Consider the following 53,707-nt stretch of genomic DNA (forward strand, 5'->3'; position numbering starts at 1 on the left):
GAAGATGTTTTCTCAATCACTGGTCGAGGAACTGTTGCAACCGGACGTATCGAACGTGGGGTTGTTAAAGTTGGTGAAGAAGTCGAAATCGTTGGTATCCACGACAGCCGAAAAACCGTTGTAACCGGAATCGAAATGTTCCGTAAATTACTGGACGAAGGTCGTTCTGGCGACAACGTTGGTGCATTACTGCGTGGTGTTGACCGTACTCAGATCGAACGTGGTCAGGTACTGGCTAAACCAGGCTCCATCAAACCACATACCCACTACATGTCAGAAGTCTATGTCTTAACCAAAGAAGAAGGTGGACGTCATACCCCATTCTTCGATGGCTACCGTCCACAGTTCTACTTCAGAACAACTGACGTAACTGGTGTCATCAAATTACCAGAAGGCGTTGAAATGGTAATGCCTGGTGATAACGTACAAATGGAAATCACCCTGATCACCCCAATCGCAATCGAAGAAGGTTTACGTTTTGCGATTCGTGAAGGTGGCCGTACTGTTGGTTCTGGTGTTGTTGCCAAAATGCTGGAAGACTAATAACAGAGCAAATACAGACTAAATAAATGTCTTATGGATATTTAAATTAGCAACCCACATAAAAATCAACCGTCCTTTTTGGGGCGGTTTTTTTATTTGGATATTGTTAAAATTATAAGTTAGTGATAAAATGATTGCTTAGAGAAAATGATAAATTGATATCAATAAGCAGTATGGATAAGTTGAAAATTGCTGGCTGCAATTGGAAAGAAGTGAAAAATGATTAGACTCTTAGTAGACAGTATGTGTGATCTGCCAAAAGATTATGTAAATCATCCCAACCTGGATATGGTTTCATTAAATGTGATTATTGAAGGGGTGGCTTATCGGGATAAACGGGAAATTGATTTGGACGGCATGAATAAATTCATGGCCCGGGGAATCGTGCCAACCACATCCCAGGTGAATCCGGGGGACTTTCTGGAATACTTTGAAGAATGCGCCAAGAACAATCAGGAATGCCTGTATCTGGCTTTTACCTCTAAACTATCGGGAAGTTATGAGACGTCGCGCCTGGTTCTAAAAGAAGTGATGGAAAAATATCCCGATTTCAAATGTCGGATCGTTGACAGCCTCCACAGTGGCGGAAGCATTGGTCTGATTGCGGTTGAGTTGTTGAAATTGATTGATCAGGGCAAAGATCTTGATTATCTGGCTGCTGCGGCGCTAAAATTTATTCCCCATGCTCATTTTTATTTCAGCATTGAAGACCTTAACTGGCTTTATATGGGGGGGCGGGTATCTAAGGGTACAGCAGTAGTTGGCGGTTTCTTAAAAATTCATCCAATCGTTTCAGTGGAAGAAGGGGAGCTAAAAATCATTGGCAAATCCCGGGGGCCTAAGAAAGCGCAAAAGACGATTATTGATAAAACGGCTGAGAACATTGTAGGCTATCTGGATCAACACGTTGGCATTGCATTTAACGGCTCGATGAAGCCGGTGGAGGAATACGAGGCGGCACTTCGTTTGATGGGTGTTAAAAATATTGAACCCGTACCGATCGGCTGCGTGTTGGCTGCTCATTTGGGACTTCAGGGGACGGGTATTTATTTTTTTGACACGGCGCCGGAGACAATCTTGAAGCAAGAAGAAAAAAATTGAAAATTGTTGTAAAATATGAAAAAACGCTTGCCAAAGGCGTTTTTTTCTTGTATAATGTGAAAGGTTGACACTCTGCGATGAAGTGAGAGGTTGCTGTCGCCTTAGGCAGGTTTTTCCCATGGAGTATGTCACGATCTTAGAATCGGACGACAACCACGAAAATCATGATTTTTATGCAAAATGATCCGTCATTTTGCTAAAAAAATAATGATGAAACACCCGGATGGGTTGACGAGTGGTTGGAGTACCTAAATGACGAGTAAAAATTGATAAGGAGGTAAAATTTAGGTATGGCAAAACAAAAAATTAGAATCAGATTAAAAGCGTTTGATCACAAACTGTTGGATCAATCCGCTGAACGAATTGTGGAAACAGCAAAGAGAACAGGTGCGAGCGTTTCTGGCCCCGTGCCACTGCCAACAGACAAAGAAATCATTACAATTCTGCGAGCAGTACACAAGTATAAGGATTCCAGAGAACAATTTGAAATGCGCACTCACAAACGGTTGATTGACATTTTAAACCCAACACCAAAAACCGTAGACGCATTAATGCGATTGAACTTACCAGCAGGCGTTGATATAGAAATCAAACTATAAGCCCCAATTGGTATTATGATTGCAAAGCAATCCAATGATATTTAGGAGGAAATAATGAAAAAAGCGATTATCGGACGAAAAATTGGAATGACTCAGATTTTCACAGAAAATGGAACAGTAATTCCAGTAACTGTAGTTGAAGCAGGGCCCTGCGTTGTGCTTCAAAAGAAAACCATCGAAACTGACGGATATGAAGCAGTGCAATTAGCATTTGGCGAAGTGAAAGAACGACGCATGACAAAACCGCTAAAAGGTCACTATGATAAAAACAGTGTCGAGTATAAAAAAGTAATCCGGGAATTCAAACTTGACGATTATGCAAGTTATGAAACCGGTCAATTAATTCAGGCTGATGTGTTTGAAGCTGGCGAACGTGTGGATATTTCAGGAACTTCAAAAGGTAAGGGATTCCAGGGGGTTATTAAACGACATAACCAATCCCGGGGACCAATGGCCCATGGTTCAAAATATCACCGTAGCCCAGGTTCCATGGGAGCATCTTCTTCGCCTTCACGAGTATTCAAAGGCAAGAAACTTCCGGGCCAGATGGGAAACAAAAATGTAACTGCAGTTAATTTGGAAGTTGTTAAAGTCGATGCAGAGAACAATGTACTTTTAATCAAAGGTGCAGTACCAGGCATTCGAGGAGCACTTATTACAATTAAAAGCAGCGTTAAAGCATAAAAAAATCAAGCCTGAAAGGAGGAAATCAAATGCCTAAAATTGATGTTTTAGATGTAAAAGGAAATGTTGTTGGTGATGTCGAATTAAGCGAAGGAATCTTCGGAATCGAACCCAACGAACATGTAGTACATGAAGTAGTGGTCGCACTGCTTGCAAATAGACGACAGGGAACACGTTCCGCCTTGACTCGATCAGAAGTCCGTGGCGGTGGTCGAAAACCCTGGAGACAAAAAGGAACAGGCCGGGCTCGAGCCGGTACCATCCGATCTCCATTGTGGAAGGGTGGCGGTGTGATCTTTGCACCAAAATCAAGAGATTACAGCAAAAAGGTTAACAAGAAAGTTAAAGCTTTAGCAATGAAATCTGTTTTCTCGGCAAAGGCTCAGGACAACGAACTGCGGGTTCTGAATCAATTGGTGATGGATGCTCCAAAAACCAAAGAAATGGTAGCGGTGCTGAACAATATCAACGCTCAAAAAGCCTTGATTGTACTGCCGGAAAACAACGAAGCGATTATCCGCTCCGCAAACAATATTCCTAAAGTTGCAACAACGACAGTCAGTGAATTAAACGTCTATGATATGTTGAAATATGATGTATTGATCATGACTCAGGAATCATTACAAAAAATTGAGGAGGTATACGCATAATGAAAAATCCTCGCGATATTATTATCAAGCCGATTATTACCGAACGTAGTATGGCTGACGCTGAAGAAAAAAAATTCACATTTAAAGTGGACAAACGAGCGAATAAAATTGAAATCAAAAATGCAGTTGAAGTCATTTTTGGTGTTGAAGTTGAAAAAGTAAGCACCATGAACATGAAGGGTAAACTGAAAAGAACCGGACGTTTCGTTGGTCGCAGATCAGACTGGAAAAAAGCAATCGTAAAATTGACACCGGCAAGTAAGGGTATTCAATTCTTCGAAGGCGTATAAGCAAAAACGAGACTACAACCCGAGAAGCATACAAAAAAGGAGGTAGCGATTAATGGGTATTAGAAAGTATAAACCAACGTCCCCAGGACGTAGAAATATGAGCGTCAATACATTCGAGGAAATTACCAAGCACGAGCCTGAGAAATCCTTATTGAAGCCACTTAAAAAACATGCTGGTCGTAATGCATATGGACGCATTACTGTTAGACATCATGGTGGTGGAGCGAAACGAAAATACAGAATTATTGACTTCAAACGAAATAAAGACAATATTCCCGGAAAAATTGCCGGAATTGAATATGATCCAAACAGAAGTTCAAATATAGCACTGGTTCACTATGCAGATGGTGAAAAACGTTATATTATTGCGCCACTTAAGTTAAAGGTTGGAGATGTTATTTTCTCTGGACCGGAATCAGATATTACCATTGGTAACTGTCTGCCACTCAAAAACATTCCCGTTGGTACAACGGTTCACTGTGTTGAGTTAAAAACTGGAAAAGGCGCTCAAATGGTGCGTTCTGCCGGTGCCAGCGCTCAGCTGATGGCGAAAGAAGGAAACTACGCAACATTGCGATTGCCTTCAGGCGAAATGCGACTGGTTCGAATTGAATGTCGAGCTACCATTGGTCAAGTTGGAAATCTGGATCATCAGAATGTCCGGATTGGTAAAGCGGGTCGTACCCGACACATGGGGATCCGCCCAACCGTTCGTGGTTCGGTAATGAATCCCAATGACCATCCACACGGTGGTGGTGAAGGACGTGCCCCGATTGGACGTTCTGGCCCAGTTACACCATGGGGTAAACCAGCACTTGGTTATAAAACACGTAAGAAAAACAAGCCTTCCGATAAATATATCGTAAGAGCCCGAAACAAAAAATAAGCACTCAACCATATAAGATAACGAACCGAGAGGAGGTTGAATAATGGGTAGATCACTTAAAAAAGGACCTTATGTTGACGAAAAGTTACTTAAACGTATCGAAGCAATGAACGAAAAAGGTGAAAAGAACGTGCTGAAGACCTGGTCAAGAAGCTCCACACTTTTCCCACAAATGGTAGGACACACCATCGCCGTACATGATGGCAGAAAACATGTTCCAGTTTATGTTACCGAAGATATGGTAGGGCACAAACTTGGAGAGTTTGCACCGACCAGAACCTTTAGAGGTCATGCTGGAGAAAAGAAATCTAAATTAAGATAGCCAGAAGGAGGTATACGAATGGAAGCAAGAGCGACAGCTAAATATGTACGTGTTTCATCCAGAAAGGCTAAGTTAGTGGCTGATTTAATTCGAGGCAAAAGCATTGGAGAAGCATTAAGTATTCTAGCATTAACACCAAATAAAGCAGCGAAAATAATTGACAAAGTTGTAAAATCTGCTTTGGCAAATGCTGAAAATAATTTTAACATGAATCCTGAAAACTTATATATCGATCAGATTTATGCAAATCAGGGTCCAACACTAAAACGATTCAGAGCGGGTGCACAGGGACGTGCAACAATCATTCGAAAAAGATCGTCTCATATTACAGCCGTATTAAAAGAAAAAGAGTAAGGAGGGCATAGATGGGTCAAAAAGTCAATCCTCACGGATTAAGAGTTGGCGTTATTAAGGACTGGAATGCAAAATGGTTTGCGAACAACAAGGATTTTGCAGATTGTTTAATTGAAGACTATGATATTCGTAAATATATAAAAGTAAATCAATACCAGGCGGGCATTTCTAAAATTGTCATCGAACGTTTTGGTAACAAGGTAAAGATTCATATCTATACAGCAAAGCCAGGCATGATCATTGGTCGTGGTGGTGCAGGTATCGATGCGTTGCGTCTTGAACTTGAAAAAATGACCAAGAAAACCGTTTTTATCAACATCGTTGAAGTTAAAAATGTTGATATGGACGCTCAATTAGTGGCCGAAAACATTGCTGCTCAGCTGGAACGACGAATTTCTTTCCGACGGGCAATGAAGCAAACCATGCAACGAACCATGAGAGCTGGCGCTAAGGGTATTAAAACTGCTGTTGCAGGCCGTTTAAACGGTGCTGAAATGGCACGAAACGAACATTATGCCCAGGGTCAGGTTCCCCTTCAAACCCTCCGAGCTGATATTAGCTATGGCTTTGCTGAAGCTGATACCACCTATGGTAAATTAGGTGTAAAAGTTTGGGTCAATAAAGGCGAAATTTTAACTGGACGTGAAGATATTTTAGCCGTCACAGCTGAAGACGACGCAAAAGCTAAAAAAAGCGCACCCCGCCGAAAAGCTCCTACTAACAGGACAGAAAACTAAGAGAGGAGGCCAACGCATATGTTAATGCCTAAACGTGTAAAACGTAGAAAACAACATAGAGGTCGTATGAAAGGAAAAGCGCTTCGTGGTAACAAAATCACTTACGGAGATTTCGCTATTCAAGCATTGGAGCCAGCATGGATTACTGCTAATCAGATCGAAGCTGCCCGTATTGCCATGACCAGATATATTAAAAGAGGTGGCCAGGTTTGGATTAAAATATTCCCAGATAAACCTGTGACACAAAAACCAGCAGAAACTCGAATGGGTTCCGGTAAAGGATCTCCTGAGTATTGGGTTGCAGTGGTAAAACCAGGTAGAGTAATGTTTGAGATTGCCGGAATTTCTGAGGAAGTAGCTCGGGAAGCCATGCGTCTTGCGCAACATAAATTACCAATCAAAACGAAATTTATCACTCGTAAAGATCAGGAAGCACAAGAAGTGGGTGATGAAGCATGAAACCAAGTGAATTAAGAGAATTAACAACGATCGAACTTGAAGCAAAATTGGGTGATCTGAAGGAAGAATTATTCAACCTCAGATTTCAACATGCGACTGGCCAGTTGGAAAACCCCATGCGGATTAAAGAAGTTAAGAAGACTTATGCACGGATCAAAACAATTATCCAAGAACGTGTCATGAAGTCAGATGAAGCATAATAAACCAATAGATAAGGAGGTTTAGCTTATGGAAGAAAGAGGTTACAGAAAAACTCGAATCGGTAAGGTTACCAGCGATAAAATGGATAAAACCATTGTTGTAGCTGTTGAAAGTTTTGTAAAACATCCGCTTTACACAAAACGAGTTAAGCACACTGTAAAGTTCAAAGCCCATGACGAACAAAACGAATGTAATATCGGTGATACCGTTAAAATAATGGAAACAAGACCACTCAGCAAAGACAAACGCTGGAGATTAGTAGAAATCGTAGAAAAAGCACTATAAGTCAATGTGCGGAAGGAGGTATTTCGGATGATTCAACAAGAAACGAGACTGAAAGTAGCAGATAATACCGGTGCAAAGGAATTACTGTGCATCCGAGTTCTTGGTGGTTCCGGTCGTCGATATGCAAATATCGGGGACATTATCGTGTGTGCTGTTAAAAGTGCTGCACCCGGTGGCGATGTTAAAAAGGGCGACGTTGTAAAAGCCGTTGTCGTACGAACAAAGAGCGGAATCAGAAGAGACGATGGCAGTTACATCAAATTTGACCAGAATGCAGCGGTTCTAATAAAAGATGATAAAAACCCAAAAGGTACACGTATTTTTGGACCTGTCGCACGAGAATTACGGGACAAGAAATACATGAAAATCGTATCTTTGGCTCCTGAAGTACTTTAAGGAGGAAATGAAAGATGCATGTAAAAAAAGATGATATCGTAATGGTAATTTCCGGTAAGGACAAAGGAAAAAAAGGAAAAGTGATTCAATCTTATCCTAAAGATGGAAAAGTCCTTGTGGAAAATGTGAATATGGTTACTAAACACCAGAAACCAACACAGCAAATGCAACAGGGTGGAATAATCCGTCAGGAAGGGCCAATTCAGGCTTCCAATGTATTAATTTACTGTGCAAAGTGTGATAAAGGCGTTAGAACCGGTCATAAAGTTCTAGGTGACGGAAAAAAAGTCAGATTTTGTAAAAAATGTAATGAAACATTTAATAATTAATTTCGGGAAGGAGGACCAATATGCCCAGATTAAAAGATAAATATCTAACCGAAGTAATTCCAGCATTGATGGAAAAATTTCAATATAAAAACATCATGGAAGTTCCTAAACTCGAAAAAGTTGTGATCAACATGGGTTTGGGAGATTGCAAAGACAATTCCAAAGCTTTAGAAGCCGCCGTGATCGACCTTGGAATTATTGCCGGCCAAAAACCAGTGATCACTAAGGCAAAAAAATCAGTAGCTAACTTTAAAGTCCGAGAAGGCATGAACATTGGAGCGAAAGTAACTTTGAGAAGTGATCGTATGTACGAATTTACGGACAAGTTATTCAACGTTGCCCTTCCTCGAGTACGTGACTTCAGAGGTTTGTCCAACAAATCCTTTGACGGACGTGGTAATTATGCTTTTGGTATAAAAGAACAGCTCATTTTCCCTGAAATTGATTATGACAAGGTTGAACAAGTCCGCGGCATGGATATCATGTTTGTCACAACGGCAAAAACTGATGAAGAAGCTCACGAACTGTTAAGACTGCTTGGCATTCCATTCAGTAGAGCATAAGGAGGACGGTACAGTGGCAAAAAAAGCGATGAAAGAAAAGCAACAACGCAAAGCAAAATATTCAACTCAGGCGTATACACGCTGCCGAATTTGTGGGCGACCACATTCTGTTTTACAGAAATTTGGCATTTGTCGTATATGTTTCCGAGAATTAGCATATAAAGGCGAAATCCCTGGCGTAAGAAAAGCAAGCTGGTAAAAACAAACTGGCAAAGAAAAGGAGGTACCGAGTATGGTTATGACTGATCCTATTGCGGATATGTTAACACGCATCAGAAATGCAAATGATGCAGGTCATAAAACAGTTGAGATGCCTGCTTCAAAAGAAAAGAAAGCAATTGCTCAAATTCTTTTAGAAGAAGGTTATATTACTAAAGTTGATTACATCGCTGATGAAAAGCAAGGCGTAATTAAAATTACACTCAAATACGGAGAAAACAAAAGTCGTGTCGTTGCAGGCATCAAAAGAATCTCCAAACCAGGTTTAAGAGTATATGCCGGTAAAGACGATGTGCCAAAGGTATTAAATGGCCTGGGCATCGCTATCGTTTCTACATCAAAAGGCGTAATGACAGATAAAAAAGCAAGAAAAGCCGGCGTTGGCGGCGAAGTGATATGTTACGTTTGGTAACAAATTAAGACAGGAGGTAAAAAGATGTCAAGAGTAGGAAAAGCACCCGTTGCGATCCTCCCAGGAGTCGACATTAAAAAAGACGGTCAGACTTTGACAGTCAAAGGTCCATTAGGACAACTAGTTAGAACTTTTCATCCTGATGTCATCATCGATGTCCAAGATAGCGAAGTCGTTGTCACCCGACCATCTGAAAGTAAGCTGCATAAATCGCTTCACGGTTTAACCCGAGCTTTAATTCAAAACATGGTTACTGGTGTCAGCACCGGCTTTACACGAACCCTGGAAATCAGTGGAGTAGGGTATAGAGCAGAAAAAAAAGGCAACAAGTTAGTCATGAATTTAGGGTACTCACATCCCGTTGAGATGGAAGATCCTGAAGGCGTGGAAGCTGTTCCAGAAACTAATACTAAAGTCGTAATCAAAGGCATTAGCAAAGAAGCCGTTGGCGCACATGCCGCCAATATTCGAGCGAAACGCCCACCAGAACCTTACAAAGGTCATGGCGTACGATATTCTGACGAAGTAATAAGACGTAAAGAAGGTAAAACAGGTAAATAACCTGCTAGCCCGTCAAAGATGATGAAGGGAGTAAAACTCGATGATTAAGAAACCCATTAAAAATAAAATACGTGTTGCACGTCACTATCGGGTCCGAAACAAAGTTTCCGGAACAGAAATGAGACCACGTTTAAACGTATTTAGAAGTAATAAAAATATTTATGCTCAAATTATAGATGATACTAAAGGTATCACACTGGTTTCTGCTTCTTCCAATGACTCTGATCTTAAAGGTCAACTGTCAAAAGGTGGAGATAAAGCAGCAGCTAAAGCCGTAGGTCAGGCAATTGCCAAACGTGCTCTTGAAAAAGGCATCGAAGCAGTGGTATTTGATCGAGGCGGTTACGTATATCATGGTAGAGTAAAAGAATTGGCTGACGGCGCTCGTGAAGCCGGCCTGAAATTCTAAGTAAAGGAGGTCATTTGATGCAAAACAAAAAAATCGATCCAAGTACATTAGATTTGAAGGAAAAAGTCGTTGCCATCAACCGCGTAACTAAGGTTGTTAAAGGTGGTCGTAACTTCAGATTCAGCTGTCTTGTGATTGTTGGAGACGAAAACGGTCATGTTGGCGTCGGTAAAGGAAAAGCAATGGAGATTCCAGATGCGATTCGTAAAGGTATCGATGCAGCAAAAAAATCATTAATCAAAGTGCCAATGGTTGGAACAACTATTCCTCACTTAGTTAATGGTGAAGCTGGTGCAGGTCATGTATTACTGAAACCTGCCGGAAAAGGTACTGGCGTTATCGCCGGCGGACCTGTCCGTGCAGTATTGGAATTAGCTGGTATCAGAGATATTCGTACTAAATCTTTAGGATCAAACAATGCCCGTAACATGGTTAATGCTACAATGGCAGGCCTTGCTGAACTGACTACACTTGAAGAAGTAGCAGCTAAACGTGGTAAAAAACCTGAAGAAATTTTAGATTAGGAGGAATCATTATGGCTAAGCAATTAGAAATTACACTAAAGAAAAGTTTAATTGGTCGTAACCCCAAACAACGGGCTACTATCCAAGCTTTAGGCCTGAAGAAAATCGGCCAGACCGTAACTCATAATGATACCCCTCAGATTCGCGGCATGATTCATCGTACTGACTTCATGCTCGAAGTAAAAGAAGTATAGGAGGTGTCAATATGAAGTTACATACTTTAAGTCCAGCCCCAGGTTCAAAAAAGGCACCCAAGAGAAAAGGACGCGGTACTGGTTCTGGTCTTGGAAAAACAGCTGGTCGTGGACAAGATGGACAAAAATCACGTTCCGGTGGTGGTGTTCGACCAGGTTTCGAAGGTGGACAAATGCCCTTGGCACGTCGTTTACCGAAACGTGGTTTTTCAAACGCCCGATTCAAAAAAACTTTTGCAATTGTCAATGTGGGAGAACTGAATGCATTTGATGCAAATACAGTGATTACCCCGGAACTGTTGCTGGAATACGGATTTATCCGCAAATTAAATGATGGCCTGAAGATCCTTGGAAACGGAGAAGTTGAAAAGGCATTCACCATCAAAGCACATAAAATCAGCAAATCAGCTGAGGAGAAAATTCTCGCTGGAGGAGGAAAGGTAGAGGTGATCTAGTATGGTCTCTACCTTGAAGGATGCTTGGAAAATTCCAGATCTACGACGAAAGATAATAATTACGTTAGCACTGCTGTTTGTATATCGTTTGGGATCCTTCATACCCGTTCCCTTTATTGATACCGAACAGTTAAGTCAACTCGTCAGTGATAGTGGAATTTTTGGTCTGTTTGATATTATATCTGGTGGTAACTTTGGTAACTTTACTATTTTTGCCATGAGTATCACCCCGTATATTAATGCTTCAATTATCATGAACCTTCTGGCATTTGCAATTCCAGCTTTGGAAGCACTACAAAAAGAAGGCGAAGAAGGAAGAAAAAAACTGGCTCAGTATACGCGTTACCTTACCATTATTCTGGCGCTGATTCAGGCACTGGGAATGAGCTTATCCTTCGGAGACTTGCTAATTGAAAAAACACCATTTACCGTCTTTACGGTTGTATTATGTATTACAGCAGGGACTGCGTTTTTAATGTATCTGGGCGAGCAAATCACTGAAAATGGTATCGGCAACGGTATCTCTTTGATTATCTTTATCAGTATCATTTCCCGTATTCCATCTGCAATCGGCCAAATGTATCAATATCTGACGATTGGAACCTTAAATATCATCACCCTGATTGTTTTTCTGGTTTTCATTGTGGTGGTTATCTTTGGTGTGGTGGCAGTTCAGGAAGGGCAACGACGTATCCCGGTTCAGTATGCAAAACGGGTCGTTGGCCGAAAAATGTACGGCGGACAAACTACCCATATTCCCATGCGTGTGAATATGGCAGGCGTTATTCCGGTAATCTTTGCCAGTTCGTTAACGTTATTCCCAGCGACACTTGCCAGTTTTTTTCCGACATCGGCTTTTGCAAACTTTATTTCAACCTATTTTGCCTGGGGATCCTGGCTCACTAATATTATTTATATCACACTAATAATTGCGTTTACCTATTTTTATACAGCTGTAACATTTAATCCGTTTGATATCGCAGAAAATATCAAGAAACAAGGTGGTTATATTCCTGGGATCAGACCGGGAAAACCAACCGTAGAATACTTGTCGAGAATTATGAACCGATTAACATTATTTGGTGGCGTCTTTTTAGCGATCATTGCTGTTATTCCTATTTTTGTAGGTAATTTTATGGGTGTCAATCTTCAATTCGGCGGAACAAGTTTGCTGATTGTAGTTGGGGTAGCCCTTGAAACGGTTAAGCAGATTGAAGCAGAAATGATGATGAGACACCATCAGGGATTTTTAAAATCTTAAAATGAACTGGAGTTAAGTGAAAAATGAGAATTGTATTATTAGGACCTCCGGGAGCTGGCAAAGGGACACAGGCAAAACGAATTTGTGAAACTTATGGTATCCCGCATATTTCTACCGGAGATCTCTTTCGAGAAAATATGAGCAAAGATACGCCGCTCGGAAAAAAAGCTAAAGAGTATATGGCACAAGGTCTTTTGGTTCCGGATGACTTAGTTGTTGATATGGTTGAAGATCGGTTGACACATGAAGATGTATTGGCGGCTGGCTATGGCTATTTGCTGGATGGATTTCCACGAACGGTTCATCAGGCGGAAGCTTTATGTCGAATCAATGCCAAGCGTGATTGCGAGTTGGATTTTGCAATTAATCTTGATGTGCCCTTTGATATTTTGATTGAACGGGTTTCAGGCCGTCGGATCTGTCCGACATGTCATGCAACCTATCATATCAAGTACAGCAAACCCAAGGTCGAAGGTGTCTGTGATTTAGACGGAACACCCTTATACCAACGGGAAGATGACAAAGTCGAAACCGTAAAGAAACGAATTGAAGTATATCAAGATCAGACAGAACCATTAATCGAGTTTTATGAAGACAAACAAAAGATCATTAATATTAATGGATTGCAACATATGAAGGACGTTTTTGATAATATCGAAAAAATCCTAAGTGGAGTTAATTAAAGATGATAACCATAAAATCCCAAAAGGAAATTGATCTAATGCGCCATGCCGGAAAGATTGTGGCAGGCGCACACGCCTTAGTAGAAACAATGATCAAGCCTGGGGTAACAACACAAGAACTGGACTATGCAGTTGAAAAGTATATTCGTGATGCCGGAGCAGTTCCAACATTCAAAGGCTATGGTGGATTCCCAAACTCAATTTGTGCTTCAATTAATGAAGTGGTTGTCCATGGGATTCCTGAGAAACGACGTTTGCAGGATGGTGACATCATCAGTATTGACATCGGAGCTACATTTAAGGGTTACGTTGGTGATGCGGCGGTGACGCATGGCGTCGGGACGATTTCCGATGAAGCAAAAAAGCTGATTCGAGTCACCCGGGAGTCCTTTTATAAGGGCATTGCCTATGCCAGGGATGGCTATCGCTTGTCGGACATTTCGAATGCGATTCAAAAATATGTTGAGGACAACGGTTTTTCAGTTGTCCGGGACTATGTCGGTCATGGTGTTGGAAAACAAATGCACGAAGATCCACCAATTCCTAACTTTGGACCCAAAGGTCGAGGACCGCGGCTACGACAAGGAATGACATTAGCCATTGAACCAATGGTCAATGCCGGAACTTATGACGTTGTTACGTTAAAAGATGGATGGACGGTGGTAACCACTGACGGCAAGCTTTCTTCACATTACGAGCACACCGTTCTGATTACCGGAACCGGTGATCCCGAACTGCTGACAGTACTATAAGTTGGTGTTTGGATGAATGAATATAAAGTTGGACAGGTGGTTCGTTCAAAAGCTGGCCGGGATAAAGGTCAGTATATGGTGGTTATTGAAGTGGTGGACGAACAGTTCGCCATGTTATCAAATGGAAAGCTTCGAAAAGTGAGTAATCCAAAAAAAAAGAAGGTCAAACACTTGGCGAAGACGAATCACATAGCCACAGATATTCGTGATAAAATATTAAATGGAAAAAATGTAACTAACGCTGAGATTAGAAAAATACTCGAGTCCTATCACATGCCTGATGGTATTGGGGATGAGAATCGTGAGGAGGTTTGATCAATGGCCAAAAAAGATGTTATCGAGGTAGAAGGCTCAGTGATTGAGTCATTACCAAATACTATTTTCTTAGTAGAATTGGAAAATGGACATCAGATAACTGCGCATATTTCGGGAAAACTTCGTATGAATTACATCAGAATTTTACCCGGAGATAAAGTAGTTGTTGAATTATCCCCATATGATTTGACCCGCGGGCGTATCGTATGGCGTGGAAAAGGGAAATCATAAAGGAGGCATACAAATGAAAGTTAGACCATCAGTTAAACCTATTTGTGAAAAATGCAAAATTATTAAGAGAAATGGTCGTGTTATGGTAATTTGTGAAAATCCAAAACACAAACAAAAACAAGGTTAAACCGTCGAGTCCAGAAAAAAAGAACATGGCCGCGGCAATTTTAGTCATGTTCATGATATAAAACACCCTGGGTTTTAATTTCGTTACGTCACTAACTTGATTAATTTACCAGCATTTAGAAAATAATTAGGAGGTACACACCCTATGGCAAGAATTGCCGGAGTCGATTTACCCCGAGATAAGCGGGTAGAAATTGGATTAACTTATATTTACGGTATTGGACATTCAACATCGCTGGAAATCTTAAAAGCTTTAAATATTAATCCAGATACCAGAGTTAAAGATCTTACTGAAACTGAAGTAAATGATCTGCGAAATACGATAGACAAATACACCGTTGAAGGTGACCTTCGTAGAGAAGTCAACTTAAACATCAAACGACTGATCGAAATTGGATCTTATAGAGGATTACGTCATCGTCGAGGACTTCCTGTTAGAGGGCAAAAGACAAAAACGAATGCCAGAACTCGAAAAGGTCCGAAACGTCTCGTAAGCAAAAAGAAATAAGGAGGGCTAAAGAATGGCAGTTAAAAAAGCACGAAGAAAAGTTAAAAAAATTAAAAAGAATATCGAACGTGGCCAGGCCCATATTCAATCTTCTTTCAACAATACGATTGTTACCATTACTGATATCTCCGGAAATGCTCTTTCATGGGCAAGTTCTGGTGGATTAGGCTTTAAAGGATCACGTAAAAGCACCCCTTTTGCATCTCAAATGGCTGCAGAGGAAGCGGCTAAAGCTGCTATGGAGCACGGTCTTAAAAGTGTTGAAGTTTTAGTCAAAGGCCCTGGTTCCGGACGTGAGGCTGCAATTCGGGCCTTACAGGCGGCGGGATTAGAAATTACCCTGATCCGTGATGTAACGCCTATTCCACATAACGGTTGTCGACCACCTAAGCGACGACGAGTATAACAGGAGGGCGAAAAAATGTCAAGAAATATAGAAGCATCATGCAGACAATGTAGACGTGAAGGTGCAAAACTGTACCTGAAGGGAGAACGTTGTTATTCTACAAATAAATGTGCGTTTGAAAGACGACCAACACCACCAGGCCAACACGGTAAAAGACGAACAAAATTATCAGAATATGGTCTTCAGTTACGAGAAAAACAAAAGGCAAAACGTATTTACGGTGTCCTTGAAAAACAATTCCGTGGCTATTTTGAAATTGCTGAAAAGCAAAAAGGGATCACCGGTCACAACTTATTGATCCACTTAGAATCACGTATGGATAATGTTGTTTATCGACTGGGTCTGGCAACCTCCCGTAAAGAGGCCCGTCAGTTGGTGGATCATGAACATTTCCTGGTTAACGGTAAAAAACTGAACATTCCTTCTTACATCATGAAAGAAGGCGATGTCATTGAAGTTCGACCAAAAAGCAAAAAATCACAAAAATTCAAAGATATTTTAGAAACGACTGAAAATCGAACCATGGCCTCATGGTTATCGAGAGATGTTGACACACTATCAGGAAAAGTCATTGGCAGACCGGCAGTAGAAGACTTAGATGTCGAAATTGCTGAACATCTTATTGTTGAATTGTATTCTAAATAGGCTACATGTTCGGGAACCAATTAACCCTCATGTTAATGTATGGATTATAAATAAGTAGGAGGGTCTGATAAATGATCGAATTCGAGAAACCAGTCATCGAAATTGTTGATAAAAAAGACGACGATACTTACGGGCGGTTTGTCATTGAACCTTTAGAACGGGGATATGGAACCACCCTTGGTAACAGTCTGAGACGAATAATGCTGTCATCCCTGCCGGGTGTGGCAGTCACATCAGTAAAAATAGAAGGCGTCTTGCACGAATTCTCTACCATTCCAGGAGTTAAAGAGGATGTTATTGAAATCCTTCTGAATCTCAAAGGTTTGGCAGCTGAAATTTATACCGATGAGCCCAAAGTTATTTACATTGAAGCTTCAGAAGAAGGTGAGATCACCGCTGGTGATATCATTGCTGACTCTGATGTCGATATCCTTAATCCGGAAATGCACATTGCTACCTTGTCCAAGGGGTTTACTCTGAACATGGAAATGCGCATTGAAAAGGGTCGAGGCTATGTAGCAGCAGATAAAAATAAATATCCGGGTATGCCGATTGGAACCATCCCGATGGATTCAATCTTCTCTCCGATTATCAAAGTTAATTTTCTAGTTGAAAACACCCGAGTCGGACAAATCACCGATTTTGATAAATTAACCATCGATATCTGGACCGATGGAACCACAACCCCGGAAGAAGCACTCTCTTTAGCTGCGAAGGTGTTAAGTGAACATCTCAACCTGTTTATTAACTTGACCGAGCATGCCACCACGGTGGAAATCATGGTGGAAAAAGAAGAAAGTGAAAAAGAACGTATTCGCGAAATGTCCATCGAAGAATTGGAGCTTTCAGTAAGATCCAGTAATTGTCTGCGACGGGCGAATATCGATACAGTTGAAAAATTAACACAACGAAGCGAAGAGGACATGATTAAAGTCCGTAACCTCGGTCGTAAATCCCTGAATGAAATCAAGCACAAACTAGCAGAAATTGGATTGTCCTTGAGTCAAGAAGAAGAAAAGGCAAAGGAGTAACACTATGGCGGGATATCGAAAACTAGGCCGTCCCTCTGATCAAAGAAGAGCATTATTGCGTAATCTTACCACTGCCCTTTTAGAACACGGTAAAATTGAAACAACCGTAACCAGAGCGAAGGAAGTAAAAAGAATTGCAGATAAAATGGTCACTTTAGGTAAAAGAGGCGACTTACATGCCAGAAGACAGGCAATTTCATATATCACTCAGGAAGCAGTGGTAAAACAATTGTTTGACGAAATTGCACCTAAATATACTGAACGAAACGGTGGCTACACACGAATTTACCGTGTTGGACCACGTCGTGGCGACGGCGCAGAAATGGCGATAATTGAATTAGTATAATTTAAGAGGCATACAGGGGATTAAGATGTTATTGACGCTTAATCCCTTTCTTGTATTATAAAGTTAATTAACACCAAAGAAGGTGATTACACGTGACAATGGATAGTAAAAATAGAATGATTGACGTGCAGGATGTATATTTCAAATATCCTCATAATAACGAAAATGAATCAGTCGTAGCCTTGGATGGCGTCAGTTTACATATTGAAAAAGGTGAATTTGTCGGAATCATTGGACATAATGGTTCGGGGAAATCCACCCTTTCCAAATTACTCAATGCGATTATCTTTCCCACCCAGGGTGATGTAATGGTCAGTGGGCTCAATACCAAGGATCATGAAAACCTGTGGACGATTCGTCAAACTGCCGGAATGGTATTTCAAAACCCCGACAACCAGCTGGTCGCAACGATCGTCGAAGAAGATGTGGCTTTTGGTCCTGAAAATTTGGGTGTACCACCCCAAGAAATCAGAGAACGGGTAGATCGGGCTTTAGCAGTGGTCGAAATGCAGGCCTATGCCCATCAGAAACCCCATCAATTGTCGGGTGGTCAGAAACAGCGGATTGCGATCGCCGGGATTCTGGCGATGGAACCCGAGTGCATCATATTTGATGAACCCACAGCGATGCTGGATCCGTCGGGACGACGGGAAGTGATGGAAACCATCAAGCGCCTTAATCGCGATAAAGACATGACGGTTATTCATATCACCCATTTTATGGAAGAAATCGTCGATGCGGATCGGATCATCGTGCTGGATAAAGGTAAGGTGGTCATGGAAGGAAAACCCCGGACGATCTTTAAACAGGTAAAACGGCTCAAAGAAATCGGCCTGGATGTACCCCAAATGACGGAGTTGGCGTATGAACTGCGAAGTGCCGGACTTGAAATTGCGGACGATGTATTAAGCATCGAGGAAATGGTGGATGCCTTATGTCAGTAGAAATAAAAAATCTTTCCCATACCTATTCAGAGGGTTCACCCTTTGAATTCAAAGCTCTCAAGGAGATCAATTTAACCATCGAAGACGGTAGTTTTATTGGCATCATCGGCCACACTGGTTCGGGTAAATCGACGCTGATTCAGCATCTCAATGGATTACTAACTCCTACTTCCGGAACTGTTCTAGTCGATGGAAAAGATATTTTCGAAACAAAAAAAGCCCAACTAATTCAGCTCAGACACCAGATTGGCCTGGTCTTCCAATATCCGGAACACCAATTGTTTGAGGAAACCGTCCAAAAAGATGTCGCTTTTGGCCCCAGAAATCAGGGACTCACTGAGGACGAAATTGATCAGCGGGTCAGACAATCAATTAAGATGGTTGGTCTTGATTTTGATGCAATCAAAGATAAGTCGCCCTTTGAATTATCCGGGGGACAGATGAGGCGGGTCGCGATAGCTGGTGTTCTTGCGATGGAACCTGCAGTACTGATTCTCGATGAACCAACCGCTGGCCTTGATCCCCGAGGACGGGAAGAAATATTGGCTCAGATCAAATCATTGCATAGTCAAAAACAGATAACCGTTATTCTGGTGTCCCATAGTATGGAAGATATTGGAAAAATGGTCGATAAAATTCTGGTTATGAATGAAGGGGAAGTTGTTTTTTACGATACACCCAATCGTGTGTTTACGGAAATTTCTACCCTGGAGAGCATTGGACTGGCGGTACCAGAGGTAACCTATCTGATGCGGCGACTCAAAGAAAAGTATCCAGAAATTAGAGAAGATATTTTTACGGTGGAAGCAGCCAAAAAAGAAATTCTCAAAGTTGTAAGAGGATAATAAAATGTTAAAAGATGTTACAATTGGCCAGTATTATCCAACCGGGTCGGTGATCCACAAATTAGATCCGCGAACGAAGATACTGTTTACCACAGCATTTGTTGTGATGTTGTTTTTTTTGAATAACCTGTGGGGGTATCTTGCCACATTTGTCATACTGGTAACCATCACCCTGTTATCTAAAATCCCCGTGGGGTATATTATCCGGGGAATTAAAGGATTAGTCCTGATTATTATGCTGACGGTGGTTCTGAACCTGTTTATGACGCCGGGAACGGTCGTGGCAACGTTGGGGCCACTGACAGTTACATTGGAAGGATTAAAAGTGGCAACCTATATGGCGCTGCGCTTGATTTTCTTGGTGGTTGGTACCAGTATTATGACACTAACGACCTCGCCGATTGATTTAACTGACGGGATGGAGTGGTGTATGCGATATATTCCCTTCGTCCGACGATATGCGCATGAGTTAGCGATGATGATGTCGATAGCGCTGCGCTTTATCCCAACATTGATGGAAGAAACCGAGCGAATCATGAAAGCCCAAAAAGCCCGGGGGGCGAATTTTGAAACTGGAAATATTATTTCCCGGGCTAAGAATTTGATCCCAATTTTAATTCCCTTGTTTATATCTGCATTTCGAAGAGCGGATGAGCTGGCTACAGCCATGGAAGCACGCTGCTACCGGGGGGGCGAAAACCGAACCCGGATGAAGCAATTGGCTTTTGAATTCCGGGATGGTGCCAGCCTGGTATTGATGTTTGTAATGATCGTGGGGCTTTATCTGACCACCTGGATTCAAATACCGCTATTATTTCCGGTCTAAGAATTAATATCGAGTAATGAAAAATATCCAATTAATCATCTCTTATTGTGGTACCAGGTATTGTGGTTGGCAGATACAACCCAATGGCGTGACCATCCAGGAAGTAATTATCAATGCAATCCGAGAGTTGACGGGCGAAACGGTCAATCTGATTGGATCTGGTCGAACCGATGCGGGCGTTCATGCTTTGGGGCAAAGTGCCAATTTTCTTACCCGATCAACAATTCCGGCAGAGGCATTTTATCGGGCGTTGAACACCAGATTGCCGTCAGATATTCGCATTGTCGGCAGTCGAGAGCGAACGCTTGACTTTCATAGCCGTTATCATGCCAAGGGGAAGAGTTATATCTATAAGATTTATGAGAGTCCGGTTGACAGTCCCTTTTACTCGGATCTGGCGTTTCATGTCAGCCGTACCCTGGACTGGCAGGAAATGAAGGAGGCCGCATCCTATTTTATCGGTGAGCATGATTTTTCCGCCTTTATGGCAAGTGGCAGTTCGATCAAAACAACGATCCGCACCATTGAAGAAATTTCATTTGATAAAAAGGGTGACCTTTATGAAATGACATTTCGGGGTAATGGCTTTCTCTACAATATGGTCCGGATTATGGTCGGAACCCTTTACGAAGTCGGCTATCAGCGGCGGAAACCCGAGGACATCGCTACAATCATTAAAAGTCTGGAGCGCAGTCAGGCTGGGATAACGGCTCCCGCCCAGGGGCTTTACTTAAAGGAAGTCTATTATTAAAAATAAAAACACACAACGGCATAAATTACTTGACACACCCGGAAAGATGCTATAGAATTAACGATGGACGTTAATGTATCACTAGCCCGGATACAATAAAAAACGATTTCTGATAACTCCCACTTGTCAGAAAGCCAATAGATAAAATAAAGAAATTATTAACTGAGGAGGACTTTTGAGATGAATGCGAACGCCACAAAAATGGCCAAATCTCATGAAATAGACCGTAAATGGTATGTGATTGATGCAGAGGGTAAGGTATTAGGACGACTGGCGACAGAAGTTGCAAATATTTTACGAGGAAAAAACAAACCAATCTTTTCACCACATATGGATTGTGGAGATTTTGTCATTATTATTAATGCCGATAAGGTTGTGTTAACCGGAAATAAACTGGATCAGAAATTATATAAAACATATTCTGGATATTGCGGTGGGTTAAAAGAAATGACCTACCGAAAATTCTTAGCTGAAAAACCAGAACTTTTGGTTTTCAAAGCAGTAAAGGGAATGATCCCACATAACAAATTGGGTGATAAAATTGCGACTAAACTTAAAGTTTATGCTGGCAATGAACATCCACATGCTGCACAATTGCCTGAAGTTTACGAATTTTAATGCTGAGAAGGAGGAAATAGAGAATGGCTAAAGTACAATATTTTGGAACTGGACGAAGAAAAACCTCGGTTGCCCGAGTTCGATTATTACCAGGGAGTGGAAAATTCACCATTAACGGACGTGATATTGATGAATTTTTCGGAATGGAAACCTTAAAGGTTATCGCTAGACAACCATTAACATTAACCGATACACTAAACACCTTTGACGTGATTGTCAATGTTCACGGTGGCGGTTTTACCGGACAGGCTGGTGCAATCCGCCATGGGATTGCCCGTGCTCTGCTTGAAGCAGACATCAACCTGCGACCAGCACTGAAACGTGCCGGTTACTTAACTCGAGACTCTCGTATGGTTGAACGAAAAAAATACGGTCTCAAAAAAGCGCGTCGTGCACCACAGTTTTCAAAACGTTAATATCAGACTTATTACAAGTCCTGCGACATTCAATGTTGCAGGACTTTTCAGTGTAACACTAGTTAATTAAGAAAGCAGGAATTTATGAATAACAAACAACCCATTATTAACATTGCAGTCATCGCCCATGTCGATGCCGGAAAATCTACCCTGGTAGATGCCCTTTTAGGACAAAGCAATGTTTTTAGAGAAAATCAGGAGGTCGTGGACTGCGTAATGGACAGTAATGACCTTGAACGCGAACGCGGAATCACCATTTACTCAAAAAACTGCTCCATTATGTATAAAGACATCAAAATCAATATTGTCGATACCCCCGGCCATGCCGACTTTTCTTCAGAGGTTGAACGAATCCTGAAAACTGTTGATACAGTTGTTTTGCTGGTCGACTCCAGTGAAGGTCCGATGCCGCAAACCCGTTTTGTTCTGAATAAGTCGCTGGAGAAGGGGCTTAATCCAATTCTTTTCATTAATAAAATCGATAAAAAAGATCAACGGGCGGAAGAAGTCGTTGATATGGTTTTCGATTTGTTTGTGGAACTCAAAGCCAATGACAAACAGTTGGATTTCCCGGTACTTTATGGGATTGCCAAAGAAGGAATCGCCATTCGTGATATGGATGACGAAGGGGTGAACCTGGAGCCGCTTTTTGAGACCATTGTGGAGCATGTCGGCCTTCAGGATGATCTGAGCCTGGAACCACTACAGATGCAGGTTTCTTCCCTGGCATATGATGATTACATTGGCCGCTTGGGGATTGGTAAGATCTATTCTGGCACGATTCATGCAGGCGAGCAAATTGAAATATGCAAAACCGATGGATCCTTTAAAAAAGAGAAAATCAACCAGGTCTTTGTGTATCGCGGTTTATCCCGGGTCGAGGTCAAAGAAGCCAAGGCTGGCGATATTGTGGTTGTTTCAGGAATACCTGATATCTCTATTGGGGAAACCATCGGTGAAATCAACCAGGTACAACCGATGGAACTGATTGAAATTGAACAGCCAACTTTATCAATGAACTTCCTGGTCAATAAGTCGCCGTTTGCTGGTGACTCTGGAAAATTTGTAACGACCCGACACATTCGGGCTCGATTGGAAAAAGAACTGGAAGTTAATGTGGGTCTACTCGTTGAAGAACTGGAAGATACCACCGATGGTTTCAAGGTTTCCGGACGGGGCGAGCTTCATTTATCGATTCTTTTGGAAAACATGCGTCGTGAAGGTTACGAAGTGGCTGTATCCAAACCGGAAGTAATTATGCACCGGGATGAAAATGGTAAGTTGCTGGAGCCGGTTGAATTGGTCATTATTTCAGTACCGGAAAAATATTCGGGTGCCGTTATTTCAAAGCTAAATATCCGTAAAGGTCGGATGGAGAGTATGTATACCGATGAAGCCTGGACAAGAATGGAATTCTTTGTGCCGACTCGGGGCTTGTTGGGCTATCAGAGTGAGTTTATCAATGATACCCATGGAGAAGGAACCATGGTTCGGCGTTTTGCTGCCTTTGAAGATCACAAAGGGGATATTCCGCAGCGTCTTAATGGGGTACTGATTTCTCAGTTCAGTGGCGAAACCATGGCCTACTCGCTGTTTAACCTCAGCGATCGGGGTGAGATGCTGGTTGGTCCTGGAACCAAGGTTTACGAAGGGATGATCATCGGGATCAATAACCGAAGTGATGACATGACGGTTAATCCGACAAAGAACAAAAAGATGGCCAATGTCCGATCGTCTGGTACTGATGAGGCGTTAAAACTGATTGAGCCTCGCATCATGACACTGGAGCAGGCACTGGAATTTATCAATGATGATGAATTAGTGGAACTGACCCCCACCGATATCCGGATTCGTAAGAAAATTCTCGGGGAGCTGGAACGAAAACGTAGCGCCCGCTAAAAATTTGGAACGCCGGACTGGCGTTCCTTTTTAAATGACAGAGAAAAATGAAATATCAGCACCGGTGCATGAAATAACGATTGACCGTTAAACTTTCAGTGTGATATTATATATACGGTATAAGGTTTTACCGAACAAATAACCAAACGGATAATGGCTTTACAGCTGTTGTCTGAACTTAAGCGGAGGTAATACGATTTGATTAATATTGATAAACAAGAAGCTGAAGATGGTAAAATCATGGCAGTTTTTGCCTATATTATCTTTCTCATTCCATTGTTTGCCGCCGGAGACAATCAATTTGCCCGCTATCATACCAATCAGGGTTTGGTGTTATTTCTGGCATGGCTGGTTTTCACCGTAGTCGGAATCATTATCGGTGTTGTTCCCGTCATTGGTTGGATTCTTTCAACCATCCTTTTTAGTGCCGTGCCCCTGGCGTTTGTTGGTTTTGCCATTTATGGAATCATCAATGTGATTCAGCTGGAGGCCAAACCGTTGCCATTAATTGGCGGAATTACCCTGATTAAGTCCTATTAAGTCGTTCTTCATACATCATAATAAATTTGTAAAAAGCATTGCTTTACCAGGCGATGCTTTTTACTTTCAAAATAGTAGTAGCAAAACGTATTAGAAAATAACCCGAATTTAAAGGCGGTGAATCTGTGGAAAACAACAATGAGCGTAATAATGAAAATCACGATATGAGCGATAAAAATTTTCGGAATTATTTCTTTCTGATTACCTTTGGAATCTGCTTACTGGTAGCCTTGCTGAACATCAGATATCTGGTCAGCTATTTAGGGCTATTTATGAATATCATCACACCAGTGCTGATTGCGCTGGGTATTGCGTTTGTCTTAAACATCCCAATGACTTTTATCGAAGGACATTTTCTTGGTTTTATGAATCGCATAAAAAATAAAAAGAATCGTGATCTGAATAAGGGCAAACGAATGATTGCAATAACCCTGACATTCTTATTTGTGATTGGTATTCTGGCCGGTTTGATTACCTTTGTTATTCCCCAGGTGAGCGAAAGCATCGATACATTAATGGTCAAATTACCAGGGTATGTGGATTCATTTAATACGCTGGTAGATGATGCGCTGGCATTCTTTAATTTACCGGATACACTGTGGAATGACATTGCTATTGAATGGGATTCTTTGATGGAACAGTTTGGTAGCCTTTTGCTTAATTCCGTACCGGAAATATTCAATGCGACGAAAAACTTCACGGTTGGTTTTTTTAATGCGATTATGGGAATCGTCATTTCCATTTATCTGCTGGCTGATAAAGAAAACTTGTTGGCCGTCAAAGATAAACTGATTTATGCTTATATCCGAAAAGACCGGGCTGATTTTATCCAGGACGTCAGCATTACCGCTAATCAAGTGTTTCACGGATTTATTGCCGGGCAAATAACGGAAGCCTTTATTCTGGGAACCCTCTGTACCGTTGGATTAGCTATTTTGCAGATCCCGTATGCGTTACTGATTGGAGTATTGGTTGGCATGACTAGCGTGATCCCAGTGTTTGGCGCTTTTTTGGGAGCCGTACCCAGTGGCTTTATTTTACTTGTGGTCAACCCGATCTATTGTCTGATCTTTGTGATTTATATTATTGCCCTACAACAGGTGGAAAGCAATGTGATCTATCCCCGGGTTGTGGGAGGCTCCATTGGTTTATCCGGTTTATGGGTACTGGTTGGAATGATTATCGGTGGCAGTCTGTTTGGTTTCCTGGGAATTATTTTGGGGATTCCTTCATTTGCGGTATTTTATGCGGTATTTAGAAAAATTACCAATGAGCGGATCGAAAAAATGAAGCTTGGGCAGCAAGAGTCTGACTAAATCAAATGATGAATTAAAAAGCGTCCGGAAGTGGATCCAGTTGGGTCAGTCACTTCGTGGACGCTTTTTCAGTTATTTTTTTGTAGTTCGTGTCTTTTCCAGTTGTTGTTTGGCTTTGGAAGCGATCTGGGTTAAAGTGACCGTGAAATTCTGAAAACCGGCATAAAAAGGATGCCGCATATCCAGGTTGCGAATCTCGCCATGCTGATCCAGTAGACGATTGGGAGGATGATTGTTGTGGGGGAGTTTGGATTCATTACCGACCACAATCCTTTTTCCAGCGATGCTGTTAAGCAGGATATTAACCACATCCCAGGCCGATTCATAGGCAATGATTTTATCCTGATTGGCGATAATTTCGGTGGCATATTTACGGATGAATTCAGCCGAAAAACCCTGACTGTTAAAGGTCACACAGCGACTAATCTTTCTGCCTGCAACAACGGTAATATACTGACCATTGTTGCCGCCTTTGGAATGGCCGGTTAAGGTATAATGTTCCATATCAAAGGCCGCATCAACAGCACGATAGAATTCCAGGGCTTTTAGTTGTTGTGGGGTATCGGTCACAAAGCCGCCTTGAATATTGTCAATCCAGCCGATGCCGGTGGTGCCCCGAAAAGCGATGATGCCGGAGTGTGGAATAACATCAGAAAAACAATAAGCGACGAGTCCGTTTTCGGGCTGGTTTGTGTAGGCGAGTACCTTCAGGGCAGTGAGGTGCGGATTAGCCATCATCAGATGAAGGGATTGATCCCATTCAGCGGCCGACATGGCGCAATCGCCCTGAAGATTATTGACATTTTGCAAGAGTGCCGCAACCATTTCGCCCACCGAATAATCAGGTAATCGGGATGGTTCAACCGGTAGGTTCAGGGCAGCCAGTTGGCTGATCAAATTCAGTTCACTATGATACAACATGCTCTTACCTCCTTTGGTAAGAAATTAAAACTGCTATGCAAAACTAGTTTGCATCAATTTTTGTATGTTTGGCTTTGTTTTTCTCCATAAAGGCTTTATAGATTTCCAATGACGTTTGATGGTTTAGATGGGACATCTTGGGAAAAGCATTCATAATTCGGCGATGTGAATACCGATTGATGACTTTGTTTTCGCTGATGCGATTGGTTAGCGAGACGATCAGATGGTGGGCTGAATCCTTGGCTTCGGTCAAGGTTCCGTCTTTGAGATCCCGAACTTTGGCAGTCACTTCGTGAGCGGTGGTGATCCCTTTCTCTTTTAAATGATCTTTAAGTTCAGTGGTCGCTTCGTAAACACTGCCCAGTTTTTTGTTGAAGGAAACGGTTTCCCGGGTCGATTCCACCAGATCACTGACAAAGAAGACGGCTGCAATGGTGGCAATAACCTGAATCCAGAAAGCGGAGAAACTGTTAACTAGATCATTGACAATGGGATGAACCACGTACATTAAAATCACACACAACAGACCAAAAAGAAATGAATTGAGCAGACAGACGCGTCCATTGATGTTGAATTTATGGTCGGAGTAGTCCCACCATTTGGCATGAAAGAGTTTTTCCATTCCCCAACTGGTGACATATTCCAATGTACTGGTGAGAATAATGCCAATGAAAAAAACCAGAATCGGATCACTGACATAGGGCATCAGAAACATGATGATAATCAGTGCGCCAACTCCATAAATCGGACAATAGGGACCATTTAGAAAGCCCCGGTTAATAAATTTTTTTTCCGGGATGGAGCAGTACACGACTTCACACATCCAACCGATGATGGCATAAAGAAAAAAATAAACAAATAGCAGACTCAGATTATAATACATAAATGATTCCTCTCAAATTTTAGCTTTGAATCATTTTAACACATCAGTATGCGGTCATAAAGAAAAATCGTGAATAAAACGCCTTTTGACTCCTGTACTGCAAATATTTATCCAAGATGGGTGGATATGTTTTTGTTTTTTTAAAATGGATCGTTTATAATGGTTGATATACCCCAAATAATGACAAAGCAACCAAAAATCAATCAAACAGGGAGCATAAATGAAAAACAATAAAATTGAGATAACAAGAAGTGAACAACTCATCGACATTACCCCAGCGATTCGGGAATTTGTTGACCAGTCCCGATTAAACGATGGCTTTGTACAGATTCAGGTTCCCGAGCGAACCGCAGCAGTGATGATTTCCATTAATGATGACTGGCGGCTTGAACGGGAATTTTTTGATAAGTTGAACCATCTGATGCCTAAATATGACGGCATGAAGTTTACCGGTTGGACAACCGCCTGTGTTAAGGCTACGATTTTTGGACCATCGCTGCAGGTGATGGTTAACAGCGGAACGTTGATGCTGGATAAAAATCAGAGTATTTATTTTGTTGAATTCCAAGGGCCCGGTGAACGTCAGTATTTTATCAGCAGTTTTGGCACAACCCTGGCAGAACATGAGGAAGCGTCAATGCCGGAAGAACTGGCTTTAATTTTTGAGAAGCGTCAAGCTTATGAAGCAGAACAGCAACAGATTGCTGAAGAAATGCGCAACGAATGGCGTCTACGGGAAGCGAATCGGTTGAAACAGGAAGCCGAAAGCAGAGAAACAGTCGTCGCAGAAAACGATACCGATGGCGATTGATAAAAACACTTACCACAATGAGCAAGAATCGAGAAAGGCAGTAACAATGAGCTGGGAATTAACAGGATCGGATCAAATGATCAAAATGATGGAACTCGCAGACTTTAAAAGTACGGAAATGCTTGTTCCAGTTGAAATGATTGGTTTTTTTGGCAATGTCGGAGACCGATTGGCAATTATTTATCAGAATCGGGAATACCCGGCATACCTGGAAGCTGAAGGCGGAAATACCATACTGAAATGGAGTAAGGTACTGATTCGCAAACTGGGTGAAACCTTTCCGGACTACGAGTCCTGGTTTCAGGGCGAGCAGCCGGATGTTTTTATACCAAGAATGGAACTGACAAAAAGCAACGATGCGTTTAGTCTGAGCTTAATAACTGGCGCTTCGGCCACAGCTTCTGATGCGGTCAAAGCGAGTGATGCGACCCAAAAGACCATCCCGGCAGGAGTAGGACTTCGGGAGTTGCTGTTAAAATGGATAGCCGGTTACCCCAACTATTATCCCCGGGATTTTCGTTTTTCCTTTAAGGATATCATCAACGAAGAAATTCCCAAGGTGATTGAAAGCCTTGAAGCGATCCAATCTGGCCATTATCAGGTTCGGGGCTTTGCCGGGGACACCCAGTGGGCGGAAATTCCCTGGGTTAAAGTGGTTGAAAAAAAAGATCAGCGGCTGGATCATGAGGATCTGTATCTGGCGTATATACTGGCGAAGGACAGTGGCAAACTCTATCTGGCGATTGTCTATGGTAAAGAAGGTTTGGGAATCCGAAGTCTTTCGGAGCAAGCCGCCAAATACCGGGAAAAGATTGAGACGGAAAATTTTAAAACCAGTCATCAGGAGGTTTTATTGGCCAGTGCCAGCCTGGTATCCGGGATTGTCTGTTATCGGGAATATAGCGAAACGGATATGCCTGAAGATGGGGTACTGGCAACAGAATTTGAAGCGTTCAGAAAAATGTATGAACAGTGTTTGATTAAGGATCGGGATGCGGATAAAACCTTAGTCAGTAATGAAACGATTGAAAAAATCAGCACCGAAACAGATTGTGGAGAAACCATTGAAACAGTGAGCGCCAGTCCGATAATGGAAGTAGAAGCGGATCCGAAAACGTTGGTGGAAGCGGCGAAGACAGTGGCAGAACCGCAACTAACCAAAACTGCCGCAGTGGTTGCAAAAGACCTGGATGCGAATCGTTCGGATGAAGTGATCGATAGCGACGACAGCTTGCTTTGTAACGCAGAGGATAACAGAGAACCACAGCCTGTCTTTCCTTCGCCCCCCCCGGACAAAGCAATGGAGACGGAAACGGTGGCGCCCTGCGAAAGCCGAAATCCAGCTGAAACCCCTTTTGATCAGGAAGCAGAGAGCGCCCAAAATGGTCAAATAATCAGTGGCAAAACCCAGAAAATTTGTGAGAAAGCCGAATTCGAGGAGGATCACGCGATCGCTTCGGATGCCAATAAAGCTACTCCAGTTGAAATGTTGACCCGGCCATTGGTCCGTTATCCGGCCCAAAATGATGAGCTCACTCCGGCGCTCCGGTTGGTTCAGGCAAAAATGGGAAATAGAGGCTATTACTATCCGGCTGAATTAATTAAGCGTTACTATCTGTCGATTAAGTCAAAACCCTTTGTGATGATTAAAGGCCGGGTGGGTAGTGGCAAAACAAGCTTTCCCCGACTTTTTGCCGAGGCAATTGGCGCTACTTCAGAAAACAGTCGCTTTAAACGGCTATTGGTGGGGAAGAATTGGGATGATGATACGCACCTTTTTGGTCGTCTGGACAGCCGTGGTCACTTTATTCCTGGTCCGATTATGCTGATGTTAAAGGCCGCCAAAGAATACCCGGACAAACCCCATTTTTTTCTGCTTGATGAAATGGATCGGTCGCCGACAGCAGAGTATCTACGGCTGCTGTTGGAAGGGATCAATGGCAGCCAGGAGCCTTTTTTAAAACGGGAAGATTTTGGTTCTGATATTACGGCGTACCGGGAATACGGCAGTTTGAATTTTCCAGATAATCTTTATTTTATCGCCACCATCAATGAAGGCTTGGGTTATTTTCCGGTCCCAGACCGGGTTATTGACAGCGGCAATGTGATTGAGATGCCAGTCGTTGAAATTGGGGTTTTCCCGGATTATGGCAGTCCTGTCGGTGACAGCGACTGGGAGAACAGCGCTTTTAAAATCCATAGCCAGGCCAAGGGCTTGCCGGAAATTCTGGAGCGACTGATGAATTTACTAAAAGATCTCCAAACGCTGTTAATTGGGCATGATTGCCCGATGGGATATCGCGGCAAAAATGAAATCCTGGCTTTTGGAATTAACAGTGGAGCCGAGGGCTTGTTCACAGAAGAGGAGATCATTGACTTGGCCATTGTCCAACGGATTCTACCAGCACTGGCGCTTGATCCTAAAGCTGATCATGTCGTCTATCAGGAATTAGCCTGCTTTTTACTGGACGACGGGCTACGGGAAAAATGCCTGAATCTACCACTCGATCGTTTTATTGGCCACTATGAAGTGCTACTTAAAGACCAAGTCATTCCCTGCCCCAGAAGTGGTCAGGCGGTGGTAAAGTTACTAAAAACCAAATAGGGTCAACAAAAAAAGCCAATTAACAAAGTCTTTGTCCGGCATTTCTGTGGTCAGTATGGTCTGACTGGGGGACAAAAGATTAGTTAATTGGCTTGACTTATGAGCGGAAGGATAGTTAGCCAGCTTCCTGCTCAGCTACCTTATCTTCTAAGAAACTGATCAGTTCTTTGATCAGTTCCTGACGACGGAGGATGCCGATAAAAATACCCTGGTCATCGACTAGGGGAATAAAGTTCTGTTTGACTGCCAGCTCCACCAGATGTTCGTAGCTTTCATTGATTCGGGCCACTTCCAGATTAATTTTAAAATCAATATCTTTGATTTCAAAAGACTCCAAATCAATTTCGGGATGGGTGAGACTCAGTGACAGTACCCGGAGCAGATCACCCTCACTGATGGTTCCGACATACTGTCCTTTCTTGTTAATAACCGGTAAGGCGGTGTAATTGGTAATGACAAACATATTATAAGCTTGATTAAATGAATCAGTGTTGGTTAAAAAGACGGTTTCGCTTTTGGGCAATAAATAAAACAGATGGTTTTTCATGAAAATGATCTCCTTATTCTTAAAAAAGATGGGAAGGTTTCAATTTAAAATTTATTTTAACATGTGTTTCACAAGTCTCCCTTAAAAAAATTCTTAATGATGATTGTAAAAATATGAAAAAAAACAAATTCTCTTTCACGAAATGGCCTTATTAGTGTATAATTAATAGCAACGAATGAACGAGGGAACTAAAATGGAAGAGTTTTTGTTATATATTCAATCGAGAATCACCGTAGCCAGTATCATTGAGATCGTCATTATTTCCTTTATTGTCTATCGGCTATTGATGTGGATTCGGGGCACTCAGGCTGAACAGGTTTTTAAAGGCTTGATCGTGTTGCTTTTTTTGGCGCCCATCAGTGAATGGTTGGGTTTCACCACTCTGAATCTGATTATCACCAGCGTTTTTACCTGGGCGTTTATTTTTATTGTCGTGGTATTTCAGCCGGAATTCCGTTCAGCTCTCGAACAACTGGGGAATTATCGAATTTTTAAAGAGATGATGAAAAAGCCCTCAATGGATTTTCTGGAAGACGATGTGGATAAAATCATCAAAGCCGTGGGAAAACTGGCCTGCGAGCGAACTGGAGCTCTAATTGTACTGGAGAAAGATACCGGGCTTAATAATATTGTTAAAACGGGCACGGAGCTGGATTCAGACATCAGCAGTGAATTACTGGAAAATATTTTCACCCCCAATCGACCCCTTCATGACGGAGCGGTGATTATTAAGCTTTGGTCCAGACAAATCCGAGCGGCTGGTTGCTTGCTGCCACTTTCGGACAATCGTGATTTAAGCAGTGAATTGGGAACCCGCCATCGGGCGGGGTTGGGAATGACTGAAAAATCCGATGCCCTGGTCATCATTGTATCGGAAGAAACCGGTCAAGTTTCCTATGCCTCAAAGGGTACCTTGTTTCAGGACATCATGATTGAGGTGCTCAAACAAATTATCATGGAAAACTATACCGTAAATGAGGATGGTAACACCGATAGCGGGTGGATTGGCAAACTTTGGGGGCGATTAGATGGCAGCAAATAAAAAGAAAATTTCGTTTCGTGAACGACTGATTCGAATGCTTGCATCCGTTGGTATTGCGATTACGCTTTGGTTTATGGTCAATGGGAATGCGGATATGCTGATTACCCAGGATTTTAACAGTATCCCGATAACCTTGACCAATGTTGAATCGTTGTCCGGAAAAAATCTGGTTCTGGCCGATGATAAAACCTATTATCTGAATATGCAGGTCAAGGGGACGGACAAGAATCTAAGAAATGTTAACATGAAAGAAATAACCGCCGAAGTTGATCTTGGGGATATCGATGAGAAGGGAACCTACGATCTGGATGTAGAGGTTAAGGGACTGGCCAACTCGGTGATAATCACCAGTATGAATCCTTCCAGCCTTCAGATTGATGTGGATAATATTATCAAAGAAGATATGGATGTGGATATTGGTCTGGAAGGGAAACCCGCCGATGATCTGGCGGTGATCTCGGCCGAGTCTCAGGAAACCGTGGAAGTAAAAGGTCCACAGGAGTCCATCGCCCGGATTGATAAAATTACGGCAACGGCCAATGTCAATGGGTTAAAAGAGGATACTACGCAAAATCTGGAAGTAACTGCTTATGATACTGCCGGAAATCCGATTACCGATTTGGAGATCCTACCCAATGTGGTGGAAGCGGAAATCATCCTTGGCAAAACAAAATCAATTGGGATTGTTCCATCCACAACCGGAGACCCAGCCAGCGGATATATTGTCACGGGTGTTCAGGTTGAGCCCTCCAAGGTGCTAATTGGAGCCAAGGAAGGTCTGCTCAATACCATTGAGACGATTCCGATGGATGCCATTGATGTATCAGGACAGTCCAAAACATTTACCAAAGATGTTAATCTGTCGCTGCCGTCAGGATTTTATTTCCTCGATGGTAGCGGAAAAGTCAAGGCGACAGTGTCCATTGAAACGCCGGTGGAGAAAAGCTTTACCATCGATAAAGTGAGTACTAAAAATCTGGGAACTGGTCTGGTTACGTCTAAGATCAAGGATTCTCGAGTGGTGGTTAAATTAGAAGGTGCCAGCAGCATTTTAAACAGTTTAAATGCAGCTCAGATTGAAGCCTTTGTTGATTGTGCCAACTTGGGTCCAGGGGAATATGAATTGCCGATTCAGACGAATTTATCCCAGTCTTTGGTCAAATCGATTACGCCAGCAAAGACAACAGTAATAATTGAATAAAAAAATTTGGTAAACAATAATTTTTACATAAAATTTAATACAAAATCTTGCATTTGACAAACTTTTAACATATAATAGCAGGAAGTAATTTTTTCAGAGAATTACATTCACACCAAAAACACTATTTAAGGAGGAAATTAAAAGTGAAAAGAGTTTATAATTTTTCAGCTGGACCATCTTGTTTACCACTCGAAGTCCTGGAAAAAGCTGGGTCTGAAATGGTATCCTATGGAGATGCAGGCATGTCCGTAATGGAGATGAGTCATCGATCATCCTATTTTGATGATATTCTGCAAGCTGCCAAAAGTCTTTACCGGGAACTGATGAATGTTCCAGAGAATTATGAGATTCTGTTTTTACAAGGTGGAGCATCAACTCAGTTTGCCATGGTTCCCTTGAATCTTTATTCAAAAACCAATAAAGCCGATTTTATGATTACCGGCAGTTGGGCAAAAAAGGCTTATCAGGAGTCAGCCCGTTATGGAGAAGCAAAGGTTATTGCGTCATCCCAGGATCAAACCTTTTCCTACATCCCCAAGGTGGATCCCAAGGATTTTACACCCGATGCTGATTTCTTCCATATTTGCGTAAATAACACCATCTACGGAACGCGATTTAAACCTGAAAATATTCCTGATACTGGAAATGTGCCACTGGTTGGGGACATGTCGTCAAATATCTTATCTGAAGTCTATGACGTTTCTAAATTTGGCCTGATTTATGCGGGCGCTCAGAAAAACATGGGACCTGCTGGTGTAACGGTCGTGATCATTCGTAAAGATTTACTGGGTCATGCCAAAGATTTCACCCCTACCATGCTGGATTATAAAATTCATGCGGATAACGATTCTTGCTACAATACCCCACCTTGCTACAGTATTTATATCTGTAAACTAGTTTTTGAATGGGTTAAAGCCAATGGCGGCGTTGCTGGAATGGAAGCAGTCAACAAAGAAAAGGCTCAAAAACTATATGACTTCATTGATAACAGTAAACTGTACAAGGGCACCGTTGTGCCGGAAGACCGTTCCCTCATGAATGTACCGTTTATTACCGGATCTGACGAATTAGATGCGCTATTCGTTAAGGAAAGTAAAAAAGCCGGAATGGAAAACCTCAAAGGTCACCGCAGCGTTGGTGGGATGCGAGCCAGCATTTATAATGCCATGCCGATGGCAGGGATTGATACCCTGATCGAATTCATGCAGAAATTTGAAAAAGAAAACGCCTAGGCGTTTTCGCTAAGAAAGGAAACACGACAGTGAATTATAAAGTTCAGACCCTCAATAACATTTCAAAAAAAGGGCTAAAATTATTAGGTGAAAATTATACGGTTTTAGATCAACCGGAGAATCCCGATGCAATTTTACTGCGAAGCTTTAAAATGCACGATATGGATATTCCAGCATCCGTTAAATTTGTTGGTCGGGCTGGTGCCGGGGTCAACAACATTCCCCTGGATAAATGTTCCGAACAGGGCATTGTTGTCTGCAACTCACCGGGTGCCAATGCCAATGCGGTAAAGGAACTGGTGATTGCCGGGATGCTGATCTCATCACGTAAGGTCGTTGACGGGATCGCCTGGTCAAATACCCTGGCTGATAAGGGTGATGAAGTTCCTGCTCTGGTAGAAAAGGGTAAGGGCGCTTTTGGTGGGCCGGAACTTTACGGCAAAAAAATGGGTGTCATCGGTCTTGGGGCCATTGGTGTCCTTGTTGCCAACATGGCTGTTGATTTTGGGATGAAGGTTTATGGTTTTGACCCCTTCATTTCGATTGACAATGCCTGGGGTTTAAGCCGCAAAGTAAAACGTGCCGTCAGTAAAGAAGAAATCTTTAAAAACTGTGATTACATTTCACTGCATATTCCTTATATGGATGAAACCAAAGATTACGTCAATGCTGATTTATTAAAAGATACCAAAGAAGGACTGCGACTACTCAACTTTGCCCGGGGCGGACTGGTTAACTACGATGCCCTGGAAAATGCCATTGAAGAAGGTATCATCGCCACCTACATTACCGACTTCCCCAACGAACGTTTGCTGAAAATGAAAAACGTCATTAATATTCCTCACTTGGGGGCATCAACCCCGGAGAGTGAAGAGAACTGTGCCGAAATGGCCATTCATTCGTTAAAAGAGTATTTGGAAAATGGTAATATCATCAATTCGGTCAATTATCCGGATTGCAACATGGGCGTTTGCGAAGCTGAAAACCGCATCACCGTGAATCACGCCAATGTGCCCAACATGTTGGGACAGATCACTAAGATTTTGGCTGACCATGATCTTAATATTGCCGTGATGACCAATAAAAACCGAGGAGCCTGGGCTTACACCATGATCGACGTTGACAGCAATGTTGGCGAAGACGTGAAAACAGCCTTAAAAGCCATTAAAGGGGTTACCCGAGTACGGATTTTAAAATAATTACAATACGACAAAGAAGTGGTCTTCGTTCATCTGAAGCCACTTCTTTATTTAAAAATAGGAGGAAATAATGGCAACAATCAAGCCCTTTAAAGCGGTGCGTCCGCTGCCGGAAAAAGCGCAGGATGTGGCAGCCCTGCCTTATGATGTCTATAACCGTGAGGAAGCGGCCATTGCCGCCCGTGGCAAACTGGATTCTTTTTTACGGGTTGACCGACCCGAAACGACCCTGGATCCTCGGATTAAAATCAATGACCCCTTTGTTTATGAAACCGCCAGAAAAAACCTGGAAAAATTGTTTCATCGCAAGGCTCTGACCCAGGACACCCAGGATTGCTTGTATATTTATGAGCTGATTATGGATGGCCGCAGCCAGGTGGGACTGGTCGTCTGTACGGCCATCGATGAATATCTTGATAATACCATCAAAAAACACGAACTGACCCGGGCCGATAAAGAAGAAGACCGAATCAAACACGTCGACGCCTGCAATGCCAATACCGGACCGATTTTTTTGACCTACCGGGCTCAGGACGCCATTAACGCCATGATCGACGCTTGGCGAAATGAACATCAGCCAGTCTATGACTTTGTCGCCGATGATGGGATTACCCACCGGGCCTGGGTGGTTGATGATGAGACCGTGATTACCGGCCTGGTCGAAAAATTTAGTCAGGTTCAGAATCTTTATATTGCCGATGGTCATCACCGTTCGGCTTCCGCTGTTAAGGTTGGCCTGATGCGTCGGGAAGCAAACCCCAATTATACCGGTGATGAGGAATTCAACTACTTCCTGTCGGTACTATTTCCTGATGAACAGCTGTACATCATGGACTACAACCGGGTCGTCAAGGATCTTAATGGACTCAGCGTTGAGGAATTTATCAGTGCCTTGTCAGAAAAATTCGAGGTGACACCAAAAGATGGCGAACCCGTGAATCCACCGCAAAAAGGCAGTTTTGGTTTGTTTGTGGATGGCAAATGGTATCTGCTGACGGTTAAAGAGGGGGTCTATGATCCCGCAGATCCGGTTAACTCACTGGACGTGGCGATTCTGCAAGACAATGTTCTGGTGCCAATTTTGGGCATTGGCGATATTCGAACCGATAAACGAATCGACTTTGTTGGGGGCATCCGGGGCTTAAAAGAACTGGAACGTCGGGCCAACGAAGACATGGTTCTGGCTTTTTCGATGTATCCTACTTCGATTGAAGAGCTGATGAACATTGCCGATGCCGATTTGCTGATGCCGCCAAAGTCTACCTGGTTTGAACCCAAATTAAGAAGCGGATTATTTATTCATAATCTTTACTAGTCAGTCATGAGCTAAACGAATTATTATAAAAGGCAATTGTTAACCGTGATCCAGCCGAAATCTTCGGAGAGGGCCGGGCGGGGAAAAATGATTGCCTTTTTTTGTTGTTTATTTACCAGCTACGGATGAGTCGAGACAAAATTTTCCCTGTGATTATGATTGAAGATTTAGATAATATATGATATCCTTTTCAACAACAGTGAACTGAAAGATGATGAAAAAACGGATTCTGACAGCAAACTGTAAATGTATTTAGTAAAATCAAAACAAAGTTATCGTACTGATGCCATCCGGGTTCGTCCCTAATGGAAAGGCGAGAGAATCATGTGTCATGTATCCATTTCATTTTTAAGAACAATGAATGGGTTATTTGCGTGTTTCCCTGTGCCCTCTGGTACAGGGTTTTCTGTTTTTTTGAGGATGTTGTGGGTAGCTTGTCAAAAAGAAGGTGAACAAGGAGAACGAGATGGAGAAAAGAATTGGACTGATTGCGATTATTGTTGAAAAAAAAGATGCCGTGGAAAAACTGAACCAGGTACTTCATGATTATGGCGAGCATATTGTTGGAAGAATGGGTATCCCTTATCATCAGCGCAACGTATCGGTCATCAGTGTGGTGGTGGATGCATCCACCAATATCATCAGCTCGCTGTCCGGGAAGCTGGGAATGATCGAGGGAGTTAGTATTAAAACCGTTTATTCAAAATTACCGAAGGGTGAAGAAGTGGAAAACAATCATGAATAACCTAACTGAAAAGCTGGAAAAAAAGCAGTTCCTGGAACGGGACGAATTTAAATGGCTACTGGAAAATAACACGCCGGAATTACGGGCGGATCTTTCAAACCGAGCTCAAAGAGTGTCAGGTGAAACCTTTGGTAAAGGGGTCTATGTCCGGGGACTGATTGAATTCAGTAATTATTGCAAAAATGATTGCTATTACTGCGGCATCCGCCGGGGCAACGAAGCAGCCCATCGCTATCGCTTAAGTGAGCAGGAAATTCTTGACTGTTGTGCGCTGGGATACGACTTAGGCTTTCGCACCTTTGTGCTGCAGGGCGGTGAAGATCCGGGATTTTCCGATGAACAGATGGCGGCACTGATCAAAAAAATCAGAGCGGGGTACCCGGACTGTGCGATTACCTTGTCGCTGGGAGAACGCCCTCGGGAAGTCTACGAAGCATTTTATGCCGCTGGGGCCAACCGCTATTTGCTCAGACACGAAACCGCCTCAGCGGAACATTATCGAAAACTCCACCCCCGGGAATTGTTGCTGGAAAACCGTAAGGCATGTCTCCAGGATCTCAAAGCAATCGGCTTTCAGGTTGGCACCGGCTTTATGGTCGGCTCGCCGCACCAAACTGTTGATAATCTGGTGGCAGATCTACTTTTTATTAAAGAACTAAACCCCCAGATGATCGGAATCGGGCCCTTCATCCCCCATCAGCATACCCCTTATAAGGATGCCAAGGCTGGTACCCTGGAAGAAACCCTGCTGCTGATTTCAATCTTACGTTTGATGCTACCGAAGGCCCTGATTCCTGCTACCACAGCCTTGGGAACAATTGATCCCAATGGTCGTGAATTGGGAATTCTGGCCGGGGCTAATGTGGTTATGCCCAACTTGTCACCAGTGGCGGTTCGAAAAGACTACAGCCTTTATGACAATAAGATCTGTACTGGCGATGAAGCAGCCGAATGCCGAGTCTGTTTAAGTAAACGGATGGAAGGAATTGGCTATGAGATTTTAACCCACCGGGGGGATTACCCGCAAGAATAGAAATAATGACGGTTGATTTTGAAAGTGCCGTGAGCTTTACAACCATCGTTCGATGGAATAAATTTATACTTATGAAATAATAAAAACTTGAGGAGCGTAAAATGTATAATGTAATGTCAAAAAAAGCGGTTGAATTTATTGATGACCAGGAAATTCTGGACACCCTGGCCTATGCGGAAGCAAATAAAAGAAATGCTGTCCTGATTGATGAAATCATTGAAAAAGCAGGTACCTTTAAAGGGTTGACCCACCGGGAGGCAGCAGTGTTACTGGCCTGTGAGCTGGAAGAACAGAATAACCAGTTGGTTAAACTGGCGATGGCGATCAAAAACAAGTTTTATGGCAATCGCATTGTCATGTTTGCACCCCTTTATTTGTCCAATTATTGTGTCAATGGCTGCATCTATTGTCCTTATCATGCCAAAAATAAAAACATCAGCCGCAAGAAGCTGACCCAGGAGGAAATTGCCAAAGAGGTGATCGCCCTGCAGGACATGGGCCACAAGCGGCTGGCCCTGGAAGCGGGTGAAGATCCTAAAAATAATCCCCTGGAATACATTTTAGAAAGCATCAAAACCATTTACAGCATCAAACATAAAAATGGCGATATCCGCCGGGTCAATGTCAATATCGCTGCCACCACGGTAGATGACTACCGACAGTTAAAAGAAGCTGGCATCGGAACCTATATTTTATTCCAGGAAACTTATCACAAAGAAAATTATGAAATGCTCCACCCCACCGGCCCCAAAAGCGACTACGCCTGGCACACCGAAGCCATGGACCGGGCCATGGAAGGTGGCATCGATGATGTTGGAATTGGGGTCCTCTTCGGACTGAATATGTATCGCTATGATTTTGTCGGGATGCTGATGCATGCCGAGCATTTGGAAGCTGCCATGGGGGTTGGGCCGCACACCATCTCCGTGCCGCGGATCTGTCCGGCTGATGATATTGACACCAGTGATTTTTCCAATGCCATTTCTGATGAAATCTTTGAAAAAATTGTCACCGTACTGCGCATTGCTGTACCTTACACCGGGATGATTATCTCTACCCGGGAGTCGCAGGCTTCCCGGGAGCGGGTCTTAAAACTGGGAATTTCTCAGATCAGCGGGGGATCAAGTACCAGTGTTGGCGGTTATGATACGCCTGAACCGGAAGACGAAAACTCCGCCCAATTTGAACTCAATGATACCCGGAAACTCGATGAAATTGTCAACTGGCTGCTGGAAATGGGCCACATTCCCAGCTTCTGTACCGCCTGTTACCGGGAAGGCCGTACCGGCGACCGCTTTATGCAACTGGTCAAATCCGGTCAGATTGCCAACTGCTGTCAGCCCAATGCGATTATGACCCTCAAAGAATATCTGGAAGACTATGCTGCCCCGGAGACCAAATTAAATGGTGAAAAAACCATTGCCCGGGAGCTGGCATCAATTCCCAACGACAAGGTTCGCAGAATTGCTGCTGACCATCTCACTGAACTGAATTCCGGTAAGCGGGATTTTAGATTCTAGTATGCAAAAGCCTCCCGGAAGGGAGGCTTTTGTGTTTTACAATAACGGGGAGAACAGCCGGGATATCGATTCTTTGATCTTGACCCGGCGGCTGCGGTTGCGATAGAGTTCCTTATTATAATAGGTGCATTTTTTTATATCTTCGACAAAGATGTTTTTAAGTTTGGTGGCAACCTTGCGGTCATAAATAAAGGCATTGGTTTCGAAATTCAGCCTGAAGCTGCGGATGTCAAAGTTACAGGAACCCACCGAACAGACCGAATCATCAACGACAATGGTTTTAGCATGAAGGAAGCCATTTTCATAAATAAATATTTTGGCCCCATATTCAATCAGCTCACCCACATAAGCCAGGGTGACCCAGTAAATAAAAATATGATCCGGCTTATTGGGAATCATAATTCGCACATCAATGCCGGATAATAGGGCGATTTTGAGAGCTTCCAGGATACTTTCGTCGGGCACAAAATAGGGTGACTGAATCAGGATATAATCCTCAGCGGTATTGATCATCCGCAGGAAACCCTGCTTAATCTGCTGGTTGATGTTGTCGGGACCGCTGGAGACAATTTGAATACCCGCCCCGGATTTTTGGGGAATGACGGGAAAATACTGATTGAGTTTGGTATCGTCAATGAGGAGCTCCTCATTGGAACTGGCCCGCCAGTCCAAAAGAAAACGATGCTGAAGTTCATAAGCCGCCGAACCGACCACTTTTAAATGGGTATCCCGCCAATAGCCCATTTTCTTCTCCAGACCCAGATATTCATTGCCGATGTTAAACCCACCGACAAAACCGGTGACACCGTCTATGATTACAATCTTGCGATGATTTCGGTAATTGACCCGGAGATTGAGCATTTTAAACCGGGATGGGAAAAAAATGCCAATTTTACCCCCGGCAGATTCGAAGGCTTCGAGAACCGTCCGAGGAAGATATCGGCCGCCCATGGCATCAAAAAGCAGCCGTACTTCGACACCTTCTAAGGCTTTCCGGGTCAGAATGTCGAATAGTTTAGCAGTCAGGGTATCATTTTTAATAATGTAGTATTCCACATGAATGGAGGATTGGGCCTCTTCCATGGCATGAAAGAGAGCATCAAATTTTTTATAGCCATCGGTAAAAATCTGAACCTCATTATTGTTGGTGTATAGGGATTCACTGACATTGAGATGGAATTCAATGGAATGTCGGTATTTCTCGATGGGACTATCCGGATCAATGGCAATAATACGGGACAGTGACCGTTGCTGTTGCCGTAGCAGTTGATGATACTGAATGTTCTCCGGGGTATTATAACGAAAAATTTTTCGTTTGGTTAAATTCTGGGAGAAGAGGATGTAAAATAAAAATCCTAAAATAGGAACCATCCATAAAAACAATAACCAGGCATAGGTGCTTTGCGGGTTCTTGCGTTCCAGAAAAATAATCGTGAAGGTCAGAGTAATATTTACAACAAAAACAATCGTTGAAAATATTGCGGCAATACCCAATAACATAAAAACCTCCGTAAGTATATTTCACCTATTATAGCATAAATGGCAACAAATGGAATAGTCCGGATTTTGAATGATTTGATTTTGCTTGACATTATTGTGATGGGGATCTTATAATAGACGTTGTCTCAGGTTTGTGGTTGAAAGTCGATGCCAGATGCAGGCGAAGCGATCCACGTAAGACAATTCAATAGCGAATTGTTGAGCATAGTGCGTCTTAGAAGTAAGTCCAGCCGGGTACACCGAGAGAAGGAGTTGTGATGCGAACACTGAGCTAAACTTCCAGCTGGCGAGTGTGGGGGAAAAGACCAGGTCAACTGAGGCAGCTTAAAAATGAATAACTTTATTTTAGATGATATTTTGTGACAAGAATTTGACACAAATGATTTTGACTAAAAGGGATTGGATTGGGTATAATAAGAATATACTTAAAAGCACTTCATGAGTGAGTGTAAACGAGTAAGGTTGACCTTTTGAAAGGAGTTGTCGTTATGAGATTCACAATTTACGGAAAAAATATGCATGTATCAGAAGGTTTAAAAGAAACATTAAAAAAGAAACTGGGGAAATTTGATCGTTACTTTGGTCAGGAAACTGAAGTGTACGCCACCTTCAGCAAAGAAAAAAATTACCAGATGCTGGAAGTAACCATTCCTGTGGGAAAAACCATTTTACGAGCTGAAGAAAGATCCGAGGATATGGTGACATCAATTGAAGATGTTGTCAATAAACTGGAAGGTCAGCTTAGAAAACATAAAACAAAATTACAGAAACGCAATCAGGATGAAGCAGCGAAGTTTAACTTAGAAGGGATCGAAGGACTCGAAGATGATGTGTTCCAACCCAAAGTCGTTCGAACCAAAAAATTTGCGGTCAAACCCATGAATGTTGATGAAGCAACCTTACAAATGGAATTGCTGGGACATGATTTCTTTGTATTTCTCAACGGCGATACGGACGACGTCAATGTTGTCTACATGAGAAAAGATGGAAATTACGGCTTGATCGAGCCAACTTTCTAAAATTTTTAAGAAAAAACTGAAAAGAACGATAAGCACCCCTTGAATAATCGATTTAAGGGGTGTTTTTGATGAAGTTGTTTTATGAATTCACTTTATTTTCAAATTTATACATTATTTAGGCATAAAGTTTTGACAGAACTTTTCTTTTGTTTTAAAATAGATCTATATGCATTAATATCTAAACATCGATAAAGATGAGAATACCTAAGAAATGATTATAAATAAATAGTGGGGTTAAAATAAATATGTTAATACTAATTGCAATTATTTTAGGTTTTTTAATTGGGAAAATTCGCAGGGGAAGTCTGCGTGGCTTCAAAGTCAGAAAAATTTCCCTGCTACCGGTAGGGATTTTAGGGATGGTGTTGCAGATTGCTTTGCATCTTTACATCTACACTGGCGGTATTTCGTTGGTTGAACCCTATCTGGAGATTGTCAATTTTGCCAGTTATATCCTGATATTAGTCATGCTGGTATTTAATCTGGATGATTTCTGGGTTATTCTGATGGCAGTGGGGATTACTTCGAATTTTGTTGTGATTTTTATTAATGGTGGGCACATGCCTGTTTCGCAGGGCGTAATTGATACGCTGCCAGCAGCTTTTGGCGAGCAAATCGTTCAGGGGTTGAGTCCTTTATACGCATTGATTCAACCGAATACACTGTTATGGTTTTTGGGGATTAATTTACCGATTCCGGTGCCCTATGTGCCCCTGATCATGAGTCTTTACGGATCGGTGGCCGGTGTAACGGTTGGTACGATTGTAACTCTGATCGGTTTAATTGGTTTTATTCAATATGTAATGAATAAAAAAGCGTCCATCATGCAAGACGAGCGCAATGACCATGGTGAAGACGAAGGTATTTTTGGCGATGACGATGATTATGAAATCAGCGGGGTTTCGCTCCAGAACAGCTATCAGGAAGGTTATGACGAACCGGAAGATATTGACGATTATTATCGCGACATGGCGGCGACCGGAGGGATTCGTGGTGATCGGGATGAAAATGCCACGATCGCTATTCCTGCCGAAGGCTTTAGAAGTGCCGATAATAGCAGTGTTCAAGACAGCTTTGAAACCAGATTGATTCCGGCAGCTCTGGATGAGGTGGATTCAGGAATCGGAACGGAAACTGAAGAAATTGTCATCAGCAAGAGTGATACCCAGGAAACTCGGATCATGGAACCGGTGGATGATGGCAGTACCAAGATTATTAGTAATATCCAGGATGTTGGCACCTATGTTAAGGGCGAAAAAGAATTGGAAGCCGCTGATATGGAAGAAATTCTCAACAGTGAGGACGCTGGCTTTTTTACCAAAAAGTATTATGAAGAAAAACTGGCGGTTGAAAAAGAACGACTGATTCTGCAAATGCGGGAAATGGAACTGAACAAGGTGGCAAAATCCCTTAGTGATCCCGAGGGCGAACCCCATCCTGTACCGGAATCCGATTTGCGGATCGTGGAAAGCTTCAAACTCACCGATCTCGACCAGCCGTTTGTGTTACGGAGCGAAACCAGTACCTATGATAGTGGTGTAAAAAGTAAAGATGAAGACGATGTGGAGTTTTCTGAAGATGAGATGCTCAATGTCTGGCAACGCCTGAATCTGGAAGATGAAAAACGTAAAGCCGAACGGCGTAAACAACTGATGCGGGAAACCAGTAAAGAGGCAGAAACCCTGATCAGTGGTTCGCCCCGAGATGAGGTTGCCATTCCCTTAAAGGAAATCGAAGAGGTGACAGAACCAGTAGTGGGTCGGGTATACGACAGTACCAATGAAGACAAGGACAAATTGCTGGCCAATATGGATGATGATGAGCGTAAGAATTTTCAGGAAACCGTCGATGAACGAAAGCGGGCGGGCTATGAACTGGTCGAACTGAAGTTGGACGGAAAAGATGTGGCTTTTTGGCGCAAGAAAAAATAAATGATAAATAGTTGCAAAACAAGGGGACTGTATCAAAAAATACAGTCCCTTTAAAATTATATAAGTTTCATTAAAGAGAGTATGCTATAATAAAGTTTAGTGTATAAATACAGCAAGAATGTTACAAAGGAGTGAAAAGATTGGGAATTTTAGATCAGATATTTGATAGTAATAGAAAAGAATTAAAACGGATGCAAAAAAAAGTTGACCAGATTCTGGAGCTGGACAGCCGCTATGCAGCCATGAGTGATGATGAATTAAAGGGCCAAACCCTTATATTTAAGGAACGACTGGCTCAGGGGGAAACCCTTGATGATTTGCTGGTCGAGGCCTTTGCCACCGTACGGGAAACTGGGGCCCGGGTTTTAGGCATGAAACACTTTCCGGTTCAGCTTTTGGGGGGGATGGCCCTTCACGAAGGCAATATTGCCGAAATGAAAACCGGGGAAGGTAAAACCCTGGTATCAACTCTGCCCGCCTACCTCAATGCCTTGGATGGCCGGGGGGTCTATATTGTTACGGTCAATGATTATCTGGCAAAACGTGACAGCGAATGGATGGGTAAGATCCACGAGTTTTTGGGACTCCAGGTGGGTCTGGTCGTTCATGGCCTGTCATTTCAGGAAAAGCAACACGCCTATGCCTGCGATATTACCTACGGCACTAATAACGAATTTGGCTTTGACTACCTGAGAGATAACATGGCCTCGGTGAAAGCCCAGCAGGTGCAGCGGGAACTTAACTATGCCATCATCGATGAAGTGGATAGCGTGCTGGTCGATGAAGCCAGAACGCCACTGATTATTTCCGGCAGCGGAGACAAAAGCACCAAACTGTACGCTTTGGCCAATAGCTTTGCGAAAAGCCTGAAGGCCGATGATTATATCAAAGATGAAAAAGCCAAATCAGTGATGTTGTCCGATGAAGGGGTCATTAAAGCCGAAAAGTATTTCAATCTCACCAATCTGGCGGATATGGAAAATATGGAAATATCTCATCATATTAATCAGGCCCTTCATGCCAATACCCTGATGTTTAAAGATCGGGATTATGTGGTCAAGGATGGCGAAATTATTATCGTCGATGAGTTTACCGGTCGTTTGATGCCCGGACGCCGTTATTCCAACGGTCTACATCAGGCCATTGAAGCCAAGGAAAACGTTAAGGTCAACCGGGAATCCAAAACCCTGGCAACCGTTACCTTCCAGAACTATTTTAGAATGTTTAATAAGCTGTCTGGGATGACCGGGACGGCCAAAACCGAAGAAGACGAGTTCCAGACCATTTATAATCTCAATGTTTTATCGATTCCCACCAATAAACCGCTGATTCGTCAGGATCTCAACGACTTGATCTATAAAAGTGAACAAGGAAAGTTTCTGGCTGTCACTGAAGAAGTTAAGCGGCGACATGCCACCGGTCAGCCGATTCTGATCGGAACCATTTCGATTGAAAAGTCGGAACTGCTCAGTGGCTACTTAAAACGTTCTGGTGTTAAGCACAATGTCTTAAATGCCAAATTTCTGGAAAAAGAAGCTGAAATTGTCGCCAATGCCGGTCAAAAAGATGCCGTTACGATTTCGACCAATATGGCCGGTCGTGGAACCGATATCGTTTTGGGTGAAGGGGTCAGAGAACTGGGCGGACTCCATATTCTTGGTACCGAACGTCACGAGAGTCGCCGGATTGATAACCAGCTTCGTGGTCGGGCCGGTCGTCAGGGAGATCCCGGTTCTTCGCAATTCTTTGTTTCGTTAGAAGATGATCTGATGCGGGTATTCGGATCAGAAAAAATTCAGGGTCTGGTTGAATCGATTGGTCTGGATGAAGAAACGCCGATCGAAAATAAAATGCTGACCCGGGGTATCGAGAATTCCCAGAAACGGGTGGAAGGTCGCAACTTTGACATCCGGAAACATGTGCTTCAATATGATAATGTCATGAATCGCCAACGGGAGCTGATCTATGAACAGCGGCAGCAGGTTATTGATGGCAAAGATATGGAAAGTGAAATCTGGAGCATGACCGAAACCCTGATCAATGCCTATGTCAGTATGTATACCGGCGATGGTCAGTATTATGACGATTGGGATCTGGAAGGGTTGCACAAACATCTTGAGGCCAATGTTTTGCCGAAGGACAGTTTCACCCTACCGGAAAAACCGGAAAGTACCGAAGTACTGGTGGAAGCGATTCTGGACGAATGCCGCAACGTGCTGGAAGATAAAAAAGAAAAGCTGGGCCTGGAACAGTTGCAAAATATTGAGCGGATGATTTTGTTAAGAAGCGTCGATTCTGCCTGGATGGAACACATTGATAACATGGAGCAGCTAAAACAGGGGATCGGACTGCGGGCTTACGGACAAAATGATCCGGTTAAAGAGTACACCAAAGAGGGTTTTGACCTGTTTGATGACATGATCATGCGGATTCAGGAAGATACAGTTAAGTACTTATTCAATTTAAATATCCAGGTGGTTCCGGCGGAAGAAGCTCAGGTAAAATCGGTGGATTTCAGTCAGATGAAGACCAACGAAAATGAAATTGAAGGAAAACCGAGTGGGCCGGCCAGTGCTCAAAACAAGGTTGGCCGCAACGATCCCTGTCCCTGTGGCAGCGGGAAAAAGTATAAGAAATGTTGTGGTGCATAAAAAAGTTGAAAAAGAAGGGGTGTGATCGTGATGATCGATTTGTATGAGGAAAAACAAATCATCAATGCAATGGCGACTAAACTGAAGGAAATGGGGAATTCACTTTGACTTGCCACGGCTTGTCAATGAAATGGAGGCCTTAGAAAAAAAAACTGAGGATCCGGAATTCTGGAATGATCAGAAAAGTGCACAAATTGTTTTAAAAGAACTAAAAATTATTAAAATCAAGGTGGATCATTATAATGCGCTGGCTGAAGCCCTGGATGATATCCAGGTGATGCTGGAGCTGGCCGAAGAGGGCGAACTGCTCGACGGCTTTAGTGAATCGATACGGGAACTCGATGAAAAACTGGATAATTTCCGGACCGAGACCCTGCTTTCCGGTGAATTTGACAGCAATAATGCCATTATTTCGCTGCATCCCGGGGCTGGCGGAACCGAGTCCCAGGATTGGGCTTCGATGCTACTGCGGATGTATACCCGTTGGGCCGAAAAGAAGGGGTATAAGGTTAAAACCCTGGATCTTCAGCCTGGCGATGTGGCTGGGATTAAAAGTGTCACCCTGCTGATTGAAGGGGTCAACGCTTACGGCTATTTAAAAACCGAGCGGGGAGTGCACCGGCTGGTGCGGATCTCTCCCTTTGATTCATCTGGCCGCCGACATACCTCGTTTGCATCCCTTGATGTGATGCCTGAGGTCGATGAATCGGTGGAAATAGAAATTCAACCCGACGAAATTCGGATTGACACTTTTCGCTCCAGCGGGGCCGGTGGCCAGCACGTTAATACCACTGATTCGGCGATACGGATTACCCATTTAAAAACCGGGATTGTGGTGCAGTGCCAAAACGAACGCTCCCAGCATCAGAACAAAGAGGTGGCCATGAACATGCTTAAAGGCAAGTTGGTGGAAATCATGGAGCAGGAAAAGATGGATCACATTGAAGATATTAAGGGTGACTACAGCCAGATTGCCTGGGGCAGCCAGATCCGTTCCTATGTCTTCCATCCATACAACATGGTCAAAGACCACCGCACCAATGTCGAGGTCGGTAATGTCGGTAGCGTCATGGATGGCGATCTGGACGGTTTTATGAATGCTTATCTCAATACGATGGTATAGAATAATTACGGAACTAATTTAAGAAGAATTGTTGGAGGGGAAAATGGCAAAGAGCTATCAGGAAATTAACGAAAAAATTGCCCGGGGCGAGGCGGTGGTTGTCACTGCCGAAGAAGTCATCGGGATTGTCAAAGAACGGGGCGTTAAAGAAGCCGCCGACTATGTGGATGTGGTCACCACCGCTACCTTCGGACCGATGTGTTCATCGGGGGCCTTTCTGAATTTTGGACATTCTGATCCGCCGATCCGAATGGGGGAGATCAGCCTCAATGGGGTTTCCGCCTATGGTGGTCTGGCAGCGGTGGACACCTATCTGGGGGCCACCCAGCCGTCAACAGACAAGGGTATTGAATATGGTGGGGCTCATGTGATTAGTGACCTGATCGCCGGAAAAGAAGTCCATCTGGTGGCAAAATCTCAGGGGACTGACTGTTACCCCAGAACCGAGCTGGATACCTGGGTCACACTGGAGGATTTAAATGAAGCTTACCTCTTTAATCCCAGAAATGTCTATCAGAATTACAATGCCGCCATTAATGGTTCCAGCCATCGGCTTTACACCTATATGGGAATTCTGCAGCCCAATATGGGAAATATTACCTATAGCACTGCCGGTGAATTAAGCCCCCTGCTTAATGACCCGTTGCTTAAGACCATTGGTATGGGTACCCGGATCTTTTTTGGCGGCGCTCAGGGCTATGTGTCCTGGATGGGTACCCAGTTTAATACCGCCTGTCCCCGGGATGAAAAGGGCTACCCCCAGACCCCCGGCGCAACTCTGGCCTTAATCGGAAATATGAAAGAAATGAATTCCAAATATATTCGTGGCGCTGTTTATGAAGGTTACGGCACCTCGATGTTTGTTGGCGTAGGGATCCCGATTCCGATACTCAATGAAGAAATAATGGCTTTTGTGGCGGTGGAGAATAAAGATCTGTACACCAATGTGATTGACTACAGTGTTCCTAAAAAAGCCAAGCCAGTTTTGAAAAAAGTTTCTTATGCTGAACTGAGAAGCGGATCGGTGGATATCAATGGCAAAAACATCAAGACGTCACCACTTTCCAGTCTGAAAATGGCCAGAGAAATTGCCGAAGAGTTGAACAATTGGATCAAAAAAGGTGAGTTTTTTCTGCAGGAACCGATTCAGAGCTTCCCGATGGGAAATTCCCTTAAGGGTCTGGAAATCAAGGAAGGAGAATCCCGATGATGACAAAAAAAATACTCTTGTCCTTTCCGCAGAAGGCTGCCGGTCAGCCGATGGCCATGGAACTGATCAAAACCTACCATCTGGATTTCAACATCCTTAAAGCCTTCATCGATGATAATATTAAAGGAACCCTGCTGCTTGAAATAAAAGGTGAAGAAGCCGATATTGAAGCCGGGATTGTCTATTTGCGTCAACATCAGATTGGGGTCAGAGACATCGAATCGGTGGTTGAGGTGGACCCTGACAAATGTGTTTCCTGTGCTGCCTGTACCGCAGTTTGCGCAGTCGGTGCCCTGGAAATGACGGCTGACTGGTCGCTGGTGCATCACGATGACAAATGTCTGGAGTGTATGCTGTGCGTTAAAGCCTGCCCGATGCGGGCCATCCACGCGCTGATCTGAGTATGCAATACCAACCCCGAACCTATCGAAAGATGATGAAAGCCGAGGATCTGGATTATTTCCAGGTCCTCGAATTTGAATCCGACCTTTTTATTGGTGTCGATCATGGCCGGAGTAGCCCGGAACTGATTGGGGCGGTACAGACTGAAGTACAGACCCTTCGCCAGACTATTTTTAACTACCATCGTAGCCATCCGGATTTTATTAAATCATTGTTGCCATTGCCGCTAAATTCTGCTGCCGCCCCGATTGTAGCCGATATGCTTCTAGCCGGAAAAATAGCCGGGGTAGGACCGATGGCAGCGGTAGCCGGTGCGGTCTCAAAATATATCGGAAAGATGCTGGAATCTCACACAACCGAGATGGTGGTGGAAAACGGCGGCGATCTTTTGATCCGGACCAAAAAAGTGCGACGGGTGGCGCTTCATACCACCAATTCCCAATTTGTCGATCTGGGTATCGCAATCAAACCCCGGGAAAAGGCCCTGGGGGTCTGTACCTCCTCTGGCGTGATGGGGCACTCCCTGAGCTTTGGCAAGGCCGATGCTGTCACTGTGATCAGCGAAGACATCCCACTGGCGGATGCAGTGGCAACCGCCCTGGGAAATCGCATCAAAAAACCGGAAGATGTGGAAAAAGGACTGGACTGGGTAAGAAATATAAAAGGAATCCTCGGCACCCTGATTATCATTGATGATCAATTGGGGGCCTGGGGTGAAATTGAACTATGCTAATACATGCAACCTGTCTAAAGGAAAGGAGAACCAGTGAAACTAGGAGAAATACTAAAAAGTAAGCGGCTGTATCTCGATGGCGCCATGGGGAGCCTGCTGCAGAATAAATTGGCGGCTATTGGCCCGGTTCCCGAAGTGCTCAACCTGACCCATCCGGAGCTGATTAAAGAAATTCATCAACTATACATCGATGCCGGGGCCAATATTATTCTTTCCAATACCTTTGGGGTTAACGGCTATAAGCTTAAGGGTTGCAATTATACCGTTGAACAATTGGTGACGGCTGGGGTACACAATGCAAAGGCCTTGAATCCCGACTATGTGGCCCTGGATGTCGGACCATTGGGAACCCTGATCGGGGCTCTCGGGGAGATGCCATTTGATCAGGCTGTTGACTATTTCAAAGAGGTTATTACCGCCGGTGATCAGGCTGGTGCCGATCTGATTGTCATTGAAACCATCACTGATATCTGCGAGGCCCGGGCAGCTCTGATTGCTGCCAAAGCCGTATCGGAGCTGCCGGTGATTGTATCGATGACCTATGAGGAGAATGCCCGGACGCTTACCGGCAGTGATGCCTTAACGGTTGTCAACATTCTGGAGGCTCTTGGTGCAGATGCCATTGGGATTAATTGTTCCACTGGACCGGATGCGATGCTGCCGATTATCGCCGATCTGGTTCGCTATGCCTCGGTGCCGATTATGGTGGAACCCAACGCTGGTTTGCCACATATGAGAGAGGGCAAAACCGTCTATGACATCACCATCGATCAGTTTACGCAATATATGGTGCAAATTGCCGAGATGGGAGCCTTAATTCTTGGTGGTTGCTGCGGCACCACCCCGGCCTATATCGAAAAAATGAAGCAGGCTACTGTGGATCTACCGCTTTTTCCGGTCACCGCAAAAGGCTTTACTGCTGTTTCTTCCAGTACCAAAACGATAATCCTGGGCGACGACATTCATATCATCGGCGAATGTATCAACCCGACGACCAATCCGGTACTGAAGGCCTCCCTACGTGCGGGTGAACTGTCCGTGGTGACCCAGCTGGCGGTTGATCAGAAAAAAGACGGCGCTGATATTCTCGACATCAACCTGGGACTACCGGATATTGATGAAGAAGCGATGATGCAGGAAGCCGTCGACACAGTTAGTAAACTGGTGGATTGTCCGCTACAGATTGATTCCTCCAATCCGGAAGTCATCGAAGCTGTCCTGCGGAGCTATCCCGGTAAAGCAATTATTAATTCGGTTAATGGCAAACAGTCGTCAATGGCAGCGATTTTTCCGATCGCTAAAAAATACGGAGCCTTGGTGCTGGGTCTGACTATGGATGAGAGTGGTATCCCCAGTCTGGCGGGTGATCGCTTTGCCATTGCCGAAAAAATCATCACAACGGCAAAATCTTATGGGATTCCTGAAAAGAATATTCTGATTGATGCCCTGGTGTTAACCGCCTCGGCCCAACAGGCAGAAGTCCGGGAAACCATCAAAACCCTGGAAAAACTCCGGGCTCAGCTGGGTGTACCAACGGTATTGGGGGTTTCCAATATTTCTTTTGGACTCCCTAACCGCGAACTTCTAAACCGAACCTTTTTAGCGATGGCTCTGGAAGCGGGACTGACCACCCCGATTATGAATCCCGGTGATCAGGAAATGATGGACACCATCAAAGCCTTCCGGGCCCTCTGGGGTTTTGATGGCCAGTGCATTGCCTATGCCAACGCCTACAAAGACAAAAGCGCCGCTGTAACCAAAGCAGAAACCGGGCGGGCGACTCTGGGACTAAAAGCGATCATTGAAGAAGGTCTGACGGATCAGGCGGCTGCAGCCACGGCCATTCTTTTAAAAACCAGAGAACCGCTGGATATTGTCAATAATGAGATCGTCCCGGCCCTTGATGCAGTGGGGGATGCCTTTGAAACCGGCGAATGCTTCCTGCCCCATCTGATTTTTGCGGCCGAAACCGCCCAACAGGCCTTTGAGGTCATCAAAGAAACGATGACCCAAGCCGGTCAGACTCAGGTAGCCAAGGGAAAAATTGTGTTGGCCACAGTCGAAGGCGATGTTCACGACATTGGCAAGAATATCCTCAAGGTGATTCTGGAGAATTACGGCTACGAGATTGTCGATCTCGGTAAGGATGTCAAGGCTGATATCATTATTCAGACAATCAAGGCCGAAGGGATTAAACTGGTCGGGCTCAGTGCCCTGATGACAACCACGGTTAAAAATATGGAAAAAATCATCACAGAAATCAAAGTCAGTTGCCCGGGAACCATCATTATGGTTGGCGGAGCGGTACTAAACCCTGAATATGCCCAGACCATCGGTGCCGACTTCTACGGCAAAGATGCCCGGGAAGGTGCTGGCATTGCCAAAACCGTATTTGCGTAACAGCAAAAACAGACAGCTTATGGCTGTCTGTTGAGGTTGTCGATAAACTACC

65 protein-coding genes are annotated in these 53,707 nt (G+C 43.5%); 61 read left to right on the plus strand and 4 right to left on the minus strand.

What is annotated here, in order from left to right; genetic code table 11:
• The 43 genes from B3F51_RS01435 to B3F51_RS01645 form a co-directional block, all read left to right on the plus strand.
• Nucleotides 1-543: EF-Tu/IF-2/RF-3 family GTPase (locus tag B3F51_RS01435; RefSeq protein ID WP_286945086.1), on the plus strand; the 543-nt coding region annotated here is incomplete at its 5' end.
• Nucleotides 544-762: 219 nt separating this feature from the next.
• Nucleotides 763-1,644 carry a DegV family protein gene (locus B3F51_RS01440; protein ID WP_286945088.1) on the plus strand — a complete coding sequence of 294 codons (882 nt, stop codon included), beginning with the start codon at nucleotides 763-765 and terminating at the stop codon, nucleotides 1,642-1,644.
• Nucleotides 1,645-1,934: 290 nt separating this feature from the next.
• Nucleotides 1,935-2,243, plus strand: coding sequence for a 30S ribosomal protein S10 (gene rpsJ, locus B3F51_RS01445; protein ID WP_014357213.1), 309 nt, complete (start codon nucleotides 1,935-1,937; stop codon nucleotides 2,241-2,243).
• 54 nt (nucleotides 2,244-2,297) lie between these two features.
• Nucleotides 2,298-2,927, plus strand: coding sequence for a 50S ribosomal protein L3 (rplC, locus tag B3F51_RS01450; protein WP_286808979.1), 630 nt, complete (start codon nucleotides 2,298-2,300; stop codon nucleotides 2,925-2,927).
• A 29-nt stretch (nucleotides 2,928-2,956) separates the two neighbouring features.
• Nucleotides 2,957-3,577: a 50S ribosomal protein L4 gene (rplD, locus tag B3F51_RS01455; RefSeq protein WP_148637297.1), complete on the plus strand. Its 621-nt coding sequence runs from the start codon at nucleotides 2,957-2,959 to the stop codon at nucleotides 3,575-3,577.
• Nucleotides 3,577-3,867, plus strand: coding sequence for a 50S ribosomal protein L23 (rplW, locus tag B3F51_RS01460; protein WP_148637298.1), 291 nt, complete (start codon nucleotides 3,577-3,579; stop codon nucleotides 3,865-3,867). Before rplD ends, rplW begins: the two co-directional genes overlap by 1 nt.
• A 52-nt stretch (nucleotides 3,868-3,919) precedes the next feature.
• Nucleotides 3,920-4,753, plus strand: a complete 834-nt coding sequence (gene rplB / locus B3F51_RS01465) for a 50S ribosomal protein L2 (RefSeq protein ID WP_070369933.1) — start codon at nucleotides 3,920-3,922, stop codon at nucleotides 4,751-4,753.
• Between the two features lie 43 nt (nucleotides 4,754-4,796).
• On the plus strand, nucleotides 4,797-5,075 hold the full coding sequence (gene rpsS / locus B3F51_RS01470; RefSeq protein ID WP_070369934.1) for a 30S ribosomal protein S19: 279 nt from the start codon (nucleotides 4,797-4,799) through the stop codon (nucleotides 5,073-5,075).
• 18 nt (nucleotides 5,076-5,093) lie between these two features.
• Nucleotides 5,094-5,429, plus strand: coding sequence for a 50S ribosomal protein L22 (gene rplV, locus B3F51_RS01475; RefSeq protein ID WP_041669084.1), 336 nt, complete (start codon nucleotides 5,094-5,096; stop codon nucleotides 5,427-5,429).
• Nucleotides 5,430-5,440: 11 nt separating this feature from the next.
• Nucleotides 5,441-6,166 carry a 30S ribosomal protein S3 gene (gene rpsC / locus B3F51_RS01480; RefSeq protein ID WP_070369935.1) on the plus strand — a complete coding sequence of 242 codons (726 nt, stop codon included), beginning with the start codon at nucleotides 5,441-5,443 and terminating at the stop codon, nucleotides 6,164-6,166.
• Between the two features lie 18 nt (nucleotides 6,167-6,184).
• Nucleotides 6,185-6,625, plus strand: a complete 441-nt coding sequence (gene rplP, locus B3F51_RS01485) for a 50S ribosomal protein L16 (RefSeq protein WP_026393630.1) — start codon at nucleotides 6,185-6,187, stop codon at nucleotides 6,623-6,625.
• Complete coding sequence (gene rpmC, locus B3F51_RS01490; protein ID WP_070369936.1) at nucleotides 6,622-6,825, plus strand: 50S ribosomal protein L29; 204 nt, start codon at nucleotides 6,622-6,624, stop codon at nucleotides 6,823-6,825. The genes rplP and rpmC overlap by 4 nt, the downstream gene beginning before the upstream one ends.
• 28 nt (nucleotides 6,826-6,853) lie before the next feature.
• Nucleotides 6,854-7,111 (plus strand): 30S ribosomal protein S17, encoded by a 258-nt coding sequence (rpsQ, locus tag B3F51_RS01495; protein ID WP_070369937.1) that lies wholly within the window; start codon nucleotides 6,854-6,856, stop codon nucleotides 7,109-7,111.
• 27 nt (nucleotides 7,112-7,138) lie between these two features.
• Nucleotides 7,139-7,507 (plus strand): 50S ribosomal protein L14, encoded by a 369-nt coding sequence (gene rplN / locus B3F51_RS01500; protein WP_026393627.1) that lies wholly within the window; start codon nucleotides 7,139-7,141, stop codon nucleotides 7,505-7,507.
• Nucleotides 7,508-7,521: 14 nt separating this feature from the next.
• Nucleotides 7,522-7,836, plus strand: coding sequence for a 50S ribosomal protein L24 (rplX, locus tag B3F51_RS01505; protein WP_070369938.1), 315 nt, complete (start codon nucleotides 7,522-7,524; stop codon nucleotides 7,834-7,836).
• A 20-nt stretch (nucleotides 7,837-7,856) separates the two neighbouring features.
• A complete protein-coding gene (rplE, locus tag B3F51_RS01510; RefSeq protein WP_286945096.1) occupies nucleotides 7,857-8,399 on the plus strand; it encodes a 50S ribosomal protein L5 in 543 nt (180 codons plus the stop codon).
• A gap of 13 nt (nucleotides 8,400-8,412) precedes the next feature.
• Nucleotides 8,413-8,598 (plus strand): type Z 30S ribosomal protein S14, encoded by a 186-nt coding sequence (locus tag B3F51_RS01515; RefSeq protein ID WP_084504860.1) that lies wholly within the window; start codon nucleotides 8,413-8,415, stop codon nucleotides 8,596-8,598.
• A 33-nt stretch (nucleotides 8,599-8,631) separates the two neighbouring features.
• Nucleotides 8,632-9,030: a 30S ribosomal protein S8 gene (gene rpsH / locus B3F51_RS01520; RefSeq protein ID WP_026393624.1), complete on the plus strand. Its 399-nt coding sequence runs from the start codon at nucleotides 8,632-8,634 to the stop codon at nucleotides 9,028-9,030.
• A gap of 24 nt (nucleotides 9,031-9,054) precedes the next feature.
• On the plus strand, nucleotides 9,055-9,591 hold the full coding sequence (gene rplF / locus B3F51_RS01525; protein ID WP_286945099.1) for a 50S ribosomal protein L6: 537 nt from the start codon (nucleotides 9,055-9,057) through the stop codon (nucleotides 9,589-9,591).
• 40 nt (nucleotides 9,592-9,631) lie between these two features.
• On the plus strand, nucleotides 9,632-10,000 hold the full coding sequence (gene rplR, locus B3F51_RS01530; RefSeq protein WP_026393622.1) for a 50S ribosomal protein L18: 369 nt from the start codon (nucleotides 9,632-9,634) through the stop codon (nucleotides 9,998-10,000).
• Between the two features lie 17 nt (nucleotides 10,001-10,017).
• Nucleotides 10,018-10,524 (plus strand): 30S ribosomal protein S5, encoded by a 507-nt coding sequence (rpsE, locus tag B3F51_RS01535; RefSeq protein ID WP_186894490.1) that lies wholly within the window; start codon nucleotides 10,018-10,020, stop codon nucleotides 10,522-10,524.
• An 11-nt stretch (nucleotides 10,525-10,535) separates the two neighbouring features.
• Entirely contained in the window at nucleotides 10,536-10,718 is a 183-nt protein-coding gene (gene rpmD / locus B3F51_RS01540) for a 50S ribosomal protein L30 (RefSeq protein WP_286945103.1), read from the plus strand.
• Nucleotides 10,719-10,729: 11 nt separating this feature from the next.
• A complete protein-coding gene (gene rplO / locus B3F51_RS01545; RefSeq protein ID WP_286945105.1) occupies nucleotides 10,730-11,173 on the plus strand; it encodes a 50S ribosomal protein L15 in 444 nt (147 codons plus the stop codon).
• A gap of 1 nt (nucleotide 11,174) precedes the next feature.
• Nucleotides 11,175-12,434: a preprotein translocase subunit SecY gene (gene secY, locus B3F51_RS01550; RefSeq protein WP_286945107.1), complete on the plus strand. Its 1,260-nt coding sequence runs from the start codon at nucleotides 11,175-11,177 to the stop codon at nucleotides 12,432-12,434.
• Between the two features lie 23 nt (nucleotides 12,435-12,457).
• The gene (locus B3F51_RS01555; RefSeq protein WP_070369947.1) at nucleotides 12,458-13,117 is read left to right on the plus strand and encodes an adenylate kinase; all 660 of its coding nucleotides are present in this window, start codon (nucleotides 12,458-12,460) and stop codon (nucleotides 13,115-13,117) included.
• A gap of 2 nt (nucleotides 13,118-13,119) precedes the next feature.
• Nucleotides 13,120-13,869: a type I methionyl aminopeptidase gene (map, locus tag B3F51_RS01560; protein WP_286945108.1), complete on the plus strand. Its 750-nt coding sequence runs from the start codon at nucleotides 13,120-13,122 to the stop codon at nucleotides 13,867-13,869.
• A 12-nt stretch (nucleotides 13,870-13,881) separates the two neighbouring features.
• Nucleotides 13,882-14,184, plus strand: a complete 303-nt coding sequence (locus B3F51_RS01565; protein WP_070369949.1) for a KOW domain-containing RNA-binding protein — start codon at nucleotides 13,882-13,884, stop codon at nucleotides 14,182-14,184.
• Nucleotides 14,185-14,187: 3 nt separating this feature from the next.
• The gene (gene infA / locus B3F51_RS01570; RefSeq protein WP_070369950.1) at nucleotides 14,188-14,415 is read left to right on the plus strand and encodes a translation initiation factor IF-1; all 228 of its coding nucleotides are present in this window, start codon (nucleotides 14,188-14,190) and stop codon (nucleotides 14,413-14,415) included.
• A 13-nt stretch (nucleotides 14,416-14,428) separates the two neighbouring features.
• Nucleotides 14,429-14,542: a 50S ribosomal protein L36 gene (rpmJ, locus tag B3F51_RS01575; RefSeq protein ID WP_013382261.1), complete on the plus strand. Its 114-nt coding sequence runs from the start codon at nucleotides 14,429-14,431 to the stop codon at nucleotides 14,540-14,542.
• A 144-nt stretch (nucleotides 14,543-14,686) separates the two neighbouring features.
• The gene (rpsM, locus tag B3F51_RS01580; RefSeq protein WP_070369951.1) at nucleotides 14,687-15,049 is read left to right on the plus strand and encodes a 30S ribosomal protein S13; all 363 of its coding nucleotides are present in this window, start codon (nucleotides 14,687-14,689) and stop codon (nucleotides 15,047-15,049) included.
• 13 nt (nucleotides 15,050-15,062) lie between these two features.
• The gene (gene rpsK, locus B3F51_RS01585) at nucleotides 15,063-15,455 is read left to right on the plus strand and encodes a 30S ribosomal protein S11 (RefSeq protein WP_070369952.1); all 393 of its coding nucleotides are present in this window, start codon (nucleotides 15,063-15,065) and stop codon (nucleotides 15,453-15,455) included.
• 15 nt (nucleotides 15,456-15,470) lie between these two features.
• Complete coding sequence (gene rpsD, locus B3F51_RS01590; RefSeq protein WP_070369953.1) at nucleotides 15,471-16,100, plus strand: 30S ribosomal protein S4; 630 nt, start codon at nucleotides 15,471-15,473, stop codon at nucleotides 16,098-16,100.
• 71 nt (nucleotides 16,101-16,171) lie between these two features.
• Nucleotides 16,172-17,131, plus strand: a complete 960-nt coding sequence (locus tag B3F51_RS01595; RefSeq protein ID WP_286945111.1) for a DNA-directed RNA polymerase subunit alpha — start codon at nucleotides 16,172-16,174, stop codon at nucleotides 17,129-17,131.
• 4 nt (nucleotides 17,132-17,135) lie between these two features.
• Nucleotides 17,136-17,477, plus strand: coding sequence for a 50S ribosomal protein L17 (gene rplQ, locus B3F51_RS01600; protein ID WP_026393609.1), 342 nt, complete (start codon nucleotides 17,136-17,138; stop codon nucleotides 17,475-17,477).
• Nucleotides 17,478-17,575: 98 nt separating this feature from the next.
• A complete protein-coding gene (locus tag B3F51_RS01605; RefSeq protein WP_070369955.1) occupies nucleotides 17,576-18,421 on the plus strand; it encodes an energy-coupling factor transporter ATPase in 846 nt (281 codons plus the stop codon).
• Nucleotides 18,412-19,266 (plus strand): energy-coupling factor transporter ATPase, encoded by an 855-nt coding sequence (locus B3F51_RS01610; RefSeq protein WP_070369956.1) that lies wholly within the window; start codon nucleotides 18,412-18,414, stop codon nucleotides 19,264-19,266. The genes B3F51_RS01605 and B3F51_RS01610 overlap by 10 nt, the downstream gene beginning before the upstream one ends.
• A 4-nt stretch (nucleotides 19,267-19,270) precedes the next feature.
• Nucleotides 19,271-20,092 (plus strand): energy-coupling factor transporter transmembrane component T family protein, encoded by an 822-nt coding sequence (locus B3F51_RS01615; RefSeq protein WP_286945113.1) that lies wholly within the window; start codon nucleotides 19,271-19,273, stop codon nucleotides 20,090-20,092.
• 16 nt (nucleotides 20,093-20,108) lie between these two features.
• A complete protein-coding gene (gene truA / locus B3F51_RS01620) occupies nucleotides 20,109-20,843 on the plus strand; it encodes a tRNA pseudouridine(38-40) synthase TruA (protein WP_286945115.1) in 735 nt (244 codons plus the stop codon).
• A 180-nt stretch (nucleotides 20,844-21,023) separates the two neighbouring features.
• On the plus strand, nucleotides 21,024-21,461 hold the full coding sequence (rplM, locus tag B3F51_RS01625; protein WP_070369959.1) for a 50S ribosomal protein L13: 438 nt from the start codon (nucleotides 21,024-21,026) through the stop codon (nucleotides 21,459-21,461).
• A 23-nt stretch (nucleotides 21,462-21,484) separates the two neighbouring features.
• Nucleotides 21,485-21,877 (plus strand): 30S ribosomal protein S9, encoded by a 393-nt coding sequence (gene rpsI, locus B3F51_RS01630; RefSeq protein ID WP_070369960.1) that lies wholly within the window; start codon nucleotides 21,485-21,487, stop codon nucleotides 21,875-21,877.
• An 84-nt stretch (nucleotides 21,878-21,961) separates the two neighbouring features.
• Nucleotides 21,962-23,776: a translational GTPase TypA gene (typA, locus tag B3F51_RS01635; RefSeq protein ID WP_286945117.1), complete on the plus strand. Its 1,815-nt coding sequence runs from the start codon at nucleotides 21,962-21,964 to the stop codon at nucleotides 23,774-23,776.
• Nucleotides 23,777-23,974: 198 nt separating this feature from the next.
• Nucleotides 23,975-24,316 (plus strand): hypothetical protein, encoded by a 342-nt coding sequence (locus tag B3F51_RS01640; RefSeq protein WP_070369962.1) that lies wholly within the window; start codon nucleotides 23,975-23,977, stop codon nucleotides 24,314-24,316.
• A gap of 125 nt (nucleotides 24,317-24,441) precedes the next feature.
• Nucleotides 24,442-25,632, plus strand: a complete 1,191-nt coding sequence (locus B3F51_RS01645) for an AI-2E family transporter (protein ID WP_228881349.1) — start codon at nucleotides 24,442-24,444, stop codon at nucleotides 25,630-25,632.
• 72 nt (nucleotides 25,633-25,704) lie between these two features.
• On the opposite strand, the gene B3F51_RS01650 is transcribed toward B3F51_RS01645, so the two are convergent.
• Nucleotides 25,705-26,553 (minus strand): Mbeg1-like protein, encoded by an 849-nt coding sequence (locus B3F51_RS01650; protein WP_070369963.1) that lies wholly within the window; start codon nucleotides 26,551-26,553, stop codon nucleotides 25,705-25,707.
• A 43-nt stretch (nucleotides 26,554-26,596) separates the two neighbouring features.
• Entirely contained in the window at nucleotides 26,597-27,436 is an 840-nt protein-coding gene (locus B3F51_RS01655) for a putative ABC transporter permease (protein ID WP_070369964.1), read from the minus strand.
• A gap of 220 nt (nucleotides 27,437-27,656) precedes the next feature.
• On the opposite strand from B3F51_RS01655, the gene B3F51_RS01660 reads away from it, so the two are divergent.
• A complete protein-coding gene (locus B3F51_RS01660) occupies nucleotides 27,657-28,247 on the plus strand; it encodes a secondary thiamine-phosphate synthase enzyme YjbQ (RefSeq protein ID WP_070369965.1) in 591 nt (196 codons plus the stop codon).
• Nucleotides 28,248-28,293: 46 nt separating this feature from the next.
• Entirely contained in the window at nucleotides 28,294-30,852 is a 2,559-nt protein-coding gene (locus B3F51_RS01665; RefSeq protein ID WP_286945122.1) for an MrcB family domain-containing protein, read from the plus strand.
• Between the two features lie 115 nt (nucleotides 30,853-30,967).
• Here B3F51_RS01665 and B3F51_RS01670 read toward each other — a convergent pair whose 3' ends face one another.
• The gene (locus B3F51_RS01670) at nucleotides 30,968-31,399 is read right to left on the minus strand and encodes a CBS domain-containing protein (RefSeq protein ID WP_070369967.1); all 432 of its coding nucleotides are present in this window, start codon (nucleotides 31,397-31,399) and stop codon (nucleotides 30,968-30,970) included.
• A gap of 193 nt (nucleotides 31,400-31,592) precedes the next feature.
• Between B3F51_RS01670 and cdaA the strand changes: the two genes are divergently transcribed.
• The 8 genes from cdaA (at nucleotide 31,593) to hydG (ending at nucleotide 40,686) form a co-directional block, all read left to right on the plus strand.
• On the plus strand, nucleotides 31,593-32,441 hold the full coding sequence (gene cdaA / locus B3F51_RS01675; protein ID WP_070369968.1) for a diadenylate cyclase CdaA: 849 nt from the start codon (nucleotides 31,593-31,595) through the stop codon (nucleotides 32,439-32,441).
• Nucleotides 32,428-33,642: a CdaR family protein gene (locus B3F51_RS01680; protein ID WP_242871566.1), complete on the plus strand. Its 1,215-nt coding sequence runs from the start codon at nucleotides 32,428-32,430 to the stop codon at nucleotides 33,640-33,642. Before cdaA ends, B3F51_RS01680 begins: the two co-directional genes overlap by 14 nt.
• 143 nt (nucleotides 33,643-33,785) lie before the next feature.
• A complete protein-coding gene (gene serC / locus B3F51_RS01685) occupies nucleotides 33,786-34,874 on the plus strand; it encodes a 3-phosphoserine/phosphohydroxythreonine transaminase (RefSeq protein WP_070369969.1) in 1,089 nt (362 codons plus the stop codon).
• A gap of 29 nt (nucleotides 34,875-34,903) precedes the next feature.
• Nucleotides 34,904-36,073 (plus strand): phosphoglycerate dehydrogenase, encoded by a 1,170-nt coding sequence (locus B3F51_RS01690; protein ID WP_070369970.1) that lies wholly within the window; start codon nucleotides 34,904-34,906, stop codon nucleotides 36,071-36,073.
• 70 nt (nucleotides 36,074-36,143) lie between these two features.
• Nucleotides 36,144-37,388: a DUF1015 domain-containing protein gene (locus B3F51_RS01695; protein ID WP_070369971.1), complete on the plus strand. Its 1,245-nt coding sequence runs from the start codon at nucleotides 36,144-36,146 to the stop codon at nucleotides 37,386-37,388.
• Between the two features lie 466 nt (nucleotides 37,389-37,854).
• On the plus strand, nucleotides 37,855-38,133 hold the full coding sequence (locus tag B3F51_RS01700; protein WP_070369972.1) for a TM1266 family iron-only hydrogenase system putative regulator: 279 nt from the start codon (nucleotides 37,855-37,857) through the stop codon (nucleotides 38,131-38,133).
• Entirely contained in the window at nucleotides 38,126-39,166 is a 1,041-nt protein-coding gene (gene hydE, locus B3F51_RS01705; RefSeq protein WP_286945125.1) for a [FeFe] hydrogenase H-cluster radical SAM maturase HydE, read from the plus strand. The genes B3F51_RS01700 and hydE overlap by 8 nt, the downstream gene beginning before the upstream one ends.
• Nucleotides 39,167-39,267: 101 nt before the next feature.
• A complete protein-coding gene (gene hydG, locus B3F51_RS01710; protein ID WP_228881362.1) occupies nucleotides 39,268-40,686 on the plus strand; it encodes a [FeFe] hydrogenase H-cluster radical SAM maturase HydG in 1,419 nt (472 codons plus the stop codon).
• A 36-nt stretch (nucleotides 40,687-40,722) separates the two neighbouring features.
• Here the strand turns inward: hydG and cls are convergent, their stop codons facing one another.
• Nucleotides 40,723-42,186, minus strand: a complete 1,464-nt coding sequence (gene cls / locus B3F51_RS01715) for a cardiolipin synthase (protein WP_228881365.1) — start codon at nucleotides 42,184-42,186, stop codon at nucleotides 40,723-40,725.
• Between the two features lie 488 nt (nucleotides 42,187-42,674).
• On the opposite strand from cls, the gene hpf reads away from it, so the two are divergent.
• The 8 genes from hpf to B3F51_RS01755 all read left to right on the plus strand — a co-directional run bounded on the left by hpf (nucleotide 42,675) and on the right by B3F51_RS01755 (nucleotide 53,655).
• A complete protein-coding gene (gene hpf / locus B3F51_RS01720) occupies nucleotides 42,675-43,205 on the plus strand; it encodes a ribosome hibernation-promoting factor, HPF/YfiA family (RefSeq protein ID WP_070369976.1) in 531 nt (176 codons plus the stop codon).
• Between the two features lie 245 nt (nucleotides 43,206-43,450).
• Nucleotides 43,451-45,136: a DUF5317 domain-containing protein gene (locus B3F51_RS01725; RefSeq protein ID WP_070369977.1), complete on the plus strand. Its 1,686-nt coding sequence runs from the start codon at nucleotides 43,451-43,453 to the stop codon at nucleotides 45,134-45,136.
• A 140-nt stretch (nucleotides 45,137-45,276) separates the two neighbouring features.
• Nucleotides 45,277-47,787, plus strand: coding sequence for a preprotein translocase subunit SecA (secA, locus tag B3F51_RS01730; protein ID WP_286945129.1), 2,511 nt, complete (start codon nucleotides 45,277-45,279; stop codon nucleotides 47,785-47,787).
• A gap of 30 nt (nucleotides 47,788-47,817) precedes the next feature.
• A protein-coding gene (gene prfB / locus B3F51_RS01735; protein ID WP_228881371.1) for a peptide chain release factor 2 occupies nucleotides 47,818-48,910 on the plus strand; the annotation gives its coding sequence in 2 pieces (ribosomal slippage) (nucleotides 47,818-47,892 and nucleotides 47,894-48,910; 1,092 coding nt in all).
• 43 nt (nucleotides 48,911-48,953) lie between these two features.
• Nucleotides 48,954-50,120: a homocysteine biosynthesis protein gene (locus B3F51_RS01740; protein ID WP_070369979.1), complete on the plus strand. Its 1,167-nt coding sequence runs from the start codon at nucleotides 48,954-48,956 to the stop codon at nucleotides 50,118-50,120.
• Nucleotides 50,117-50,521, plus strand: coding sequence for an NIL domain-containing protein (locus tag B3F51_RS01745; RefSeq protein ID WP_286945132.1), 405 nt, complete (start codon nucleotides 50,117-50,119; stop codon nucleotides 50,519-50,521). The genes B3F51_RS01740 and B3F51_RS01745 overlap by 4 nt, the downstream gene beginning before the upstream one ends.
• A 2-nt stretch (nucleotides 50,522-50,523) precedes the next feature.
• Nucleotides 50,524-51,255 (plus strand): UPF0280 family protein, encoded by a 732-nt coding sequence (locus B3F51_RS01750; RefSeq protein ID WP_286945134.1) that lies wholly within the window; start codon nucleotides 50,524-50,526, stop codon nucleotides 51,253-51,255.
• Nucleotides 51,256-51,288: 33 nt separating this feature from the next.
• Complete coding sequence (locus B3F51_RS01755; RefSeq protein WP_286945135.1) at nucleotides 51,289-53,655, plus strand: homocysteine S-methyltransferase family protein; 2,367 nt, start codon at nucleotides 51,289-51,291, stop codon at nucleotides 53,653-53,655.
• Nucleotides 53,656-53,707: the final 52 nt, after the last annotated feature.

This window comes from Acetobacterium sp. UBA5834, assembly GCF_002435675.1.
GTDB classification, from domain to species: domain Bacteria; phylum Bacillota; class Clostridia; order Eubacteriales; family Eubacteriaceae; genus Acetobacterium; species Acetobacterium wieringae.

Bases quoted from the DNA above. Each gene is read 5' to 3' on its own strand.
- rpsI (WP_070369960.1), top strand. From the start codon at position 21,485: ATGGCTAAAGTACAATATTTTGGAACTGGACGAAGAAAAACCTCGGTT.
- rplQ (WP_026393609.1), top strand. From the start codon at position 17,136: ATGGCGGGATATCGAAAACTAGGCCGTCCCTCTGATCAAAGAAGAGCA.
- rpsE (WP_186894490.1), top strand. From the start codon at position 10,018: ATGCAAAACAAAAAAATCGATCCAAGTACATTAGATTTGAAGGAAAAA.
- B3F51_RS01650 (WP_070369963.1), bottom strand. From the start codon at position 26,553: ATGTTGTATCATAGTGAACTGAATTTGATCAGCCAACTGGCTGCCCTG.
- rplW (WP_148637298.1), top strand. From the start codon at position 3,577: ATGAAAAATCCTCGCGATATTATTATCAAGCCGATTATTACCGAACGT.
- rplP (WP_026393630.1), top strand. From the start codon at position 6,185: ATGTTAATGCCTAAACGTGTAAAACGTAGAAAACAACATAGAGGTCGT.
- rpmJ (WP_013382261.1), top strand. From the start codon at position 14,429: ATGAAAGTTAGACCATCAGTTAAACCTATTTGTGAAAAATGCAAAATT.
- truA (WP_286945115.1), top strand. From the start codon at position 20,109: ATGAAAAATATCCAATTAATCATCTCTTATTGTGGTACCAGGTATTGT.
- rplX (WP_070369938.1), top strand. From the start codon at position 7,522: ATGCATGTAAAAAAAGATGATATCGTAATGGTAATTTCCGGTAAGGAC.
- rpmC (WP_070369936.1), top strand. From the start codon at position 6,622: ATGAAACCAAGTGAATTAAGAGAATTAACAACGATCGAACTTGAAGCA.
- B3F51_RS01565 (WP_070369949.1), top strand. From the start codon at position 13,882: ATGAATGAATATAAAGTTGGACAGGTGGTTCGTTCAAAAGCTGGCCGG.
- B3F51_RS01555 (WP_070369947.1), top strand. From the start codon at position 12,458: ATGAGAATTGTATTATTAGGACCTCCGGGAGCTGGCAAAGGGACACAG.
- rplB (WP_070369933.1), top strand. From the start codon at position 3,920: ATGGGTATTAGAAAGTATAAACCAACGTCCCCAGGACGTAGAAATATG.
- hydG (WP_228881362.1), top strand. From the start codon at position 39,268: ATGTATAATGTAATGTCAAAAAAAGCGGTTGAATTTATTGATGACCAG.
- B3F51_RS01660 (WP_070369965.1), top strand. From the start codon at position 27,657: ATGAAAAACAATAAAATTGAGATAACAAGAAGTGAACAACTCATCGAC.
- hydE (WP_286945125.1), top strand. From the start codon at position 38,126: ATGAATAACCTAACTGAAAAGCTGGAAAAAAAGCAGTTCCTGGAACGG.
- rpmD (WP_286945103.1), top strand. From the start codon at position 10,536: ATGGCTAAGCAATTAGAAATTACACTAAAGAAAAGTTTAATTGGTCGT.
- rpsS (WP_070369934.1), top strand. From the start codon at position 4,797: ATGGGTAGATCACTTAAAAAAGGACCTTATGTTGACGAAAAGTTACTT.
- B3F51_RS01740 (WP_070369979.1), top strand. From the start codon at position 48,954: ATGGCAAAGAGCTATCAGGAAATTAACGAAAAAATTGCCCGGGGCGAG.
- rpsK (WP_070369952.1), top strand. From the start codon at position 15,063: ATGGCAGTTAAAAAAGCACGAAGAAAAGTTAAAAAAATTAAAAAGAAT.
- rpsD (WP_070369953.1), top strand. From the start codon at position 15,471: ATGTCAAGAAATATAGAAGCATCATGCAGACAATGTAGACGTGAAGGT.
- cdaA (WP_070369968.1), top strand. From the start codon at position 31,593: ATGGAAGAGTTTTTGTTATATATTCAATCGAGAATCACCGTAGCCAGT.
- rplO (WP_286945105.1), top strand. From the start codon at position 10,730: ATGAAGTTACATACTTTAAGTCCAGCCCCAGGTTCAAAAAAGGCACCC.
- map (WP_286945108.1), top strand. From the start codon at position 13,120: ATGATAACCATAAAATCCCAAAAGGAAATTGATCTAATGCGCCATGCC.
- rplC (WP_286808979.1), top strand. From the start codon at position 2,298: ATGAAAAAAGCGATTATCGGACGAAAAATTGGAATGACTCAGATTTTC.
- B3F51_RS01665 (WP_286945122.1), top strand. From the start codon at position 28,294: ATGAGCTGGGAATTAACAGGATCGGATCAAATGATCAAAATGATGGAA.
- rpsJ (WP_014357213.1), top strand. From the start codon at position 1,935: ATGGCAAAACAAAAAATTAGAATCAGATTAAAAGCGTTTGATCACAAA.
- B3F51_RS01615 (WP_286945113.1), top strand. From the start codon at position 19,271: ATGTTAAAAGATGTTACAATTGGCCAGTATTATCCAACCGGGTCGGTG.
- typA (WP_286945117.1), top strand. From the start codon at position 21,962: ATGAATAACAAACAACCCATTATTAACATTGCAGTCATCGCCCATGTC.
- hpf (WP_070369976.1), top strand. From the start codon at position 42,675: ATGAGATTCACAATTTACGGAAAAAATATGCATGTATCAGAAGGTTTA.
- rplM (WP_070369959.1), top strand. From the start codon at position 21,024: ATGAATGCGAACGCCACAAAAATGGCCAAATCTCATGAAATAGACCGT.
- rplD (WP_148637297.1), top strand. From the start codon at position 2,957: ATGCCTAAAATTGATGTTTTAGATGTAAAAGGAAATGTTGTTGGTGAT.
- rplE (WP_286945096.1), top strand. From the start codon at position 7,857: ATGCCCAGATTAAAAGATAAATATCTAACCGAAGTAATTCCAGCATTG.
- B3F51_RS01595 (WP_286945111.1), top strand. From the start codon at position 16,172: ATGATCGAATTCGAGAAACCAGTCATCGAAATTGTTGATAAAAAAGAC.
- rpsM (WP_070369951.1), top strand. From the start codon at position 14,687: ATGGCAAGAATTGCCGGAGTCGATTTACCCCGAGATAAGCGGGTAGAA.
- B3F51_RS01670 (WP_070369967.1), bottom strand. From the start codon at position 31,399: ATGAAAAACCATCTGTTTTATTTATTGCCCAAAAGCGAAACCGTCTTT.
- secY (WP_286945107.1), top strand. From the start codon at position 11,175: ATGGTCTCTACCTTGAAGGATGCTTGGAAAATTCCAGATCTACGACGA.
- B3F51_RS01725 (WP_070369977.1), top strand. From the start codon at position 43,451: ATGTTAATACTAATTGCAATTATTTTAGGTTTTTTAATTGGGAAAATT.
- B3F51_RS01695 (WP_070369971.1), top strand. From the start codon at position 36,144: ATGGCAACAATCAAGCCCTTTAAAGCGGTGCGTCCGCTGCCGGAAAAA.
- B3F51_RS01750 (WP_286945134.1), top strand. From the start codon at position 50,524: ATGCAATACCAACCCCGAACCTATCGAAAGATGATGAAAGCCGAGGAT.
- rplF (WP_286945099.1), top strand. From the start codon at position 9,055: ATGTCAAGAGTAGGAAAAGCACCCGTTGCGATCCTCCCAGGAGTCGAC.
- rpsH (WP_026393624.1), top strand. From the start codon at position 8,632: ATGGTTATGACTGATCCTATTGCGGATATGTTAACACGCATCAGAAAT.
- cls (WP_228881365.1), bottom strand. From the start codon at position 42,186: ATGTTATTGGGTATTGCCGCAATATTTTCAACGATTGTTTTTGTTGTA.
- B3F51_RS01655 (WP_070369964.1), bottom strand. From the start codon at position 27,436: ATGTATTATAATCTGAGTCTGCTATTTGTTTATTTTTTTCTTTATGCC.
- rplR (WP_026393622.1), top strand. From the start codon at position 9,632: ATGATTAAGAAACCCATTAAAAATAAAATACGTGTTGCACGTCACTAT.
- B3F51_RS01745 (WP_286945132.1), top strand. From the start codon at position 50,117: ATGATGACAAAAAAAATACTCTTGTCCTTTCCGCAGAAGGCTGCCGGT.
- B3F51_RS01605 (WP_070369955.1), top strand. From the start codon at position 17,576: ATGGATAGTAAAAATAGAATGATTGACGTGCAGGATGTATATTTCAAA.
- rpsC (WP_070369935.1), top strand. From the start codon at position 5,441: ATGGGTCAAAAAGTCAATCCTCACGGATTAAGAGTTGGCGTTATTAAG.
- rpsQ (WP_070369937.1), top strand. From the start codon at position 6,854: ATGGAAGAAAGAGGTTACAGAAAAACTCGAATCGGTAAGGTTACCAGC.
- infA (WP_070369950.1), top strand. From the start codon at position 14,188: ATGGCCAAAAAAGATGTTATCGAGGTAGAAGGCTCAGTGATTGAGTCA.
- rplN (WP_026393627.1), top strand. From the start codon at position 7,139: ATGATTCAACAAGAAACGAGACTGAAAGTAGCAGATAATACCGGTGCA.
- rplV (WP_041669084.1), top strand. From the start codon at position 5,094: ATGGAAGCAAGAGCGACAGCTAAATATGTACGTGTTTCATCCAGAAAG.
- B3F51_RS01700 (WP_070369972.1), top strand. From the start codon at position 37,855: ATGGAGAAAAGAATTGGACTGATTGCGATTATTGTTGAAAAAAAAGAT.
- B3F51_RS01440 (WP_286945088.1), top strand. From the start codon at position 763: ATGATTAGACTCTTAGTAGACAGTATGTGTGATCTGCCAAAAGATTAT.
- B3F51_RS01610 (WP_070369956.1), top strand. From the start codon at position 18,412: ATGTCAGTAGAAATAAAAAATCTTTCCCATACCTATTCAGAGGGTTCA.
- B3F51_RS01680 (WP_242871566.1), top strand. From the start codon at position 32,428: ATGGCAGCAAATAAAAAGAAAATTTCGTTTCGTGAACGACTGATTCGA.